56 protein-coding genes and 1 pseudogene (1 of these 57 only partly in view) are annotated in these 57,671 nt (G+C 49.1%); 43 read left to right on the top strand and 14 right to left on the bottom strand.

Annotation, left to right across the window (positions count from 1 at the left end):
• Nucleotides 1-230, top strand: partial view of a hypothetical protein gene (locus tag HMPREF2560_RS04795; protein ID WP_003746427.1) — the 3' portion only. Its footprint begins 190 nt before the window's first position; 230 of the gene's 420 nt are visible here — the last part of the coding sequence; the start codon falls outside the window, past its left edge; the stop codon is at nt 228-230.
• A 91-nt stretch (nt 231-321) separates the two neighbouring features.
• Nucleotides 322-846 (top strand): RDD family protein, encoded by a 525-nt coding sequence (locus tag HMPREF2560_RS04790; RefSeq protein ID WP_070608830.1) that lies wholly within the window; start codon nt 322-324, stop codon nt 844-846.
• 94 nt (nt 847-940) lie between these two features.
• Here the strand turns inward: HMPREF2560_RS04790 and HMPREF2560_RS04785 are convergent, their stop codons facing one another.
• The 3 genes from HMPREF2560_RS04785 to HMPREF2560_RS04775 all read right to left on the bottom strand — a co-directional run bounded on the left by HMPREF2560_RS04785 (nt 941) and on the right by HMPREF2560_RS04775 (nt 3,452).
• On the bottom strand, nt 941-2,176 hold the full coding sequence (locus tag HMPREF2560_RS04785) for a beta-ketoacyl-ACP synthase (protein ID WP_070585691.1): 1,236 nt from the start codon (nt 2,174-2,176) through the stop codon (nt 941-943).
• Entirely contained in the window at nt 2,170-2,898 is a 729-nt protein-coding gene (fabG, locus tag HMPREF2560_RS04780; RefSeq protein WP_070873746.1) for a 3-oxoacyl-ACP reductase FabG, read from the bottom strand. The genes HMPREF2560_RS04785 and fabG overlap by 7 nt, the downstream gene beginning before the upstream one ends.
• Nucleotides 2,899-2,963: 65 nt before the next feature.
• Nucleotides 2,964-3,452 carry a hotdog family protein gene (locus tag HMPREF2560_RS04775; protein ID WP_070873745.1) on the bottom strand — a complete coding sequence of 163 codons (489 nt, stop codon included), beginning with the start codon at nt 3,450-3,452 and terminating at the stop codon, nt 2,964-2,966.
• A gap of 110 nt (nt 3,453-3,562) precedes the next feature.
• Between HMPREF2560_RS04775 and HMPREF2560_RS04770 the strand changes: the two genes are divergently transcribed.
• The 8 genes from HMPREF2560_RS04770 to HMPREF2560_RS04735 all read left to right on the top strand — a co-directional run bounded on the left by HMPREF2560_RS04770 (nt 3,563) and on the right by HMPREF2560_RS04735 (nt 9,848).
• Nucleotides 3,563-4,324 carry a beta-ketoacyl synthase chain length factor gene (locus HMPREF2560_RS04770; protein WP_070873744.1) on the top strand — a complete coding sequence of 254 codons (762 nt, stop codon included), beginning with the start codon at nt 3,563-3,565 and terminating at the stop codon, nt 4,322-4,324.
• Nucleotides 4,321-5,079, top strand: a complete 759-nt coding sequence (locus HMPREF2560_RS04765; protein WP_049322183.1) for a lysophospholipid acyltransferase family protein — start codon at nt 4,321-4,323, stop codon at nt 5,077-5,079. Before HMPREF2560_RS04770 ends, HMPREF2560_RS04765 begins: the two co-directional genes overlap by 4 nt.
• Nucleotides 5,076-5,336, top strand: coding sequence for a phosphopantetheine-binding protein (locus HMPREF2560_RS04760; RefSeq protein WP_003680822.1), 261 nt, complete (start codon nt 5,076-5,078; stop codon nt 5,334-5,336). The genes HMPREF2560_RS04765 and HMPREF2560_RS04760 overlap by 4 nt, the downstream gene beginning before the upstream one ends.
• Before the next feature lie 12 nt (nt 5,337-5,348).
• Entirely contained in the window at nt 5,349-5,597 is a 249-nt protein-coding gene (locus HMPREF2560_RS04755; protein ID WP_003680823.1) for an acyl carrier protein, read from the top strand.
• Nucleotides 5,598-5,669: 72 nt separating this feature from the next.
• On the top strand, nt 5,670-6,209 hold the full coding sequence (locus HMPREF2560_RS04750) for a COG4648 family protein (protein ID WP_070608820.1): 540 nt from the start codon (nt 5,670-5,672) through the stop codon (nt 6,207-6,209).
• Nucleotides 6,210-6,248: 39 nt separating this feature from the next.
• A complete protein-coding gene (locus tag HMPREF2560_RS04745; RefSeq protein ID WP_070608818.1) occupies nt 6,249-7,004 on the top strand; it encodes a hypothetical protein in 756 nt (251 codons plus the stop codon).
• A 15-nt stretch (nt 7,005-7,019) separates the two neighbouring features.
• The gene (locus tag HMPREF2560_RS04740; protein ID WP_070608816.1) at nt 7,020-8,723 is read left to right on the top strand and encodes an ApeI family dehydratase; all 1,704 of its coding nucleotides are present in this window, start codon (nt 7,020-7,022) and stop codon (nt 8,721-8,723) included.
• Nucleotides 8,724-8,759: 36 nt separating this feature from the next.
• Complete coding sequence (locus HMPREF2560_RS04735; protein WP_070585683.1) at nt 8,760-9,848, top strand: FlxJ family methyltransferase; 1,089 nt, start codon at nt 8,760-8,762, stop codon at nt 9,846-9,848.
• Nucleotides 9,849-9,939: 91 nt separating this feature from the next.
• On the opposite strand, the gene HMPREF2560_RS04730 is transcribed toward HMPREF2560_RS04735, so the two are convergent.
• Nucleotides 9,940-10,596, bottom strand: a complete 657-nt coding sequence (locus HMPREF2560_RS04730; RefSeq protein WP_070608814.1) for a cytochrome b/b6 domain-containing protein — start codon at nt 10,594-10,596, stop codon at nt 9,940-9,942.
• A gap of 53 nt (nt 10,597-10,649) precedes the next feature.
• On the opposite strand from HMPREF2560_RS04730, the gene HMPREF2560_RS04725 reads away from it, so the two are divergent.
• Together HMPREF2560_RS04725 and HMPREF2560_RS04720 are read left to right on the top strand one after the other, a co-directional pair.
• Nucleotides 10,650-11,531: an NAD(P)H-hydrate dehydratase gene (locus tag HMPREF2560_RS04725; protein ID WP_070608813.1), complete on the top strand. Its 882-nt coding sequence runs from the start codon at nt 10,650-10,652 to the stop codon at nt 11,529-11,531.
• Between the two features lie 149 nt (nt 11,532-11,680).
• A complete protein-coding gene (locus HMPREF2560_RS04720) occupies nt 11,681-12,628 on the top strand; it encodes a bile acid:sodium symporter family protein (RefSeq protein ID WP_003746401.1) in 948 nt (315 codons plus the stop codon).
• Nucleotides 12,629-12,725: 97 nt separating this feature from the next.
• Here the strand turns inward: HMPREF2560_RS04720 and HMPREF2560_RS04715 are convergent, their stop codons facing one another.
• Nucleotides 12,726-13,289, bottom strand: coding sequence for a YceI family protein (locus tag HMPREF2560_RS04715; protein ID WP_049332526.1), 564 nt, complete (start codon nt 13,287-13,289; stop codon nt 12,726-12,728).
• A gap of 278 nt (nt 13,290-13,567) precedes the next feature.
• Between HMPREF2560_RS04715 and ilvD the strand changes: the two genes are divergently transcribed.
• From ilvD to ubiE, 7 genes are all read left to right on the top strand, one after another.
• Complete coding sequence (gene ilvD / locus HMPREF2560_RS04710) at nt 13,568-15,427, top strand: dihydroxy-acid dehydratase (RefSeq protein WP_070608811.1); 1,860 nt, start codon at nt 13,568-13,570, stop codon at nt 15,425-15,427.
• A 69-nt stretch (nt 15,428-15,496) separates the two neighbouring features.
• On the top strand, nt 15,497-15,628 hold the full coding sequence (locus tag HMPREF2560_RS11415) for a hypothetical protein (protein ID WP_283116702.1): 132 nt from the start codon (nt 15,497-15,499) through the stop codon (nt 15,626-15,628).
• A 69-nt stretch (nt 15,629-15,697) separates the two neighbouring features.
• Nucleotides 15,698-16,987, top strand: a complete 1,290-nt coding sequence (locus HMPREF2560_RS04705) for a CAP domain-containing protein (protein WP_070608809.1) — start codon at nt 15,698-15,700, stop codon at nt 16,985-16,987.
• A gap of 76 nt (nt 16,988-17,063) precedes the next feature.
• Entirely contained in the window at nt 17,064-17,297 is a 234-nt protein-coding gene (locus HMPREF2560_RS04700; RefSeq protein WP_003679719.1) for a hypothetical protein, read from the top strand.
• Nucleotide 17,298: 1 nt separating this feature from the next.
• Entirely contained in the window at nt 17,299-17,730 is a 432-nt protein-coding gene (locus HMPREF2560_RS04695) for a gamma-butyrobetaine hydroxylase family protein (RefSeq protein WP_004519944.1), read from the top strand.
• An 18-nt stretch (nt 17,731-17,748) separates the two neighbouring features.
• Nucleotides 17,749-18,114: an MBL fold metallo-hydrolase gene (locus HMPREF2560_RS04690; RefSeq protein ID WP_283116701.1), complete on the top strand. Its 366-nt coding sequence runs from the start codon at nt 17,749-17,751 to the stop codon at nt 18,112-18,114.
• Nucleotides 18,115-18,143: 29 nt separating this feature from the next.
• The gene (ubiE, locus tag HMPREF2560_RS04685; RefSeq protein ID WP_004519946.1) at nt 18,144-18,881 is read left to right on the top strand and encodes a bifunctional demethylmenaquinone methyltransferase/2-methoxy-6-polyprenyl-1,4-benzoquinol methylase UbiE; all 738 of its coding nucleotides are present in this window, start codon (nt 18,144-18,146) and stop codon (nt 18,879-18,881) included.
• A 167-nt stretch (nt 18,882-19,048) separates the two neighbouring features.
• Here ubiE and HMPREF2560_RS04680 read toward each other — a convergent pair whose 3' ends face one another.
• Nucleotides 19,049-20,179: a polyamine ABC transporter substrate-binding protein gene (locus HMPREF2560_RS04680; RefSeq protein WP_070608806.1), complete on the bottom strand. Its 1,131-nt coding sequence runs from the start codon at nt 20,177-20,179 to the stop codon at nt 19,049-19,051.
• A gap of 250 nt (nt 20,180-20,429) precedes the next feature.
• Between HMPREF2560_RS04680 and alaS the strand changes: the two genes are divergently transcribed.
• The 3 genes from alaS (at nt 20,430) to HMPREF2560_RS04665 (ending at nt 24,688) form a co-directional block, all read left to right on the top strand.
• Nucleotides 20,430-23,324 carry an alanine--tRNA ligase gene (gene alaS, locus HMPREF2560_RS04675; RefSeq protein WP_070873743.1) on the top strand — a complete coding sequence of 965 codons (2,895 nt, stop codon included), beginning with the start codon at nt 20,430-20,432 and terminating at the stop codon, nt 23,322-23,324.
• 173 nt (nt 23,325-23,497) lie between these two features.
• A complete protein-coding gene (locus HMPREF2560_RS04670) occupies nt 23,498-23,917 on the top strand; it encodes a hypothetical protein (RefSeq protein ID WP_070873742.1) in 420 nt (139 codons plus the stop codon).
• 9 nt (nt 23,918-23,926) lie between these two features.
• Entirely contained in the window at nt 23,927-24,688 is a 762-nt protein-coding gene (locus tag HMPREF2560_RS04665) for a coiled-coil domain-containing protein (RefSeq protein WP_141762588.1), read from the top strand.
• Nucleotides 24,689-24,966: 278 nt separating this feature from the next.
• Here HMPREF2560_RS04665 and HMPREF2560_RS04660 read toward each other — a convergent pair whose 3' ends face one another.
• From HMPREF2560_RS04660 to HMPREF2560_RS04650, 3 genes are all read right to left on the bottom strand, one after another.
• Complete coding sequence (locus HMPREF2560_RS04660; RefSeq protein ID WP_070873740.1) at nt 24,967-25,824, bottom strand: CAF17-like 4Fe-4S cluster assembly/insertion protein YgfZ; 858 nt, start codon at nt 25,822-25,824, stop codon at nt 24,967-24,969.
• A 122-nt stretch (nt 25,825-25,946) separates the two neighbouring features.
• Entirely contained in the window at nt 25,947-26,510 is a 564-nt protein-coding gene (locus HMPREF2560_RS04655; RefSeq protein WP_070873739.1) for a peptidylprolyl isomerase, read from the bottom strand.
• A 199-nt stretch (nt 26,511-26,709) separates the two neighbouring features.
• Nucleotides 26,710-29,010, bottom strand: a complete 2,301-nt coding sequence (locus HMPREF2560_RS04650) for a TonB-dependent receptor (RefSeq protein WP_070608798.1) — start codon at nt 29,008-29,010, stop codon at nt 26,710-26,712.
• 233 nt (nt 29,011-29,243) lie between these two features.
• Between HMPREF2560_RS04650 and HMPREF2560_RS04645 the strand changes: the two genes are divergently transcribed.
• From HMPREF2560_RS04645 to HMPREF2560_RS04590, 12 genes are all read left to right on the top strand, one after another.
• Nucleotides 29,244-31,010 (top strand): ABC transporter ATP-binding protein/permease, encoded by a 1,767-nt coding sequence (locus HMPREF2560_RS04645; RefSeq protein ID WP_070608796.1) that lies wholly within the window; start codon nt 29,244-29,246, stop codon nt 31,008-31,010.
• A 145-nt stretch (nt 31,011-31,155) separates the two neighbouring features.
• Entirely contained in the window at nt 31,156-31,881 is a 726-nt protein-coding gene (locus HMPREF2560_RS04640) for a glycosyltransferase family 2 protein (RefSeq protein ID WP_070608794.1), read from the top strand.
• Nucleotides 31,882-31,885: 4 nt separating this feature from the next.
• A complete protein-coding gene (locus tag HMPREF2560_RS04635; protein WP_070608792.1) occupies nt 31,886-32,815 on the top strand; it encodes an LpxL/LpxP family acyltransferase in 930 nt (309 codons plus the stop codon).
• Between the two features lie 26 nt (nt 32,816-32,841).
• The gene (locus tag HMPREF2560_RS04630) at nt 32,842-33,279 is read left to right on the top strand and encodes an acyl-CoA thioesterase (protein WP_070608789.1); all 438 of its coding nucleotides are present in this window, start codon (nt 32,842-32,844) and stop codon (nt 33,277-33,279) included.
• Between the two features lie 103 nt (nt 33,280-33,382).
• Nucleotides 33,383-34,762: an MATE family efflux transporter gene (locus HMPREF2560_RS04625; RefSeq protein WP_070735118.1), complete on the top strand. Its 1,380-nt coding sequence runs from the start codon at nt 33,383-33,385 to the stop codon at nt 34,760-34,762.
• Nucleotides 34,763-34,825: 63 nt separating this feature from the next.
• Entirely contained in the window at nt 34,826-35,599 is a 774-nt protein-coding gene (locus HMPREF2560_RS04620) for an LEM-3-like GIY-YIG domain-containing protein (protein WP_070608787.1), read from the top strand.
• Nucleotides 35,600-35,645: 46 nt separating this feature from the next.
• Nucleotides 35,646-36,686: a UDP-N-acetylmuramate dehydrogenase gene (gene murB, locus HMPREF2560_RS04615; protein ID WP_070608785.1), complete on the top strand. Its 1,041-nt coding sequence runs from the start codon at nt 35,646-35,648 to the stop codon at nt 36,684-36,686.
• 18 nt (nt 36,687-36,704) lie between these two features.
• Entirely contained in the window at nt 36,705-37,346 is a 642-nt protein-coding gene (locus HMPREF2560_RS04610) for a TetR/AcrR family transcriptional regulator (protein WP_004519965.1), read from the top strand.
• Between the two features lie 90 nt (nt 37,347-37,436).
• Nucleotides 37,437-38,210: a Rossmann-fold NAD(P)-binding domain-containing protein gene (locus HMPREF2560_RS04605; RefSeq protein ID WP_070608783.1), complete on the top strand. Its 774-nt coding sequence runs from the start codon at nt 37,437-37,439 to the stop codon at nt 38,208-38,210.
• Nucleotides 38,211-38,260: 50 nt separating this feature from the next.
• Nucleotides 38,261-38,833, top strand: a complete 573-nt coding sequence (locus tag HMPREF2560_RS04600) for a ubiquinone biosynthesis accessory factor UbiJ (protein WP_070608781.1) — start codon at nt 38,261-38,263, stop codon at nt 38,831-38,833.
• A 27-nt stretch (nt 38,834-38,860) separates the two neighbouring features.
• Complete coding sequence (locus HMPREF2560_RS04595) at nt 38,861-39,751, top strand: NAD(+) kinase (protein WP_039863638.1); 891 nt, start codon at nt 38,861-38,863, stop codon at nt 39,749-39,751.
• Nucleotides 39,752-39,777: 26 nt separating this feature from the next.
• On the top strand, nt 39,778-40,083 hold the full coding sequence (locus HMPREF2560_RS04590) for a hypothetical protein (RefSeq protein ID WP_049332487.1): 306 nt from the start codon (nt 39,778-39,780) through the stop codon (nt 40,081-40,083).
• A 97-nt stretch (nt 40,084-40,180) separates the two neighbouring features.
• Here HMPREF2560_RS04590 and HMPREF2560_RS04585 read toward each other — a convergent pair whose 3' ends face one another.
• The 5 genes from HMPREF2560_RS04585 to HMPREF2560_RS04565 all read right to left on the bottom strand — a co-directional run bounded on the left by HMPREF2560_RS04585 (nt 40,181) and on the right by HMPREF2560_RS04565 (nt 46,513).
• Nucleotides 40,181-41,314 (bottom strand): AAA family ATPase, encoded by a 1,134-nt coding sequence (locus HMPREF2560_RS04585; RefSeq protein ID WP_070608779.1) that lies wholly within the window; start codon nt 41,312-41,314, stop codon nt 40,181-40,183.
• A gap of 32 nt (nt 41,315-41,346) precedes the next feature.
• Nucleotides 41,347-42,150 (bottom strand): RNA ligase family protein, encoded by an 804-nt coding sequence (locus HMPREF2560_RS04580; protein WP_283116700.1) that lies wholly within the window; start codon nt 42,148-42,150, stop codon nt 41,347-41,349.
• Nucleotides 42,151-42,209: 59 nt separating this feature from the next.
• Nucleotides 42,210-43,511 carry a polyamine export protein PaeA gene (locus tag HMPREF2560_RS04575; protein WP_070735116.1) on the bottom strand — a complete coding sequence of 434 codons (1,302 nt, stop codon included), beginning with the start codon at nt 43,509-43,511 and terminating at the stop codon, nt 42,210-42,212.
• A gap of 101 nt (nt 43,512-43,612) precedes the next feature.
• The gene (locus HMPREF2560_RS04570; RefSeq protein WP_070608773.1) at nt 43,613-44,920 is read right to left on the bottom strand and encodes a replication-associated recombination protein A; all 1,308 of its coding nucleotides are present in this window, start codon (nt 44,918-44,920) and stop codon (nt 43,613-43,615) included.
• A 63-nt stretch (nt 44,921-44,983) separates the two neighbouring features.
• Nucleotides 44,984-46,513 carry a hypothetical protein gene (locus HMPREF2560_RS04565; RefSeq protein WP_070608771.1) on the bottom strand — a complete coding sequence of 510 codons (1,530 nt, stop codon included), beginning with the start codon at nt 46,511-46,513 and terminating at the stop codon, nt 44,984-44,986.
• An 82-nt stretch (nt 46,514-46,595) separates the two neighbouring features.
• Here HMPREF2560_RS04565 and HMPREF2560_RS04560 point away from each other — a divergent pair, with 82 nt between their 5' ends.
• The 9 genes and pseudogenes from HMPREF2560_RS04560 (at nt 46,596) to cls (ending at nt 57,626) form a co-directional block, all read left to right on the top strand.
• Complete coding sequence (locus tag HMPREF2560_RS04560; protein ID WP_070609020.1) at nt 46,596-46,967, top strand: hypothetical protein; 372 nt, start codon at nt 46,596-46,598, stop codon at nt 46,965-46,967.
• A gap of 143 nt (nt 46,968-47,110) precedes the next feature.
• The gene (gene thrC / locus HMPREF2560_RS04555) at nt 47,111-48,520 is read left to right on the top strand and encodes a threonine synthase (protein WP_070608769.1); all 1,410 of its coding nucleotides are present in this window, start codon (nt 47,111-47,113) and stop codon (nt 48,518-48,520) included.
• A gap of 228 nt (nt 48,521-48,748) precedes the next feature.
• Nucleotides 48,749-50,515, top strand: a complete 1,767-nt coding sequence (gene msbA / locus HMPREF2560_RS04550) for a lipid A export permease/ATP-binding protein MsbA (RefSeq protein ID WP_070608767.1) — start codon at nt 48,749-48,751, stop codon at nt 50,513-50,515.
• An 85-nt stretch (nt 50,516-50,600) separates the two neighbouring features.
• Nucleotides 50,601-51,377 (top strand): ferredoxin--NADP reductase, encoded by a 777-nt coding sequence (locus tag HMPREF2560_RS04545; protein WP_003746329.1) that lies wholly within the window; start codon nt 50,601-50,603, stop codon nt 51,375-51,377.
• A gap of 72 nt (nt 51,378-51,449) precedes the next feature.
• A pseudogene (locus tag HMPREF2560_RS11410) lies at nt 51,450-52,142 on the top strand (uroporphyrinogen-III synthase); the annotation flags it as partial.
• Nucleotides 52,143-52,301: 159 nt separating this feature from the next.
• Nucleotides 52,302-53,573 carry a uroporphyrinogen-III C-methyltransferase gene (locus HMPREF2560_RS11405; RefSeq protein WP_283116704.1) on the top strand — a complete coding sequence of 424 codons (1,272 nt, stop codon included), beginning with the start codon at nt 52,302-52,304 and terminating at the stop codon, nt 53,571-53,573.
• Entirely contained in the window at nt 53,570-54,793 is a 1,224-nt protein-coding gene (locus tag HMPREF2560_RS04535) for a heme biosynthesis protein HemY (protein WP_070608763.1), read from the top strand. The genes HMPREF2560_RS11405 and HMPREF2560_RS04535 overlap by 4 nt, the downstream gene beginning before the upstream one ends.
• A 134-nt stretch (nt 54,794-54,927) precedes the next feature.
• Complete coding sequence (gene hemE, locus HMPREF2560_RS04530; RefSeq protein ID WP_070609018.1) at nt 54,928-55,989, top strand: uroporphyrinogen decarboxylase; 1,062 nt, start codon at nt 54,928-54,930, stop codon at nt 55,987-55,989.
• 143 nt (nt 55,990-56,132) lie between these two features.
• Nucleotides 56,133-57,626, top strand: a complete 1,494-nt coding sequence (cls, locus tag HMPREF2560_RS04525) for a cardiolipin synthase (protein ID WP_070608761.1) — start codon at nt 56,133-56,135, stop codon at nt 57,624-57,626.
• The last annotated feature ends 45 nt before the right edge of the window (nt 57,627-57,671 follow it).

Genomic DNA, 57,671 nt, shown 5'->3' with positions numbered 1-57,671 from the left:
TGAAAAAATTCGACATCGATCCGGAAAAAGGCCGTATCAACGAAGCCAACCTGCGCCGCATGTACCACAGCGGTGGCCAACATCAAAAAGACGCAATTACCCTGGTTTGCCTGTCACAAAAATGTTCCGTTGACGAAGCGCACGCCATCTTCAAAAAACGTCCGACCCGTCAGGAAATGAACCAAATGGCTGCCCAACAGGCACGCGGTCAAAAACGTCCACATCGCTAATCCCGACAGTAACAGGCCGTCTGAACATCCTATCCCGTTTCAGACGGCCTGTTTTTATTTCCATCAAACCCATTTCCGTTTCCATCGCATTATGACCCGTCTTCCCACCGCCCCACTCAAACGCCGCCTCGCCGCACTGGTTTACGAACTTCTGCTGACCGGCGCCGTTACCAGCATTGCCGCCCTTGCAGCCGGTATTGTCGCCATTTTTCTCAATCCCGTTTCCACGCGCCTGTCCATGCTGACAACCTGTCTGATTCTGTTCTACGCATGGTGGCTCTACTTCCGCGCCAACTGGCACAAAAAAGGCCAAACCCTCGCCATGCAGACATGGAAAATCGGTTTGGCCGATAAAAACGATACCCAGCCGCCCCTGCCACAGCTGCGCCTGCGCTTTATTTGGGCTAGCATTTTTATTGTTTTCATTCCCCTATTTGCCTACGCCGGATTGCGCCATCTGCTCAATATCCCGCCTAAAGGCGCATTCGGTGCTGCGCTTATTTGGCTCATCCTGCCATGGGGCTTTGCCCTGTTCCATCCCGACCGCCAGTTCCTCTACGACTTCTTGGCCGGAACAAGGCTGGTGGATTTAAATCAGAAGAAAACAAACGAATAAAATCCAAAAGCGGCTCAATCCGTAAATAAAATAAAGGCCGTCTGAAACTCAAGATAAGTTTCAGACGGCCTCTAATCATGAAATCAAGCAATGATTATTCTTGCCAACGTTTGAACACCAGCGAAGTATTGACGCCGCCAAAAGCAAAGTTATTGCTGACCACATAATCGGTTTGAATCTCACGTCCGCCTGTTTGAATGTAATCCACCTTGCCGCAACGCGGATCGATGTTTTCCAAATTGACGGTCGGCGCAAACCAGCCATTGTTCATCATTTCGATGGTAAACCAGGCTTCCAATGCGCCGCACGCGCCGAGTGTATGACCGAGATAGCTTTTTTGCGAACTCATCGGTACAAAACCAAACACTGCCTCAGTCGCTAATGTTTCGGCAATATCGCCTTTTTCGGTCGCCGTACCGTGGCCGCTGACATAGCCGACTTTATCAGGCGTAATACCGGCGTCTTTCAGCGCAAGCTCCATACATTTTTGCATGGTTTCTTTTTGCGGTTGGGTAACGTGGCTGCCGTCGCTGTTGGCTCCATAACCGACAAGCTCGGCATAGATTTTCGCACCGCGCGCACGAGCGTGTTCCAACTCTTCCAATACAAAAATGCCTGCGCCTTCGCCGATGACCAAGCCGTCTCGAGCGTTATCGTAAGGGCGCGGAGTCAGCTCAGGTTCGCCGTTGCGGCGGCTGGCGGCATAAAGTGAATCGAAAACATACACTTCAGACGGACAAAACTCTTCGCCGCCACCAGCCAGCATCATATCAATCAAGCCGTATTTAATCGCTTCGTAGGCATAACCAATGCCTTGGCTGCCGGACGAACACGCGCTCGATGTCGGGATAATGCGGCCTTTCAAACCGAAGAAAATGCCGATATTGGCGGCAGTCGTATGCGGCATCATGCGCACATAAGTATTGGCGTTGAAATTGCGCGATGTGCCTGTTATCAAAAGTTCGCCCATATCGCCGATGTCTTTGGTGCTGCCGACAGACGAACCGCACGCCACGCCCATACGGCCGTCGGTAATGCTTTCATCACCCAGCAAACCCGCATCCGTCAAGGCTTGTTCCGCCGCATCGACACACAAATGCGACACGCGCCCCATGCTTCTGAGCTGCTTGCGTGTCCAGTGCTCTGGAGGGGAATAGCCTTCAATCGGCGCGCCCAGTTGCGCTTCCAATTCAGGAAAGCGTCCACTCCAGTCCATGTATTTGACCGCGTTTTTTTCGGCTTTAAAGGCCGTCTGAATACTTTGCCAATCACGGCCGAAGGCGGTAATACCGCCGATACCTGTTACTACGACTCTTCTGGTATTCAACACAAACCTCCGTTCACAGCAATCACTTGGCGCGTAATGTACGCCGCTTTTTCATCCATCAAAAAGCGCACCGCATGCGCCACTTCTTCCGGCAATCCCATGCGCGCGGCAGGGACGGCCTTTAAGATTTCTTCGACAGGCACGTTTTCATCAATAATATCGGTATCGATAAGGCCCGGCGCCACGCAGTTGACGGTAATTTTACGTTTTGCCAACTCAACCGCCAAGGCTTTTGCCGCGCCGATCAAGCCCGCTTTGGACGCGCTGTAATTGACCTGACCGCGGTTGCCCGTCAAACCGGACACCGATGCCATGCATACAATCCGTCCGGCTTTGCGGCGGCGGATCATCGGCATGGTCAAAGGGTGCAACACATTATAAAAACCGTCCAAATTGGTTCGCAGCACCAAGTCCCAATCATCATCTGCAAAAGCAGGAAACGCATTGTCGCGCGTCAGGCCGGCGTTCAACACCACGCCGTAATATGTGCCGTTTGCCTCAATGTCGGCAGTCAAAATTTCTCGGCAGGCTTCGCGGTCGGACACGTCAAACTGCAACACGCGCGCATTTCTACCCAATGCACGGATTTCTTCTGCAACAGCTTCCGCTTCATCGCGACGGCTGCGGCAGTGGACGACAATATCAAAGCCGTCCTGAGCCAAACCAAGCGCGACGGCTTTGCCGATACCGCGATTAGACCCTGTAATTAAAATAGTTTCACTCATACGTTTTCTCACTATATCGACAGGCCGTCTGAATCTTTGTCTTTTCAGACGGCCTTGTAAACGGTTTAAATGATTTGACCGTCTTTCGGACTGTACACATTTAAAGAAGCTTTTGCCAGCAAACCGTCCGGCGGCAACAGATACTTCACATCTTCCGGCGCATCCGTCCAGCGCAACTCGCAATCAAATACGCCCATGCCGCCCAAATCCTGAATGGACACATGCGTCCTGACTTCCAGCTCAGTACCGACAGGCACGGAATCGGCAAACAAATCCAGTTTGCGCGTTCCCAATAAAAAACCCAAGCGTACAGGCTCTCCGGCCTTTAAAGCCTCAATGCCTGCAAACGCGCCTATACCCTGCGCCATCAATTCCATATAAGCCATAGACGACAACACGCCGTCCTGCAGCAAAATATGCTTGTCGCCAACCGGCGCACGGCAAACCGTGTAGTCGTCGCCAAATTCTTTCACACAATCGATTAGCACCATATGTCCGCTGTGCGGAAGCAGCGAAGCCACATCATAAATCGGGGCACTCGGTATTAAAGGCATAAAATATCATCCGGGAATAAATTACGTTACAATATGCATTATAACAGAGCCTAGCTTTTACTAACCCATTTCATTACAATGTATGAAAATGTAAAACATTGAAAGACATCATGCCTCAAAACGTTTGCCGTTTCAGCTTCAATATTGCCGCATGGCAGGCCTCCTCCAGCAAGATCAGTACGCCGGAGCAATGGCAGGACTGGGCGCAGGGAAAACTCGATACCGCCTCCCTGCCGGAGTACAAACCCGCGCTCTCCTTTTTGCCGCCTATGCAACGCCGCCGCTTGGGGAAAGCGGCGCGCTTGGTTTGTGATGCCGCATGGAATCTGGCCGACCAATATCCTGAAAGCGTACCGGTGTACGTTTCTCACGACGGCGAAAGCAACCGCAGCTTTGAATTGTGGCAAGAGCTTTTGAACACGCATACCGTCTCGCCAACCTCATTCGGCCTGTCCGTTCACAACGCGACGATTGGGCAATGGTCGATGTTGCGCAAAGACATGAGCGAACATACCGCGTTGGCCGTTGCCGCCGATTCCTTTGAAACCGCGCTGACCGAGGCATTCGCGCTTTTGCAAGACGGCGCGCCATCTGTTTTAGTAATTGTCGCCGATGATCCGTTGTCTGAAGACTATCCCGTCCTGGCTACACGTGCGCCGTTTGCCTATGCATTGGCACTGGTCATCACAAAGGGCGAAGACTATACCTTAAGCTTGGAAACCACATCCGCAAGGCCGTCTGAAAACCCTAACGATACAACAGTCGAGCCTTATTGGAGCAGCTTGGAGTGGGTACGCTTCCTGCTTTCAGACGACCGACAACATACGCAACAATATATCGGTAGAAACTGGCACTGGCAGAAAAACGCATGAAGACTTTAGACTATTTCCGTCGCTTTTTTGCCACACTCTTCGGCTTCATCCTCTTCGGCGTTGCAGGCGTATTGTTCAAAATTGCACTTTTGCCCTATACGCTCAAATCGACCAAAGGCGACATCAAACGCCAACTTGAAGCAAGACGCATGATAGGCAGAGTTTGGCGTTTCTTCGTCGGCTACCTGCAATGGTCGGGTGTATTGAGCGTCCGCTTCAACGGCTTGGAAAAACTCGGCAGACCCGGCCAGCTCATTCTTGCCAACCATCCCTCGCTTTTGGATGTCGTCTTGCTGATCAGCCACTATTCCGAGCCAAACGTACTGGTTAAAAAAGACCTGTTGCACAACCCCAGCATGAAAAGCCAGATTATCGCTTCAGGCTACATCCCCAACGATGAAAGCATGGAAATGCTGGAAGAAATCGATGCCGTGTTCAAAAGCGGGCAAAGTTTGCTGATTTTCCCCGAGGGCACGCGCACAGGTTGGGACGGACAGGTTAAAATGCACCGAGGCGCCGTATCGCTCGGTTTGCGCAGCGCATCAGTCATCACGCCCGTGTGCATCAAGATGACGCCGCCCAATTTTAAAAAGGGGCAACCGTGGTACAAAATCCCGCCACAAAAAATTCATTATGAAATTACCGTCGGCGACGATATCCTGCCTGAAGAATGGCTGGCAGAAAAACCCCTGCCCATCGCCGCACGCCGTTTAAACGAATACCTGCAAGACTATTTTACAAGGAAAACCACATGAGCAATTTAGAAAACCAAATCAAACAATTAATCATCGACAGCTTGGGCTTGGAAGACATTACCGTTGCCGACATCGGCAGCGAAGATCCGCTTTTCGGCGACGACGGCCTGGGTCTGGATTCGGTTGATGCATTGGAACTTGGTTTGGCCGTACAAAAAACCTTCGGCTTCCAGCTCGACGGTGAAAACGACAACCTGCGCGAAAACTTCGCCAACGTCAAAACTCTGGCCGAGTTCGTCAAGAGCCGCCAAGCATAAGGGAGAGACAAGATGACCGAACAAGAAGTACGCACCCTACTGACCGATGCACTGGTTAACCTGTTTGAAATCGAACCGGAACGCATCAAACCCGAAACCAACCTCTACGAAGATTTGGAAATCGACAGCATCGACGCCATCGACCTTATCGACCACATCAAACGCGAAACCGGCCGCAAACTGCAAGCCGAAGACTTCCGTAATGTCCGCACCGTAGAAGACGTGGTTCAAGCGGTTTTGAAAGTACAACAAGATTCCTGATTCCGCTTTGAATCAGCATATTTTCAGACGGCCTTGTCAATCCGCAAGGCCGTCTGAAAATCAATCATAACCATGAAAATATTAGGAAAACTCCTACTGACCCTCGCCAGCCTCGCCTATCCGCTTCTATGGTATTACGGCAGGGAAAACGGCGCATTTTTCTGGCTTGCAGCGGTCATGTGTGTATTATGGCTGATACGCGCTGCCATGCCGCAAACCACAGCCCAACGTATTACAGCGATTATCCTCACCGCCTTTTTTGCCGCTGTACTGATTTTCAGACGACCCGATTCGATGTACTGGTATCCCGTCGCCGTCAATGCACTGATGCTTGCCGCTTTCGGCGGCAGCCTGTTTGCCAAACAAACGGTTATCGAACGCCTCGCCCGACTGCAACATCCCGACCTGCCGCCCGAAGGCGTGCTGCACACCCGTCGTGTTACGAAAATCTGGTGCGCGTTCTTTATCTTCAACGGCGCAACCGCCGCCATTTTGGCAGGCTTGCAATATTACGATTGGTGGGCGGCTTATACAGGCATTGTGTCGTATGTGTTAATGGGAATCTTATTTGCCGGAGAGTGGATTTATCGGAAATTGGTTTTGAAGGTGTAAACCATTAAAAATATTTCATCAATTAGACGAATAACCATAATGAAAAAAATCATCTTACTTACCCTGATTTTCTTCACATTTACCGCATGTTCTTCGACGTCTAAAACGCCTTTATCCCCTGAAGAAAAGGCAGAAGCCGAATACAAGAAAAATTATACGGAAGTTGCCAGCCACACCATCAAAACACGCTCGGGAAACCTGACCGTCATTGACCGAATACACAATAGTTATTCTGACGATACTACAACCAGCAGCATGAATTTGATGATTATCCGGAAATCCAGTACGGTAAAAGCAAGGGCTGCACAAACAGCCGTATTTACAGCAACTTTTGCATTACTGATTCTTGCCCGTAACAGCAATCATATTGAATATGAAGGCCCTGACCTGCTGGACAAACACAATTTAAGCGGGAAGCCCATTAAACCGAATTTTGCGAATCCTGCTTTTGAACAATTCTCCCCAAAAGTTCGCGATTGGGCGGCAAAACGATCATTTAAAGGCAATAGTGCCAATAAAAAACTATTTGTCCAACCGGGCCGTTTCTATTTGGTTTATGAAAAATTCAATAAACGAGACCGATTCTTTCTGAACAATGAAGTCAGCCTTTTTTTAGACGGACAAAACGGCAAAACCGATCGGTTACTCCATTGCTTCAAAAGAAGTGAAAGCCATTCATTGGAAGAGTGGCAGGCAAATGATTACGAATTGGTACGCCAAACGACAAACAAACAATACGATGAATGCTTGGCCCAATTCAAAGAAGATACCAAGGCAAATACATCAAAATTATAAAACCTTAGAACCATCATGCACCTAACCCGAATCCTATCCCCCAACCTACCCCAACACGACCTTATCGCCGCCCATCCGAATTGGACGCGTGCTGATTTCAACCGTGCGGTTTTCCACCTGTCAGGCCGTCTGAAACAGGCAGGCGTGCGAACGGCCGCGTTGTGGTTTGATGATGCCGCGCTGTTTGCCTGTGCTGTATTGGCAGTGTGGCATTCTGGCGGAAAGGTTTTATTGCTGCCCAATTTGGCGCAAGACAATGTGGCGTGGGGGAAAACGGCAGAAGCGTTTTTAACGGATTCAACAGATAAAAAGCTGTCTTCAGACGGCCTGAACATCTGGCACTTACCTGATGTATTAGCTAAAACAGATTTGGAAGAGCAGCACACCTATCCTGAAAACCATCTGATTCCCGACCATGCCGAAGCATGGCTGAAAACATCAGGTTCCAGCGGTGAAGCGCAAATTATTGTGAAAACCGCCGCGCAAATGCAGGCAGAAGCCCTGACTTTGGCAAATACGCTGCCATTTGGACAACACGGTGAAACCGTTATCGGCAGCGTGATTCCACAACACCTTTACGGCTTCACGTTCCGCTTCGCACTCGCGCTGACAATGGGTTGGACTATGGAACGGCAGCAGGCGGTTTATCCGGAAAACCTGCTTTCCAGTACGGTCGCACATGATAAAGTGGTTTGGATTGCCAGCCCTGCCGTACTCAACCGCTTGGGTGAAAACCGCAACTGGCAAAGTATCGGCCATAAAATTGCAGGCATTGTCTCGGCCGGAGGCGCATTGCCCGCAGCCACGGCGGATTTGCTGCAACAGACTGCCGTCCGCCCGTTTGAAGTTTATGGCAGTACCGAAACCGGCGTGATTGCCTCACGTTGCGAACGCCAAGAATGGCAGCCTTTCAAGGGCGTGGAAATCGGGCAAAACGAAGAAGGTGCGCTGTGGGCTTCTTCGCCTTGGTCGCCCGAGCGCCGCCAAACCGCCGACTTGATCGAGCCGCAAAATGACGGTTTCCTGTTACTCGGTCGTCAAGACCGCATTATTAAATTTGAGGACAAACGCGTGTCGCTGACCCAAATCGAACACGAACTTTTACAACACCCTTGGATTGCCGACGCCCACTGCGGCCGTCATCCGCAACACCAACGCATTGCCATATGGGCGGCATTGAACGCAGACGGTATCGCTGCCTTGCGCGAGAAAGGCCGCGCTGCGGTTGCCGATACACTCAAACGCTATCTGGCCGCCACGCAGGACACCATCGCCCTGCCGCGTTACTGGCGTTTTACCGACAACCTGCCGCGCAATGCCCAAGCCAAAATAGCCGCGTCGGATTTTCAGACGGCCTTTACCGTTGCCCAAACTTCTCCCGTTTGGTCGAAAACATCATCTGACGATGAAACCAATACCGAAACTTTTATCGGCCGCGTGCCTTTGGATTTGATTTATTTCGGCGGCCATTTTGCCACCTTCCCGCTGGTTCCCGGCGTGGTCGAGCTGCAGTGGGTACGCAACCTGATTGCGTCCAAGCCATGGGGCAAACAGCGTATCATCCGCATCGAAAATCTAAAATATCAGCAGTTTATCCGTCCTCACGATGAAGTGTCGGTAGAGCTGAAATACGATGAATGTAAAAACAAACTGAGCTTTAAAATCAACAACGGAGAGCATCCGTGTGCATCAGGACGGATTGTATTTGAGGCCGTCTGAATATACCTATTAACTTTTTAGTGGAAAACCAACAATATGCAACTCTTCCCTGCCCTAGAACAACGCTATTCCCACGAACACCAGTCCGCAGGCGAGGCTCAACGTCTGGCTCAAGAAATCGCTTTTGCACCGATTGTGTTCCAAGTTTCCCGCCTGATGGTGAAATTTGGCATTCTGGACCTGTTGAACGACCATCCAGACGGCCTCACTCAAGCCGAAATTGCTGAAAAAGCGAAAATCAGCAACTACGCGGCACAAGTCCTGCTGGAAGCCTCGCTGTCTATCGGCACTGTCTTAACTCGCGACAACCGCTATTTCATCAGCAAGGCCGGTTGGTTTGTCCTCAAAGACAAAATGGCCCGCGTCAACATGGATTTCACGCAGGAAATCTGCTACCAAGGCATGTTTGATTTGGAAAAAACCCTGCAAACCGGCAAGCCCGAAGGCCTGAAAGTATTCGGCGACTGGCCGACCATTTACGAAGGCTTGTCTTCATTGCCAAGCATCGCGCAGGAAAAATGGTTTGCATTCGACCATTATTATTCCGACAATTCCTTCGCCGAAGCACTCAACACCGTGTTCGCCAAACCGGTTAAAAAACTGCTCGATGTCGGCGGCAACACCGGCCGCTGGGCGGAGCAATGTGTCAACCACAATGCCGAAGTCGAAGTAACCATCATGGATCTGCCGCAACAAATCGGCTTGATGCGTGAGGCGACCAAAGGCAAAAACGGCGCGGACCGTATCCACGCCCATCCGGCCAACCTGCTTGATCCTGAAATTCCGTTCCCAACCGGTTTTGACGCAATTTGGATGAGCCAATTCCTAGACTGTTTCACCGAGGAACAAGCCACCAGCATTCTTCAACGCGCTGCTGCGTCTATGAGCGAAAACACCAGCCTCTACATCATGGAGCCTTTCTGGGACAGACAACGCTACGAAACCGCCGCCTACTGCCTGACCATGACCAGCCTGTATTTCACTGCCATGGCCAACGGCAACAGCAAAATCTTCCACTCTGAAGACCTAATCCGTTGCGTCGAAAAAGCCGGATTGAAAGTAGCGGAAGTTTCAGACGGCATCGGCCGCGGCCACAGCATCTTGCGCTGCGTTAAAGCCGTCTGAACATCATCTTTTAAACCCTAAAAATAAAACGACCCCAACAGCCATTTCGGCTATCGGGGTCGGTTTGTTTTTAGGTATCAGCCTTAATGCATCAACCGCGCAACGTCCATACTGCGCACACTAACGCAATCGCTACCAACAAAGCGGCAAACAGTTGCCCCATTCCGGCCAACTTAGGCTGCCGGGCATCAATGATTTTAAAGCCGTTAATCATCGGCGTAATCAAATCCTGTTTTTTCACAAAGCGATACAGCAAAACGGCCGCGATATGTACGCCTGCCAAAACAGCTAACACATTAAAGAAATTGACATGGATTTTTCGCGCCAGCGTACCGGCGTGTTCGCTGACCAAATGATTCAAAAAGCCGGAATTGGTAAACGTATTTTCATCGGCAGCAAATAAGCCTGTGGCCGTCTGAAAAACCAAGGCAGCCAATAAAGCGATGACCATCAGCGCGCCCAAAGGATTGTGGCCGACCAATTCGTCTTCAGACATTTGGCCTTGCGTGTAGCGGCAGATTTCGGGAAACGGACGCACAAATCGGCTGAATTTTGCCGTATCGCTACCCCAAATCCCCCAGCACAAGCGGAAAACCACCAATGCCAGCATCAACAAGCCGCCGCGCAAGTGCCATACCAGCATATCGCCGCCTTGGGTTGCGCTGTACCACATGAATCCTATTAATAACACCAAGAGCCAATGGAACAGGCGTGTAGGTGCGTCCCAAACTTTTATTTTTTGCTTCATTACCTTTTACTTTCTGATTTAAAATTAAATTTCTTATCTTGGAAGGTTACGCCATGCAGCCCATCTACACGCTTCCCGAATCGCTTCAAGCTTTTCAGACGGCCTTAGCATTTCCCGACGTATTCCACCCCCGCGCCCAAGAATCACACAAAGGCACATACGGCACGCTTGCCATTATCGGAGGCGCAACGGGAATGAGCGGTGCGGTGGTTTTAGCAGCCACAGCCGCCATGTATCAGGGGTGCGGCAAGGTTTGGGCGGGTTTCAACCAAGCTGCGCTGCCTTTTGCCATCATTCCCGAACGCCCTGAAATTATGCTCGCCACTGCGACCCAGCTGATGGAGCGCAACGATGTCAGCGCTCGGGTAATCGGCTGCGGCTTTGGTTTGGACGGATTATCAGAGCAGCTGCTGCCCAAAATTCTGTCGACACACCATGACCGGCCTTTATTGCTCGATGCCGATGCCCTGACACTGCTTGCCCGTTCTCCCGAATTGGCCGAACGTCTCAAATCGTACAAACATATCATTCTGACACCTCATCCGGCCGAAGCCGCCCGCTTACTCGGTACCGATACCCAATCAGTTCAAGCCGACAGACAGAAAGCCGTAACCGAAATCAGCCAAAAATATGGCGCGACCGTCGTATTGAAAGGTCATCATACATTAGTTGCCGCAACTGACGGCATGGTCTATACCAACACCAGCGGCAATGCCGGTTTGGCTACTGCTGGCAGCGGCGATGTCTTAAGCGGCATTATCGGCAGTCTGCTGGCACAAGGCATTCCGGCATTCCAAGCCGCCTGCGCCGGCGTATGGCTGCATGGTGCGGCGGCCGATGTCATCAAACACAGCGGCAAAATCGAAACCGGCATGCTCGCCGGAGAAATCGCACCTGCCGCCCGATGGCTGCGCAATATTTTATCAAAAGAATAATGCCGTCTATATAGCAAATACAAATCACAGGCCGTCTGAAAATCAATCCTTATCTTCAGACGGCCTTATTTATTTTAAGCCATTTTGCAAATTAAGGTTAAGGCGTGTATCCTTGGTTTCCCTTAAAAACAACTTCACAACATATTATCATGAGTATCCTCAATAAAATCAGCAACTTTATTGGAAAAACATTTTCCCTTTGGGCTGCGCTCTTTGCCGGTATCGCTTTTTTCGCACCCGATACCTTCAAATGGGTCGGCCCTTACATTCCTTGGCTTCTGGGCATCATCATGTTCGGTATGGGCTTGACGCTCAAACCTTCCGACTTCGATATTTTGTTCAAACGCCCCAAAGCCGTCATCATCGGCGTGATTGCCCAATTCGCCATCATGCCGGCAACCGCCTATCTACTGGCCAAGCTGTTGAACCTGCCTGCCGAAATCGCAGTCGGTGTGATTTTAGTCGGCTGCTGCCCGGGCGGTACAGCTTCCAATGTAATGACTTATCTGGCGCGTGGCAATGTGGCTTTGTCGGTTGCCGTTACATCGGTTTCTACTCTGATTTCCCCATTGCTGACCCCTGCCATCTTCCTGATGCTTGCCGGTGAAATGCTGGAAATACAAGCGGGCAGTATGTTGATGTCCATCGTCAAAATGGTTTTGTTCCCCATCGTTTTGGGCTTGATTGTCCATAAAGTCTTGGGCAACAAAACTGAAAAACTGACCGACGCGCTGCCGCTGGTTTCCGTTGCCGCCATCGTACTGATTATCGGCGCGGTAGTCGGTGCCAGCAAAGGCAAGATTATTGAAAGCGGCCTGCTGATTTTCGCGGTTGTCGTACTCCACAACGGCATCGGCTATCTGCTCGGCTTCTTTGCCGCCAAATGGACCGGCCTGCCTTATGATGCACAAAAAACGCTGGCCATCGAAGTCGGTATGCAAAACTCGGGCTTAGGCGCCGCGCTTGCCGCCGCACACTTTGCCGCCGCGCCGGTTGTTGCCGTTCCCAGCGCATTGTTCAGCGTGTGGCACAATATCTCCGGCTCACTCCTGGCAACTTATTGGGCAGCCAAAGCCGATAAAAATAAAGAATCCTAAACGTCTTTAATCATAAGGCCGTCTGAACAGGGATAAACGAAATCAACGATTTCTGCCTTACCTGTTTAGACGGCCTTTATTTTGAAATCAAGCAGGATTATTGTTTGGCTGCTTCGATTTGGATATTGATGTTTACTTTTTTGCTCATACCGGCACTTACCAAATAATCCAAGCCCCATTTGGTACGGTCGATGGTGGTGCTGAAGTCGCCGCCACACACTTCTGCTTTTAACATCGGGCTTTGGTAGCAGTTGAATTTGTCGGCTTTGAGTTTCACCGGCGCAGTTTTGCCGTTCATGGTCAGGTTGCCGTCAACAGACAGCAATTTTTTGCCGTTGAAATTGAATTTGGTGGATACAAAACGGATTTCAGGGTATTTGTCTGCATTGAAAATATCGGCAGATTTCAAATGTTGAGTAAAGCGATCTGAACCGGTTTGCAGTTTGGACAATGGCAATACGATATCGATTGAGCCTTGGCGTTTGGCACGGTCAAATTCCAAATTACCGGTCAAACCATAAATACCGCCGACGTTGGTGCTGGTGTTGAAATGGTCGATGGCAAAGCGGGCATTGGCATGAAATTCGTCCACTTTATAAACAGCGGCAGACGCAGCGGAAGCCAACATGGCCGAACACAATGCAAACATGATTTTTTTCATCGTCTTATCCTTAGAAATGTGAGAAGTTCCCTATCATATCACTTTTTGATGCCAACATCTTTTGCAAATGAGAAAGATAACGTTTCATCCTAAGAAAACTTCAGGCCGTCTGAAGAAGTGAGCAGCAAATTCAGGTGAAGCAAATACAGTTTAGTTTTATTACAAAATAGCGTGCTTCATCGCTCGTAATTGGTATAAAATACCGAGTTATTTCTACAACGGGCCGCCAAACTACCAGCCTATTTCAGACGGCCTCAGCATAAAACAAAGGAACAAAAATGCCTGAATACCGCTCCAAAACCTCTACCCACGGCCGCAATATGGCAGGCGCGCGCGCATTGTGGCGTGCGACCGGCGTAATGGAAACCGACTTCGGTAAACCGATTATCGCCATTGCCAACTCCTTCACCCAATTCGTCCCAGGCCATGTGCACCTGCACAATATGGGTCAACTGGTTGCCCGTGAAATCGAAAAAGCCGGCGGCATTGCCAAAGAATTCAACACCATTGCCATTGACGACGGTATCGCCATGGGCCATAGCGGTATGCTCTACTCCCTGCCCAGCCGCGACCTGATTGCCGACTCCATCGAATACATGGTCAACGCCCACTGCGCCGACGCGCTGGTGTGCATTTCCAACTGCGACAAAATTACCCCGGGCATGCTGATTGCCGCCATGCGCCTGAACATTCCGACCATCTTCGTTTCCGGCGGCCCGATGGAAGCAGGTAAAGTTATCGGCGTGGCCAATATTCAACCCGAACGCCGCTTGGACTTGATTGATGCCATGATCGAATCGGCTGACGACAATATCAGCGACAAACAAGTCGAAGAAGTCGAACAAAACGCCTGCCCGACTTGCGGCTCCTGCTCCGGCATGTTTACCGCCAACTCCATGAACTGCCTGACCGAAGCACTCGGCCTTTCCCTGCCGGGTAACGGTTCATACTTGGCGACCCACGCAGGCCGTAAAGAATTGTTCCTCGAAGCCGGCCGCATGATTGTCGAAATCACCAAACGCTACTACGAGCAAGACGACGAAACCGTATTGCCGCGCAGTATTGCCACTAAAAAAGCGTTTGAAAACGCCATGACCATGGACATCGCCATGGGCGGCTCTACCAATACCATTTTGCACCTGTTGGCCGTTGCCAACGAAGCCGGTGTCGATTTCAAAATGGCAGACATCGACCGCCTGAGCCGCGTTGTACCTTGCATCTGCAAAACCGCGCCAAACAACCACGACTACTACATGGAAGACGTGCATCGCGCAGGCGGTATCTTCGCCATCCTGAAAGAATTGGACAAAGCAGGCAAACTGCACACCGACGTGTACACCATCCACGCGCCGACCCTGAAAGACGCGATTGAAAAATGGGACGTGACCAACCCTGAAAACACCCATGCCATCGAGCGTTTCAAAGCGGCTCCAGGCGGCGTGCGCACTACTCAGGCGTTCTCGCAAAACCGTATGTGGAAAACCCTCGACCTCGACCGTGAAAAAGGCTGTATCCGCGATGTTGAACATGCCTACTCGCAAGACGGCGGCTTGGCAGTATTGTTCGGCAACATCGCAGAACGCGGTTGCGTAGTGAAAACCGCAGGCGTGGACGAAAGCATCCTCAAATTTACCGGCCGCGCCCGTGTATTTGAAAGCCAAGAAGACGCAGTAGAAGGCATTTTGGGCAACCAAATCGTTGCCGGCGATATCGTCATCATCCGCTACGAAGGCCCCAAAGGCGGCCCGGGCATGCAAGAAATGCTGTACCCGACTTCTTACCTGAAATCCAAAGGTTTGGGCAAAGCCTGCGCCCTGCTGACCGACGGCCGCTTCTCCGGCGGTACTTCCGGCCTGTCCATCGGCCACGCTTCGCCTGAAGCGGCAGAAGGCGGCGCAATCGGTTTGGTACACGAAGGCGACACCATCGAAATCGACATTCCAAACCGCAGCATCCGCCTTGTCATTTCCGATGAAGAGCTTGCCGCACGCCGTGCCGAAATGGAAGCACGCGGCAGCAAAGCGTGGAAACCGGAAAACCGCGACCGCTACGTCTCCGCAGCCCTGCGTGCCTACGGCGCGATGGCGACTTCCGCCGACAAAGGCGCAGTACGCGACGTATCGCAAATCGAACGTTAATTAACCTGACTTTAAGGCCGTCTGAACGCTTTCAAGTGTTTCAGACGGCCTTCATTCAAACGGACAAATATGGACAAATTCATTTTAGCGATGATCGGCATGGCCATTACCCTCTTGATTATTATTGGCGGCGGATTTATCGCTGTCGAATATTTCAAATCCCATCCTGAAGCATTCCAAGTCAAGCCGCTATCAAAATAATCATTTAACGGCATGAGTTTCAAGGGGAAACATCTACACGCTCAAGGCCGTCTGAACGCAGTACATATAATGAAACACATTCTTTACTGGCTGGGTGGTTTTGCCGTTGCCCTCGGCATATTCCAATACTACGAAACCCATCGCTATTCCGAAGACCAGCTCATCTACGCCCAACCGCCGCAAAATCGTACTGCTGTTGCCGATTTTGACGCCTTGGCGTATTTAAATTTCCTCCGCGCCTCAGCCAATCTGCCCGCACTGGCGCACTCAGCCACACTCGAACGCGCCGCGCGTAATCATGCCCGCTATCTGCTGCAAAACCCTGACGACGGACATGACGAACACAATACACGCAATCCCTTTTATACAGGTCCACGCCCATCAGACCGCACGCGCAAAGCCGGTTATGCCTATAAAGGCGTGCATGAAAACGTCGGCACCGGCCAGCATCCGCCAAACGAAAAAATCAACGACCATCTACCTGCCCAACATCAACTGGACAATCTAATGACGGCGATTTACCACCGCCTCTCCTTACTCGATCAAAATATAGACGAGGCCGGAGCGGCATTTGAATCGCAAGGTAAACAAATCGCGTTGAGCATCAATCAAGGCGACAGCAGATTCAACAGCATCTGCCAAAAAAACCGCCCACTCTCCGACCTCAGCCGTTCGTTTTATCAAGATGCCTGTCATGGTCATGCCATTGTTTATGCGGATGAAATCTCCAACCGCAAACTCCGGCCTTACATCACCTATCCGCAAGGCAATTTCGCCTCACCGGTTTTCCACGGCGAACGTCCCGACCCTATGCCGTATTATGAAATGACCGGCAATCCGGTCAGCATCGCATTCTCAGAACAATCGCCTCCGGTCAAAATGCGTTCGTTCAAACTGTATCGGGACACAAAAGAAATCAGAGATGTCAAAATCTTAGATAAAGATAATGACCCAAACCGCCTCCTGACCGAACGCCAATTTGCGCTGTTTCCTTTACAGCCATTGGAATACGACACCGACTACCGTGCCGTGTTCGAATACCGTCAAAATGGAAAAGACAAAACGGCTGAATGGACATTCAGCACGCAAAAACCCGATTATCCTTATTTCATCGTCAAAGGTGGCGAAACGCTGGCCATCGAATCCGGACAAAAATATTTTATCCATTGGCAGGGTTTTTGGTGCTTGAAGCAATGCGAACGCTACAACTACCGCATGAACCGCGACACCCAACTCGACATTATCGAGCGGCAGGCGGGCGGCATCATTATCCGTGTCAACGGAAGCAAAGGCAGCAGCATCCGCTTAATGCCCGAAGGCGAAGACAGGCGCGCCATTACACTTTATTTATGGAAATAAAGCCGTTTTCAGACGGCATGAAGCACCAAAAAGCTGATAAAATACCGCCTCACCACCCTATAGCAAGCTATCCCACATGACCAAACATCCGCAAACAGCAGCCAATACCCGCTATGCCTTTGCCAGCATTGCCGCCATGTTGGCCGCGTTTTTACTGTTCGTTGCCGTCATGTTGCTGCCTTTGGGGCTGACGGCGGACACCCAAGTGAGCCTGATACGGTTTTCACTCTACGCAATCGTGTTATTTGCCGTACTTGGCGGTATTTTTTCTGTACGCGTTGCCTATTTGCGTAAAAAGAACGGAGCATGACATGACCCAAGCCGATAAAATCCCACAAGAAATCCGCCTCCAGCAAGAGCGGCGCGTACTGACTTTGGTCTATGTTGACGGTGCCAAAAGCCTTCCTGCCGAATACCTGCGCGTGTACTCGCCCAGCGCGGAAGTGCGCGGACACGGTGCCGGTCAAGATGTATTGCAAACAGGCAAAGCCGAAGTCAGCATTACCGATTTAGACCCCGTCGGCCAATACGCATTGAAAATTACTTTTTCAGACGGCCACGACAGCGGCCTTTACGATTGGGACTATCTCTACCGACTGGCGCACAATCAAGACGCACTTTGGCAAGACTATCTCGACCGCCTCGAGAAAGCAGGCGCGTCTAGAACGCCAAGTGCCGAAGATTTGAAACCCAAACACACGCATTCCTGCGGTAGCGGCGGTTGCGGCGGAAAGGCCGTCTGAAAAAAGGCGAAGCCGACATTGGACGACGGCAGAATCATTGACGGCAAAGCGTTCCTCTCCCCACCCAAAAAAGGACGGGTAGTAGCCATCTTCGGCGATAGCAAAGCCTGTCCTCAGGCAGTGCGCGCCGCACAAAACGCAGATGTTTTGGTGTATGAAGCAACCTTTGCGGCAGGCGATGAAAAGACAGCGGAACAAGTGTTCCATTCAACCGTAGCCGATGCAGCCAAGCTGGCTTTGCAAGCCAATGTGAAACAACTTTACCTGACCCACATCAGCGCACGTTATACCGAAAAAGAGCAACGCCTGATGCTGGAGCAGCAGGCACAAACTATATTTCCCGCGTCGAAAGTGGTTGGCGATTTCGACGTATTCGATATCTGAATCCGTATTATTTTAAGAAGGCAGACACTATGAGCGACCACAAAACCCATTTCGGCTTCTCTACCGTTGACGAAGACGAAAAAGCAGGCAAAGTTGCCGAAGTCTTCCACTCCGTGGCAAAAAACTACGACATTATGAATGACGTAATGTCCGGCGGTCTGCACCGTGTTTGGAAACATTTCACCATCAATACCGCCCGCCTGAAAAAAGGCGACAAAGTATTGGATATCGCCGGCGGTACAGGCGATTTATCTCGAGGCTGGGCGAAACGTGTGGGTAAAGAAGGCGAAGTTTGGCTGACAGACATCAACTCCTCCATGCTGACCGTCGGCCGCGACCGCTTGCTCAACGAAGGCATGATTCTGCCCGTATCGTTGGCAGACGCTGAAAAATTGCCGTTCCCCGACAACTATTTCAATCTAGTTTCCGTCGCATTCGGCCTGCGCAACATGACGCACAAAGATGCCGCGCTGAAAGAAATGTACCGCGTATTGAAACCGGGCGGCACCCTGCTGGTGTTGGAATTCTCCAAAGTGTACAAACCTTTGGAAGGCGTGTACGACCTCTACTCTTTCAAACTGTTGCCGATTATGGGCAAACTGATTGCCAAAGATGCCGACAGCTACCAATACCTCGCCGAGTCCATCCGTATGCACCCCGACCAAGAAACCTTGAAGCAAATGATGCTGGATGCAGGCTTCGACAGCGTGGATTACCACAACATGAGCGCAGGCATCGTTGCCCTGCATAAAGGCGTGAAATTCTAAGGCCGTCTGAAACAAACACAAAGGGCGTGATTGATAGACACGCCTTTTGTTTTTTAAACCTTACCCAAGCCAATCTGACACAAAACAAAGGCCGTCTGAACAGCCGTAAAACGAAATCAAGGATTTCGGTTACACCATTCAGACGGCCTTAATATGTTCAAATCAGCTTACTTTCCTGCTTTCACGCTTTGCCATTGACGGACCATAAATTTCAACGCCGCCGGTTGGATAGGTACCATGATAAAGCTATTTTTCAAATCCTCGTCAGTCGGGAAAATCGTATTGTCGTTTCTAAACTCTTCATCCATCAGCTCTTGAGCCGGTTTGCTGGACGGCGCATAAGTAACAAAATTGCCGTTTTTCGCCGCAACTTCAGGATCTAAGAAATCATTGATATACGCATGGGCATTGGCCACATGTTTGGCATCTTTCGGAATCACAAACGAGTCCACCCAAATCCCCACGCCTTCTTTCGGCATCATCACACGGATTTTTTCCTTGCCGCCCGCTTCTTCGGCACGACGTTTGGCAATATTCAAATCGCCGCCAAAACCAATCGTTACGCAAGTATCGCCGCGCGCCAAATCATCGATAAAACCGGACGAGGTAAAGCGCTTGATGTACGGACGGTTTTTCTTCAAAACTTCCGTAGCCGCCTTAATATCCGCCGTTTCGCTACTGTTTGGATTTTTACCCATATAGTTCAACACCATAGGATAAATCTCCGCTGCGCTGTCCAAATAGCTGATGCCGCATTGCTTGAGTTTGGACGTGTATTCGGGGTTAAACACCAAATCCCATTGATTGTCCGGTAGTTTGTCCGTACCCAAAGCCTTTTTCACACGCTCGGTATTGATGGCGAAAGTATTAGTCCCCCAATAAAATGGAACAGCGTATTCGTGATTCGGATCAACGCCTTCCATCAGCTTCATCAACTGAGGATTCAAGTTTTTATAGTTCGGAATCAGGGATTTGTCGATTTTCTGATACGCACCTGCCTTAATCTGCCTACCGACAAACGCATTGGAAGGACCCACGATGTCGTAACCCGACTTGCCGGTCAACACCTTGCTCTCCAGCGTTTCATCGCTGTCATATACATCGTAAGTTACTGCGATACCGTGTTTTTTCTCAAACGCTGCAACCGTCTCGGGATCAACATATTCCGACCAGTTGTAAATGCTCAATACCTTTTGATTATCGGTTTGAGCCGCCTTGTCGGCAGAAGTTTTGTCCGAGCCGCCGCAGCCGGCCAGTGCCAGCGCAGTCAGTACGATGAGGGGCAGATGTTTGGTCATTATCATTCCTTGCGTATCCGGTTGAAAATAGAGAGGCATTATAAAGCAGGCAAGCCCGAGCGGATAGGCTTCATTGTTAAAAGATATCGTCCCGCTTGAGGCCGTCTGAAAGACGGATTGCAGCCAACTTAAAACCTTTCTGCCGATAGCTTGAAATATGGTTTTGCGGTAAGATAACGCCCATTCGTTTTTAATCGCAACGCGCCGTCCGGGCCGTCTGAAATCCTTGTAAAAAATTTATCGAGACATTATGAAAACCACCGAACTACGCCAAAAATTCCTGAAATTTTTCGAATCCAAAGGCCACACCATCGTCCGCTCCTCCTCGCTCGTGCCACACGACGACCCGACCCTGCTGTTTACCAACGCAGGCATGAACCAATTTAAAGACGTATTCCTCGGCTTTGACAAACGCCCATACAACCGCGCTACTACCGCGCAAAAATGCGTACGCGCAGGCGGCAAACACAACGACTTGGAAAACGTCGGCTACACCGCCCGCCACCATACCTTCTTTGAAATGATGGGCAACTTCTCCTTCGGCGACTACTTCAAGCGCGACGCGATCCACTTCGCTTGGGAATTCCTGACTTCCCCTGAATGGTTGAACATCCCTAAAGACAAACTCTTGGCGACCGTTTACGCAGAAGACGACGAAGCCTACAACATTTGGCTGAACGAAATCGGTATGCCTGCCGAACGCATCGTCCGCATCGGCGACAACAAAGGCGCGAAATACGCGTCTGACAACTTCTGGCAAATGGGCGACACCGGCCCTTGCGGCCCTTGCTCCGAAATTTTCTACGACCACGGCGAAGAAATCTGGGGTGGCATTCCGGGCAGCCCTGAAGAAGACGGCGACCGCTGGATCGAAATTTGGAACTGCGTATTTATGCAGTTCAACCGCGACGAACAAGGCAATATGAATCCGCTGCCTAAACCATCCGTTGATACCGGCATGGGCTTGGAACGTATGGCCGCCGTCATGCAGCATGTCCACAGCAACTACGAAATCGACCTGTTCCAAGACCTGCTCAAAGCCGTTGCCCGCGAAACCAGCGCGCCGTTCAGCATGGAAGAACCAAGCCTGAAAGTCATCGCCGACCACATCCGCTCCTGCTCGTTCCTGATTGCAGACGGCGTATTGCCATCCAACGAAGGCCGCGGCTATGTACTGCGTCGCATCGTCCGCCGCGCCGTACGCCACGGTTACAAACTCGGTCAGAAACAAGCGTTTTTCTACAAACTCGTGCCCGACTTGGTGAAAGTAATGGGTGATGCTTATCCTGAGTTGAAAGAGAAGCAGACGCAGATTATGGAAGCCCTGCGCGCGGAAGAGAGCCGTTTCGGCGAAACGCTGGAAAAAGGCATGGGCTTGTTCAATCAAGTGTTCAACGGCATGAAATTCTTGAAACTGGAAAGCCTGCTGCCGCAAGATGGTGCGGGCAAACCACTGGCATTGAAAACCGCAGAGGGTGTGGAATTCACCGCCGCCTCCCGTGCCGCTTCAGGCAAAAAGCAAATCGTTATCCGTCCCCAAGTTTCAGGTAGCCTGAACGAAGGCATGTATATCGATTTGCAGGCTGCTTTGGAAACCGCCCATATTCCCGACGCGGAAAAACCGTTTGCCGAAGCCTTAAATGCCTATTTGATGGACAACATCGCCAACAGCAAACTCGTTATCGGTGGTGAACACATCTTCAAACTCTACGACACCTACGGCTTCCCTTACGACCTGACTGCCGACATGGCGCGCGAATTGGGCATCGATTTGGATGAAGAAGGCTTCAACCGCGAAATGGATGCACAACGCGCACGCGCACGCGCCGCACAAAGCTTCAAAGCCAACGCCCAACTGCCTTACGAAGGTCAAGACACCGAGTTTAAAGGTTATAGCGAACGCCAAACCGAATCCAAAGTCCTCGCCCTCTACAAAGACGGCGAGCAAGTCAACGAATTGAACGAAGGCGACGAAGGTGCCATCGTTATCGACTTTACCCCGTTCTATGCAGAATCCGGCGGCCAAGTCGGCGACGTCGGCTATATCTTTGCAGGCGAAAACCGCTTTGAAGTACGCGATACCCAAAAAATCAAAGCGGCTGTATTCGGCCAATTCGGCGTACAAACTTCAGGCCGTCTGAAAGTCGGCGACAGCGTTACCGCCAAAGTGGATGACGAAATCCGCAATGCCAATATGCGCAACCACAGCGCGACCCACTTGATGCACAAAGCCCTGCGCGATGTATTGGGTGAACACGTTGAACAAAAAGGCTCTTTGGTTACCGCCGAATCCACCCGTTTCGACATTTCCCATCCTCAAGCGGTCACTGCCGAAGAAATCGCCGAAGTAGAACGCCGCGTCAACGAAGCCATTTTGGCTAACGTTGCCGTCAACGCAGCCATTATGAGCATGGAAGATGCCCAAAAAACCGGCGCCATGATGCTCTTCGGCGAAAAATACGGCGACGAAGTACGCGTACTGCAAATGGGCGGTTTCTCTACCGAATTGTGCGGCGGTACACACGTTTCACGCACCGGCGACATCGGCCTCTTCAAAATCATCAGCGAAGGCGGTATTGCCGCAGGCGTACGCCGTATCGAAGCCATCACCGGCCTGAACGCACTCAAATGGGCGCAAGAGCAAGAGCGTTTGGTTAAAGACATTATTGCCGAAACCAAAGCCCAAACCGAAAAAGACGTACTGGCGAAAATCCAAGCAGGCGCAGCACATGCCAAAGCATTGGAAAAAGAATTGGCACGCGCCAAAGCCGAACTTGCCGTCCATGCAGGCGCTAAACTCTTGGACAACGCAAAAGACCTAGGCTCAGCCAAACTCGTTGCCGCACAAATCGAAGCCGATGCCGCAGCCCTGCGCGAAATCGTGACCGACTTGACCGGCAAATCAGAACAAGCCATCGTATTGCTCGCCGCAGTCAACGACGGCAAAGTCTCCCTATGCGCCGGCGTATCCAAACCGTTGACTGCTAAAGTCAAAGCAGGCGATCTGGTTAAATTTGCAGCCGAACAAGTCGGCGGCAAAGGCGGCGGCCGTCCTGACTTGGCGCAAGCCGGCGGCACAGATGCCGACAAATTGCCTGAAATGCTGGTAAGCGTGGGGGGCTGGGTGAACGGCAAACTGGTTTGATAAGTGATGTATTAAGTTAAGTAGAGAAGGTCGCCTGAAAAATTTTTCGGACGACCTCCTTTTAAAAAGTTAATTTCATTTAAGCTTTTAAAAAACATTAGAAAACTGTATAGGGTACTATTCTATATTTAGTTTTAAGTTAAACAATAATCTTAATAAATAAGGAAGTGATTATGGCAAACAATGCTGAATCAACAAAGAAAGCAATTACATTATATTTAAATAAAAAATCATTAAAATATAAATATGATGAAGAGATTAATTGTTTTGTATTGGGTTTTTCTAATAGAAATAAACCGGATGTAAATTTTAAGTTAACAATATCTATTCAAGAGGATGGTGATTTTATACAATTTTTTTCTATTTTAAAGTTACATTCAAGCTGCAATAAAATTCAAGAAAGCTTATTTAATGAAAATTTAACAAAAAAGTTAATTAAATGGACTATTCTTCAAGAAGAAAAGACTGCCATTTGCTTTGTTGACATATTTATTGATGAAGAAGAAGAAATTTCATATAGGAAAATTGACCGTGCACTGAAAACAATACAGAGCAGTATTAACTCCTTAACAAATTTATTTTTATTTGATTAATGGTACTTAATGATGTCTAATGATGATAAAACTAAATCCACACCCCAGAATAATAAAAATTGGAATGCTTTTTGGTTGGGAATCATATTTTTATTATGCATAAGTCCAATAATTTTTATATACTTCAACAATACGCAAAGCAATAAAAATTATCTAGAGGAAATTTCATCTAAAAATATGATTTACTCTTGTAAGAGTAAAACTGAATGTCAAGGTGTACAACGAAAAATTCAGCAAATTAAGTATGAAATTCATAAGGAATATATAGAAAATATACAAATAAAAATAGATAACCAAGATAAAATAATTAACTCTCTAACATTTTCAGTTTCTTTATATGCTGTATTAATAACTGTAATTTCTATATTTTTCTCATTGCGAGAATCTCAAAGAATTGATAAAGCATTAGATGATATTAATAATTTTAAAGAAAAATTAGATGATACACTAAATCAAAAATATAATGATATAGATGAAAAACTGAGTGAAATAGATGAAAAACGGAGTGAAATAGATAAAAGACTGAAGAGGTTAAACAGTAAAGTTGATAATTTTAAAGGTGAGTATAATGAATTTGTAAAAGGATTGGACAGTTCATTTAGCGAAACTAAAGAAAAAACTGAAGATTTTATTCAGCAATCTGTCGGTAGGGATACGGATATAAGTGATGAAATTAAAAACGACGTATTGAAAAATAAAACCGATGAAAATAACAAAAATAAAAATGAATTATATTTTACTCATTCCCCGATAAAAATTAACAAATCGTAGCATTATCCTAATCAACCGCGTGCGAGGCTACGCCACACACCCTACCACTATGAGCTACGCAACCCTTAAGGTTAAGGTGTAGGGTGTGTGCGGTACGCACGCACGCGGTTTTTGTTGTTACCGAATGATTCCAAACCATGCCGTAATCCAGTCAGCAGCAAACGCAGCTTGGGTCATGTACTAACAAAACCCAATATCAAAGGCCGTCTGAATTTCAGACGGCCTTTCTATTTTCATTTCAAGCTAATATTTAAGCTTTTTATTCAATCATCTAACAATCAATCTTTCTCAACCGTAAAAAACAGTTCTTCCTGTTTCAAAGCATTACCGTCTGCATCGGTCAATGCTGCTTCTGCTGCGGAAAACTTGATAACGGCGAGGCTGAGGCTGCCTTGTTCTGTGGGTGCAGTGTTAAGGATGACGCCTGCTTCTTCTTCGCCGACTTTGACGGCAATACCGGCGGCTTCCAAAGAATCGCCGCTTAATACGGCCAGACCGCGTTTGACTTGGCCTCGGTATTGGGCGCGGGCGATAATTTCTTGGCCGGGGTAGCAGCCTTTACGGAAATGGACGGCGCCGATGATGTGTTGGTTGAGCATTTGGGCAACAGCTGCTTCTTTGGTTGCGGCGCAAATCCACGGATAGCCGCTGCGGATTTCGTGCAGGTTCCATGCGTTTTCGGCTCCTGCTTGATATTCGGCTGCATTTTCAGCTGCTGAAATTTTCAGACGGCCTGTGTGCGGCAAGGCAATTTCTACGGTGTTTTCTTGAATTTGGGCTGGGAAAGACAGTTGCGGTTCGGTAGCAGGATGAGGTTCTGCATCGTCTGCCAACTCGCCGCTGACTGCTAAATCAGGCATCAGCTCGAAGACGACTTTTGCACGCAAGACAAACATTCTCAAACGTTTGACGATGGCTTCGGTCAAATCTTGCGCCATGACCAACAGTAAATCTTCTCCGCGATTGACGACCAACATATTCGCCAACACACGGCCTTTAGGCGTATTGTATGTGGCATAACATGCCTGACCTAAAACTAAATTATTAATATCGTTGGATAATTGACCATGAAGAAATGAAGCTCTGTCTTCGCCGCTGACACGGACAACGCCGAAAAAAGGCAGGCGGGTTTGCATAATCGACTCCTTAAATTGTGGATGCTGAATTATCGCCCAAATTGCCGCTTATTATCAAATAAATAAATTCAGGCTGTCTGAATGTTTCAGACGGCCTGTTGTTTGGGTTCAAACAATCAAAATTATTTGATGCTGACTTTACGGATAATCACGGCTTCGGTTGGAACGTCTTGATGATAGCCGCGTGTCGCTGTTTTCACTTTGCTGATTTTACGGACGACGTCCATGCCGGAAGTGACTTTACCGAAAACGGCATAGCCGTAGCCTTGAGGGGTTTTGCTTTTGAAATTCAAAAAGTCGTTGTCGGCTGTATTGATAAAAAACTGGCTGGTTGCTGAATTTGGATCGCCGGTGCGCGCCATGGCGATGGTGCCGACGTTATTTTTCAAGCCGTTGTATGCTTCATTGGTGATGGCTTTATCGGTAGATTTTTGTACCATATTCTCGGTAAATCCGCCGCCTTGAATCATAAAATTGTCGATAACGCGGTGGAAAATCGTGTTGTCGTAAAAACCTTTTTTGGCGTAATTGACAAAGTTTGCCACGGTTTTCGGCGCTTTGACTTCATCCAGCTCCAGTTGGATGTTGCCCATATTGGTTTCAATCACGGCATGGGTAACCGCTTGCGCTTGCACAGAAAGTGAGAGTGCGAGTGCGCACAGGGTCAGTTTGATGGATTTTTTCATATGTCTTCTCGAATAATGTATTGTGAAAATGGAATATTAACCTTGTTTCGCGTGAAATCCATAAAAAACATGTAAGATTTTTCAAGCAAAAAACATAAGGCAATCAAATCAGGCCGTCTGAAAAGGGATAAAAACCAAATTCTTGCTTTTTATCATTCCCTTTCAGACGGCCTGCTATTACAGTCAAACCGAAATCAGATTAGAAATCCAATTCCGCTTTCAGCCAGTAAGTGCGCGGCATGCCGACAACGGCGAAGCTGCGGTCATATTGGCCGCGCTGTACCTGCCAGTAGTTTTTGTTGAACAGGTTTTCTACCGAGCTGCTGACGGTCAGGGTATTTTTGCCGAGCTTGGTTTTGTAGCGCGCGCCTACGTCAACCAAGGTATAGGATGGGAAGGCATATTGTTTTTGCGTGTCTTGGTAAGACTTGCCGAAATACGAAACGTTGCCGTTCAAGGTCAAGCCTTTGGCAAACGGTGTATCCCATTCCAAACCTGCTTTGGCAATCACGCGCGGGTTGGCGACTTGTACGCCGCTGACCAGCATATCGCGTGAATTTGGGTAGTCTTTCACGGTCGATTGCAGATACATCAGACCCAAAGTCGGGCGCAAAGTATTGTTGAGCAGGTTCGCGTAGGTGTTGAACTCGATACCGCGGCTGCGTTCCATACCTTGCTTGTCACCTGCAGCGCCGCCCAAGGCTTTATACGCGGCAAAGTCTGTTTTGCCGGCGGTAGAACCGCGCCAGTAGCCCGGACGTTTGATTTGGAACGCGTTTAACGTGGTCACGAAATTGCCCCAGTTTTTACGCACGCCCACTTCAAACTGACGGCTGACACGAGGTTTGGACATGGTGGTATGGCCGTCATCATCGGTTTTGATGTCGGCAGGCTCCAAGTCTTCCATGTAGTTGCCGTAAACGACCAAATCAGGTTGCGGCACCCATGCGGCCATCAGCATCGGGCTGAAGCGTTTGGCATCGCCGCTTTGAACCGGTTTACCCTTTTGAGCCGGTGTCTTGTTGGTGTATTCGACATATTGATAGCGGCCGCCCAAAGTCAGACGGTATTTGTTGTCGGCAAAGCCCAGTGTATCAGACAAGGCTAAGCTGTTGACTTTGATGTTGGCATCAAGATAGGCAGAGCTTTCCCAATCGGTTGCATAGTCAGGTTGGAAAGAATCAAGTTGCGCTGCAATATCGCCGCTTGCAGAAATTTTCGCGCTGCTGCTGCCTACTGACAAACCGCGCGTAGTAGCGCGTTGACGGATGACGCGGTCAAAAGCCGTACTCCAGTTGTGCGTTACAGGGCCGGTTTCAAATTCGCCTCGCGCAGACAGGTTCATGCTTAAAGTGCGGAAGTATTGGTCGGTCAGGCGGGCAGTACCGGTATTGTAGTCATAGTTGCGGGCCGTTACTTTGCCGCTGGCGTTTGTGTTTTGCGTATCGGTACAAGTGCTGGTGGCATTCAAACATACAGTCGGGGAAATCAGCGTACCGTAATAACGCGCTTTGTTGTAGCCGATACCACCTGTAATCTGTGCATTGTCAAACGCATCCCATTCAAAGGTCAGCATATTGGTTTGACCGACGGTATTTTGCCAGTTCCAAGAAGGCAGCAGATTGGTTTTACCGTCAGGTGCATCAAACAGACGGCCTTGCAGGTTTTGAATGTCCTGCATACGCGCGCGGCCGCCGTTGGTTTTGCGTTTTGCGTAGATAGAGTCGAACGCTACGCGCAGTTTTTCACCGCGGTAGTCAGCATTCAAGGCAAATTCTTTGTTGTCTTCACTGTAACCGTGGCGCGGGGTGTCGCCGTGGCGCAGTTTGCCGTTGGCGCGCACGCCGAATTCTTTGTTTTCGCCGAAGCGTTGACCTAAATCGAACGTACCTTGGGCGCGGTTGTTGCTGAACCAGCCCAAACCAATTTTATGGTTGCCTTCGTCGGCGGCTTTTTTGGTTTCGATATTGACGGAACCGGATACCGCGCCTTCAGGGTCCATGCCGTTTACGGCGGTGGAGGCGCCTTTAATCAGTTGCGCAGAACCGACTTGCACGCTGGCCGTGCCTTGCGTGCCGTACATACCTGCCAAACCGTTGACGCTGAATTGGCGCGCATCAAGCTGATAACCGCGGAAATACAGGCCGGTCAATGTGTTGCTTTCGCCGCCGAACTGCCAAACGGAAGCGTCTTTTTTCGCTACGGCATCCACCAAAGTACGAGCTTCGGTGTTGTTGAGGGCTTGTTCGTCGTAATTGACCACAGTAATCGGAGCGGTAAAGGCATTCGCTTTACCCAACACACCCAAATTCACACGGTCGCGCAAGTCGCCGTCGCTGGCGATGGAATAAGAACGGGCGGCTTTGACGCGTTTGGCGTCGGCTCGGACATTGACTTCCTGCAACTGCTGTTGCACAGGGGTTTCGGGTGTCGCTTCATCGGCGGCATAAGAAAATGCGCTCATAATCAAAAGCGGCATCAGGGCTAATTTGCTGTTCATAAAATACCTTCTGGTTTAAAATATTAATAATTCTTAATATCGAGTAAAAAATTACAAAGTAATTTGGTTTTGCGATTATATTTGATAAGATTTCCGCCTTCCACAAAAACAAATAAGAACCGTTTGTACATACAAAAAATACAACAGTTCAGAAAACTATTATTACAGTTACCATAGTCAAATAAATTTGCCGTCCTTTCAGACGGCCTTTACTTCCTTTCAGAGAACACCCCATGCAAAAATGGCAAATCGAGCTTTATTCCACGCCGTCTTGGCTATTGCAGACCTTATTGATGGTTGCCACAGCTTCGGCGGTAATTCTGTTTTTTGCACGCAACACACGCTTCGGGCGCGAGTTTAGCTATATCCTGCGGCTGTGTCTGACGCCGAAAAGTGCAGTTAAAGTATTGCTGCTGATTACGGCGATGATTACGCTGCTGTTAACCGAAGTACGGCTGAATGTGTTGAGTACCTTTATGTCCAAAGGGCTTTACGACTCGATGCAGGATTTGAATGCCTCCGCGTTTTGGATGTTTGCAGCGATGAATGCAGGCGTGGTGTTGATACGGGCGTTTAACAACGTCGTCAACGACTTTCTCGATCAAGGTTTGGCGATTAAATGGTCGGAGCGGCTCAATGAAGTTTTGACTTCGCGCTGGTTTGCCGACAAAAACTACTACCGCCTGCAAATGCGCCGCCACGCGCCGGACAACATCGACCAACGTATCCAACAGGACGCGCAGGATTTCATCGCTTCGACCATAGAATTTGTGCGCGGCATGGTCAATTCGGTCGTTACCTCGCTGGAATTTGCCGTTGTTTTGTGGGGCTTGGCAGGCATCCTGACCGTGTTCGGCTTCGACATTCCGCACGGCATCGTTTGGTTTGTCTATATGTTTGTGATTTTGGCGACCTTTGTCGCCATGTGGATAGGTAACCCGTTGATTCGTTACAACTATGAAAACGAAAAGCTCAACGGCGACTACCGTTATTCCCTCATCCGCGTACGCGACCACGCCGAAAGCGTGGCGTTTTACAACGGCGAAAAACACGAACACGACCAGCTTTCCGACCGTTTTAAAGCCATTATCCGCAACCGCTGGCGTATTGCGCGGCAAAGCGTCTGCCTGAGCGGCTTTAACGACATGTTCACCAACGGCATCAAACTCTTTCCGATTATTTTGCAAGCTCCGCGCCTGTTTGCCGGACAAATCAAAATCGGCGACATCCAGCAGACCGTCCAAGCCTTCGCACGACTGCAAAACGCGCTGTCTTTCTTCCGGATGTTCTACAACAAATTCACCGCCTACCGCGCCCGATTGGAGCGTCTGTACGGCTTTTTGCTAAGTACGGAAGAAAAACACACCGCACGACAACCCGACCTTACCGAAGTTTCAGACGGCCTGATCTTAGAAAACGTTGCCCTATACCGTCACAACGGCGAAGTTTTATTAGACGGTATCAATATCAACCTCAAAAACGGCAACTCCCTGCTGATACGCGGCCCAAGCGGTTGCGGCAAAACTTCGTTGCTGCGCGCGCTGGCAGGGCTTTGGCCTTTCGGCAGCAGCGGTAAAGTCAGCCATCCGCCGCTTCAAGACATCCTCTTCCTGCCGCAACGCCCGTACACGGCACAAGGCAGCCTGCGCGATGCGATTTGTTATCCCTACATCGACAAACAGCATCCCGAGTTAGCCGAAGCCATGAATACTTGTCGATTAGGTTATCTGGTCGATAAATTAGATAAAACTGATGACTGGCAGCACAAACTCTCCCCCGGAGAACTACAACGCGTCGCCTTCGTCCGCGCCCTGCTCTCGCAACCCAAAGTCATCCTGCTCGACGAAGCCACCGCCGCCTTGGACGAACCGACCGAAGCCATGCTCTACCGTGCCTTAAAGCAAAAACTACCCGACAGCATCATCATCAGTATCGGCCACCGCAGCACGCTCAACGAATTCCATGATTTATGCCTCGATATCGGTCATGTACAATGCTAAATTAATGGCATACCAAAGGCCGTCTGAAACAGTGAGAAACGAAATCAAACGATTTTGTCATCGCCGTTTCAGACGGCCTTTTCAAACTCCATGGCATGTTTATTTGCTATACTCTGCATTGTGTTAACGTCGTCAAAAAATATTTATGAAAACCCTGGCCCTTATTCCACATTACAACCATCCGACCACCATCAGCCACGTTGCCCAAACCATGCGCGGCTTTGGTTTAAACGTTTTAATTGTGGACGACGGTTCACGCGAAGAATGCAAACCGGTATTGCAGGCTTTGGTTTCAGACGGCATTGATGTCCTTTACCGTCCCATCAACGGCGGCAAAGGCGCAGCGGTCAAAACCGGCTTGGAATACGCTCAAGAACATGGCTATACCCACGTTTTGCAGGTTGATGCAGACGGCCAGCATTGCTTAAGCGACACTCCCAAACTCCTCGCAGCAGCAGAACAAAACCCCGAAGCCGTTGTTTGCGGTTGGCCGCAATACGGCGATGATGCGCCCAAAGCACGGCTTTACGGACGTAAAATTACCGATTTTTGGAATATGCTGCACACTTGGTCATGCGACATCAAAGACGGCATGTGCGGCTTCCGCCTCTATCCGCTTGCACCCGCGCTATCCGTCGTCCGTGAAGAAACCGTAGGCGAGCGCATGGACTTCGATACGGAAATCCTTATCCGCCTCTACTGGCGCGACGTCAAACCGGTTTGGATTAAAACGCCCGTCCAATACGCCGCCGACGGCGTGTCCCATTTCGATGCCTTTGCCGACAATGTCCGCATCAGCAAAATGCACACACGGCTGTTTTTCGGCATGCTGAAACACCGATTGGGTAAAGTTTTCGGAAAGGCCGTCTGAAACCATGACCGATAATAAACAAACCCATTGGGCGGCGCAGCCCGAACGCGGCAGCCGCCTGTTTCTCGCTCTGACCACATTGATGGTGCGCTATCTGCCGGCTTTTTTCATGAGGCCGTGCATTTGGTTTGTGGTGCTGTATTTTTATGCAACCGCGCCCAAACCGCGCCGTCATGTCTTACGCTATCAAACCCGTCTTCAGACGGCCTTTCCCCATACCGTCCTGCCGAAACACAGCGTATTCAAACAATTCATCGCATTTGGCGAAGCGGTTTGCGACCGTTTTGCCGTGTGGCAACGCAAAATCCGTTATGAAGATTTGGTGATTGAAGATCCGGACGACATCTATTCGCAAGTCAAGCGCAACGAACGCGGCCAGATTTTTGCCTGCTCACACTTGGGCAATACCGAAGTTTGCCGTGCGCTGGTGTCACACCATAAAAATTTCAGACTCAATGTATTGGTGCACAGCAAACACGCGCAGGCATTTAACGAGGCATTGCAAAAAGCCGGCGCAGATCATATCCGTCTGATTCAGGTGACAGATTTGGACACCACCCTGATGATGGAATTGAACCGCCGTATCGAAGACGGCGAATGGATTGCCATCGCGGCCGACCGCGTGCCTGTACGCGGCGAGAAAACCGCCGACATTAATTTCCTAGGCCACACTGCCCCTATGCCGCAAGGCGCATGGCTATTGGCTTCGCTTTTAAAAACACAGGTAAACACGCTGTTTTGCGTCAAACAAAACGGCCGCTATCATTTGAAACTGCGCCGCTTTACCGACACTTCCAGCTGGAAACGCGGCAACCGCGAGGCTGCCGTCAAAGATGCGATGCAGCGTTTTGCCGACATTTTGGCGCAAGAATGTGCGCAAAATCCGCTACAATGGTTCAATTTTTATGATTTTTGGGGCGAAGACGCCGTCTGAAACCATCACACTCACTCTTTTAAACCATGAAAAAACACATCTACTGCCAACACAGCTTTGAAACCGAAGTTCCTTTTTTTGACGTAGATGCCATGCACATCGTGTGGCACGGCAACTATGTCAAATACCTTGAAACCGCACGTTGCGCTTTTTTATCTTCCATCGGTTACGACTACAACGAAATGGGACGGCAGGGGTACAGCTGGCCGATTGTGCAGATGAACCTCAAATACATCCGCCCTGCCCGTTTCGGCCAAAAAATCCGCGTTAATATGGACATCGTTGAAATCGAAAGCTGCCTGCGTATCGATTACACCATTTACGATGCTGAAACCAACGAAAAACTAACCCGCGCTTTGACTACCCAAGCCGCAGTATCACTTTCAGACGGCCTGATGCAGTTTCAAACGCCGGACAGCTGGTTGGAAGCAGTAAAAAGACATCCGACATTTAAGGCCGTCTGAAAAATTTAGCGATTAAACAACATATTGCCTGCTTATCAGCATTACCCTTTATAATTTTAAATTTCCGTTTTCAGACGGCCTTTATCCTCAAACCGCACACATTATGCTACTGAACCTCAACCGCTTTGCCTTTCCTGTTTTCTTAAAAGAAACCCGCCTGCTTACCGCCCTCGCCCTGCCTATGCTGTTGGCGCAAGTGGCGCAAGTGGGTATTGGTTTTGTCGATACGGTGATGGCCGGTGGCGCAGGTAAGGAAGATTTGGCCGCGGTGGCTTTGGGCAGTAGCGCGTTTTCCACGATTTACATTACCTTTATGGGCGTGATGGCGGCATTGAACCCGATGATTGCCCAGCTGTACGGCGCAGGTAAAACCGAAGAAGTCGGCAAAACAGGAATGCAGGGCATTTGGTTTGGCTTGTGTTTGGGCGTATTCGGTATGCTGTTGATGTGGGCGATGATTACGCCATTCCGTCATTGGCTGACATTGAACGATTATGTCGAAGACACGATGGCGCAATATATGTTCTTCACCAGCTTGGCAATGCCTGCCGCCATGATACACCGCGCCCTGCACGCTTATGCCTCTAGCTTGAACCGTCCGCGCGTGATTATGTTGGTCAGCTTTGCGGCGTTTGTGTTGAATGTGCCGCTGAACTATGTGTTTGTTTACGGCAAATTCGGTATGCCTGCTTTGGGCGGCGCAGGTTGCGGCGTGGCAACGGCGGCGGTATTTTGGTTCAGCGCATTGGCTTTGTGGCTTTATATCGCCAAAGAAAAATTCTTCCGTCCGTTTGGTTTGACGGCAAAAATCGGCAAACCCGATTTGACGGCTTTCAAACAGATTTGGAAAATCGGCGCACCCATCGGCTTGTCTTATTTTCTAGAAGCCAGCGCGTTTTCGTTTATCGTCTTTTTGGTGGCGCCATTCGGCGAGGATTATGTCGCCGCGCAACAAGTCGTCATCAGCCTGTCGGGTATTTTGTATATGGTTCCGCAAAGCGTCGGCTCGGCAAGCACGGTACGCGTTGGCTTTTCGCTCGGGCGGCGCGATTTTTTGCGGGCGCGTTATATTTCAGGCGTGTCGCTGGTGTTGGGCTGGGTACTTGCCACCTGTACCGCGCTGCTCTTGGTCATCTTTCGCTTTCAGTTGGCCGGTATGTACACCAACGATGCGGCCGTATTAGGCATTGCCGCAACCGTTTTATTTTTCGCCTCCCTATTCCAACTGGCAGACGCCACCCAATGTATCGCTTCATATGCGCTGCGCGGCTATAAAGTGACCAAAATGCCGATGTTCATCCATGCCGTGGCTTTTTGGGGTTGCGGCCTGTTGCCCGGCTACCTGCTTGCCTATCATGCTGATATGGGCATTTACGGCTTCTGGACCGCGCTGACCGCTTCACTGACGATTGCCGCCATCGCCTTGGTGTGGTGCTTGGAATTGTGCAGCAGGGAGATGGTCAGATCGCATAAGGCCGTCTGAAATTTCTTTCAGACGACCTCCATTGATATTTCATTTACGGCTTATTCACTTTTAAGGAAAAAAATGTTTTCAACCTCTATTATAGAAAAACTTGCTTACTATGTTTATTGCTTGATTGACCCTAGAGACGGCAACATTTTCTATGTAGGTAAAGGTGTGGGCAATCGCGTTTTCCATCATGCCCTAGGTTCATTACAAGAAACAGAAACGCCAAGTGATAAAATTGCCTTGATTAGGGAAATACATCAAAGTGGAAACCAACCCGTGTATTACATTCTGCGGCACAACATCCAAACAGACAAACAGGCTTTTGAATATGAAGCGATGGCAATAGACCTACTCTCCTTAGTCAAACCGAGCCAGCAGCCGCTAACTAATATTCAAGGCGGCACGCATTCTTCTGAAGTAGGATTGATGAGCTTGTCCGAATTAAAACGAAAATATGATGCACAAGAATTGAAAACTGATAAACCCATTGTTTTAATTACGATTAATAACGAATACGAGAAACTGAAAAAAGGCATCAGATCCGGAAATATTCCTGAAGCCGATAGGGATAAGGAAATTTACGAACGTACACGGAAATATTGGAAAATCGGAAGCAGGCGTGAAAAAGCAAAATATGCAGTTGCAGTCTATCGCGGCTGGACATTAGCAGTGTATGAAATCGAAAGATGGATTTCTGCCGACGATATTATTCAAGGTCGTTGGATGTTTGAAGGCAAGCCGTTACCAGATGACTCCAAAATTTATGAAGAAATCGTGAATAAGCTGACCTATTCTTCCCAAGAAAACTATAAAGCGCCCCAAAACCCCATTACCTATCGTAATTGTTAAACAGTAAGTTTTCAGACGACCCGAATCCACAAAATCACAAATCATCATGCAACCCATCCAATACCAAACCGACCTCACCCCCTACAACACTTTCGGTCTTCGCGCCCAAGCCCAAGCCTTTATCGCGCTCGAACACGCCGATGAATTGCGCGACATCGTCCGACTGCCCGAGTTCGACCGCGATACCGTTTTATGGCTCGGCGGCGGCAGCAATATCCTTTTGATGGAGGACTATGCGGGTCTGGTTGTGCATATGGAAAACAAGGGAATACGCGAAATTGAGCGTTCAGACGGCCTGGTTTATATCGAAGCGCAAGCCGGGGAAATTTGGCATGATTTTGTTTTACATACGGTTGAACTGGGTTTAAGCGGGCTGGAAAACCTTAGCCTGATTCCGGGCACGGTCGGCGCGTCTCCGGTACAAAATATCGGTGCATATGGTGTTGAAGCGAAAGATATTATCCATAGCGTACGCTGCTTTGATTTGGATACAGAAACCTTTGTCGAGCTTTCCAATGCCGACTGTGACTTTGCCTATCGTGAAAGCCTGTTCAAACAGGAAGGCAAAGGCCGTTATGTGATTGTTTCGGTTGTATTTGCATTAAAAGAGCATTTTGTGCCGAACTTGGGCTATGGCGATTTGGCGGCAGCGGTTGCCGAACTGAGCCAAGGCCGAGAAGCAACAGCTAAAGATGTTTCCGACGCGGTGTGTGCAATCCGCAACAGTAAACTGCCTAATCCTAACATGCTTGGTAATGTCGGAAGTTTCTTTAAAAACCCTGTTGTCAGCGCTGCAAAAGCTGCCGATTTGTTGCAGCAATACCCCGATATGCCACGCTATCCGCAGCCTGACGGTTCGGTCAAACTCGCAGCCGGCTGGCTGATTGACCAATGCCGTCTGAAAGGCCATCAAATCGGCGGTGCGGCCGTGCATGACAGACAGGCTTTGGTTTTGGTGAATAAAAACAATGCATCCGCGCAAGATGTCCACCAGCTGGCACAATATGTTTGTAATACAGTATTTACTCAATTTCAGGTAGAATTACACGCAGAACCCAACTGGCTGCCGACTTCATACAGCCTATAAAACAAAGGAGTGTATCCCATGCCGCGCATTGCTAAAGTCAACACTTACACACGAATCATCAATGCCAGCCTCGCCTTGTTCAACGAAGAAGGCGAGCGCAATATCAGCACCAACCATATTGCCGCCCACTTGGGCATCAGCCCGGGCAATCTCTACTACCATTTCCGCAACAAAGACGAAATCATCGTCCAATTGTTCAAGCGTTACAGCGAAGCCCTGCTTGTCTACCTTAACGAAGCCGTATTGCCGTCTAATGTGGAAGACTCCATCAACTACATGGCCGGTATTTATGATGTGATGTGGGAATACCGTTTCCTTTTCAGCGATGTGAATACCCTGCTTGCCCGCAGTGCCGAATTATTGGGTGAACACAATACCTTTACCCAAGCCAAAGTTTCCCCGCTGCTGGTCAACCTACTGACCCAGCTCAACGGTCTGAACATCATCAGCGCAGACCAAACCGCCATGAACGACCTTGCCGTCAATATGTGGATGGTGACGAAATACTGGTTCGACTTCGACAGCTCCCTGCGCGGTCGAGCCAAGTTGACCGAAGACTCCAAAGTACGGGGCATCAGCCGCACACTCAGCCTGTTGCGCCCTTACCTCCTGCCGGAACATCGTGCCGAATTCGACCAAAAAATCGGCAGCAACCATTAATTTTTTCCATACAAAGGCCGTCTGAAAACGTGGCTTTAACCAAGTTAAAGCGATTTTCAGACGGCCTGTTAATTTTCGGATGCTTTATTTATGCACCTTCCCGATATTTCCATTCTCGGCTTAGGCTATCTCGGCCTGCCGCTGGCACAAAAATTTTATGAGCAAGGCAGTCAGGTAGCCGCCGTCAAACGCAACCTAACCTCCGACGACATCAATCTGCCGATTGAACTCGACATCATCGATTTGAATCAAGACGATATTTTTCACAGTTCGACCTTGTGGCAAAACCATATCAACAAGCCGACATGGTTCTGCCTGCTTCCGCCTTCGTCATTAAACCATTACGCCGATACCCTGAAAAAATGGATTCAACTTGCCGAGCAGTCCAAGGTACAACACATCATCTTTACCAGCAGCACCAGCGTGTATGGCGACCAAGCACGCATATGCGATGAAACCACGCCGCCCGATCCGCAAACCGAATCCGCCCGTCAAATCCTCGCAGTCGAGCAAACCTTGCTTGAAAGTGTCGTACCCCATATCGACATACTGCGACTGGGCGGACTTTATTCTGCCGACCGTCATCCCATTACCAAGCTGGTTCAAAAAACACGTATTCAAGGCGGCAATCAACCCGTCAATATTCTTCATAAAGACTTGGCTGTCCAAGTCCTTTTTCAGACGGCCTGCCAAGCTGACGGCAAGCGTATCCGCAATATTGTCGAACCCCGCCACCCAAGCCGGGCTGAATTTTATACTGCCGAAGCAGCCAAACTCGGCCTACCGGCTCCTGATTTCATCGTTGATGACAAAAGCAACGGCAAAATTGTAAATACCGTTTGCGCAGACGGGCTAAGCCTGTAAAATTGCGACTCAACCCATTCATCCGTTTCAGACGGCATTTAGAGTAAACCATGTCCGCCCTATTTCCCCTTATCAACCACCTGATACAGCAAAATCCAGAGCAACAGTGCGAGCTGTCTGAATTTGCAGGCAGCATCATCTGCATCAGCCTGACCGGTTTCAGACTGACCGGACGCATCAGCGAACAAGGTTTTCTTGAAACCGCAAACGAAACCGCCGACACCAACATCACATTCCACAATAGCGCCATCCAAAAAATCCTCCAAGGCGGTCAGCCCGGCGTGGGCGACATCAGCCTCGAAGGCGACTTGGTATTAGGCATGTCCGTCCTTCCTATTTTGGGTGGACTGCGCTATTATCCGAGCGAAGATTTGGCACGTGTATTCGATCATGTGGCCGCAGAAAGCATCAGCTCGCGCGCCGGCGACATCGGCCGCACCATGAAAAAAATCGGCAAAAGCATTGCCGAGCAAATCAGCGACTTTTCACGCGAACCCGAATCCCCTGTTATCGACCAAGCCACGCTTGCCGCATGGTTGGAAGAAGTGGACAAACTGCGTGACGACGTTGCCCGCCTAAACGAACGCCTCGATCGGCTCGAGCGCGATATCTGGATAGATTAGACACTTAATTTCAGACGGCCTACTATCATGAAAAGCCCATTTAAAAATATCGGTATCGTTACACGTCCCAATACGCCCGAAATTCAAGATACCGTCCACACATTGGTTTCTTTTCTGCGCGAAAACGGCTTCACCATCTATCTGGATGAATTGAGCGTAGAAGAACACTGCGTCTATATCCAAGATTCCGCCTACTGCGAAACCGTAAACAAAGCCCAGCTGGGCAAATACTGCGACCTCGTCGTTGTACTCGGCGGCGACGGTACCTTCCTCTCCGCCGCCCGTGAAGTCGCCCCGCGCGCCGTACCCATCATCGGTATCAATCAAGGCCACTTGGGCTTTCTCACTCAAATCTCACGCGACACCATGGTTGAGGGCATCCGCCCCGTACTGGAAGGCAAATATCTGCCCGAAGAGCGCATCCTCATCGAAGCCAGCATCATTCGTGACGGCGAAACCATCGAACGCGCCCTCGCCCTCAACGATACCGTACTGTCTCGTGGCGGCGCAGGCCAAATGATTGAATTTGAAGTATTTATCAATCAAGAATTTGTCTATACCCAACGTTCGGACGGCCTGATTATTTCCACGCCGACAGGTTCGACCGCTTATGCACTTGCCGCCGGCGGCCCCATCATGCAAGCCGGTTTGCACGCCTTCACGCTTGTGCCTATCTGTCCGCAATCCATGACCAACCGCCCGATTGCCATCTCCGACACCAGCGTAATCGAAATCCTCATTACCAAAAGTGGCGACGCACGCGCACATTTTGACGGACAATCCCATATCGACGTGCAAAACTTCGACCGCATCATCATCCGCCGCTATCACAACCCCTTGCGCGTCCTCCATCCCACCGATTACCAATACTTTAAAACCCTGCGCCAAAAGCTGCATTGGGGCGAACAATTGATTTAAACACCACTTCAATAAATAGGCTTACCATGAAAACCATTTCCCAAACCTTAATCATCGCGCTGTGCGCCCTTTCCTCCCTCTCCGTCTCCGCACACGGCATGCACAAAAGCAAACCCTTGTCCTTTGAAGAATTGCCGAAAATCTGCCAGCAATACTTTACCCGTGCGGATGCGTGTTACCAAAAAGCAGGCGATAAAGCATCGTTCCAACGCGACAACACAAAATACCTGCGCCAAATCCTGCCCGCCGCCGACGTAGGCCAACGTGAACGCATGTGCCAAATTGCCATGGATACATTCGCCGAAAAAACAAAAAACTTGAGTTGCGAATAAAGGCCTCCGCCTTAGCTCTAGTAATTTTTGATTTCATAAAAAGGCCGTCTGAAACATTGGATTGTTTCAGACGGCCTGATTACAAGGTTCTTACCTATTAAGAAGAGACCACAAAATCCACTGTATGCGCCTCACTGTAATCAGGGATTTCCAGCTTTTCTATCATGCGGTGCAACACATCATTCGGCACGGAATGTTCGCGGTTACGGTTTTGCGATAGTAATTGCGTGTAAGGCACTTCCAAATAAATGAGATGCACACGTGCGCCGTAATCGGCAAACATCGGCAGCCATTTGCTGCGCAGGTCGCGGTTGAGGTTGGTCGCATTGAAGACAAATGACGTATGGGCTCGCAGATATTCCTTTGCCTGCTCTTTACCCAAACGCACTGCTTCGGCGGTATGTTTGGAATCCGCGGGATTGAGTTTACGCTCACGGCGAATCTCATCCAGCGACAGCATAGGCAGATGAGCAAGATGTTGCCTGATGTAACTATCTTTACCGCTGCCTGCTATGGCACACATGGCGTACACATCAAAGGTCTGATCATCAAATGGCTGATAATCCGGCATTTCGCTACGGCCGTTAAGATAGAGATAGCGGCCGTAGTCGCTGGCGAACGTACGTGCCTCACCCCAACAGGCATTTTCTTCACAGAGTTCACGAAACAAATCAATGCGCAGCAAAATATCCTGTTGATCGCAACATATACGACCGAGAACATCAGCTTTAGCAAACATGGCAAGATGCGCAGTATTGACCTGCAAACTGGCCGCTATGACGGCTCGCTCAGGATTAGGCTTGTTAATCGCCCATAAGGGCAATCCGTGCAAACGCACGAGTTTGGCGATTGCTTCTCTTACAGCAAACGGAGCGGCAAGTTCGGTATACAGTAAAGTACGGGCGGTATGCTCGCCTTTTTTTGCGTGATGCGGCGAAACGATACGCTCTTTACCGTTTTCTATTTCACGCTTGGTCGTACTGCGTTTTTCCACATCATGCAGCATGGCGGCAGCAAACAGAATATGCTGCTCCTGTCCATCAAGCGCTTGGAACTCGGGCAGTTGTAAAAGGGCTTCGCATACCATTTTGGTATGCGTAAATACATCGCCTTCAGCATGCCACTCAGGGTCTTGCGGAACATCCTTCATATCGGCAAACCAGCTGAAACGACGTTCTAAGGCTTGCCAATCAGGAAGTTGACCGGGTATGTAATCTGGGAATGTCCACATAATTGTCTTTCTTATTATTGGATAATTGGACTTCAGGCCGTCTGAAACTGCCAGCTTTGCCAATGGTATTTGTCGTAATCGATAAGACGGGCAGGCTTCCAAGTTTTCGTCCAATGAACGTCGGTTTTAACGTGTTTGGCTCGCACCAATTTGAAAAGATTATCAAATTCATTGAATTGAACAGGCAGGTTGCCGTTGTTGGTGGCAAAATCAGCGGCGTTCCGGATAACGAAACCTTCACTGCATGCCGCTCCTGTTTTCGGATCGTAGCCGCCAAGCTTACCGGCAGTTTGTACGCTGTCTGTCCACAGCTCTCCCAAATTAGCGGCAAGCCATTGCGCTAAAGCAATATCTTCATTGGCGTATTTTTGAGTGAAATCTGCAAGAGGCTGGACAATGGGTATTTCTGGCACAGTCGGAAAATCAAACAGCTGCGCATAAAATTTAACCTCTTCCCATGAAAGCCAATGTCCGCTACGGCGGACTGCAAACAGGTAAAAATAGCTTTCCAGTTGCGAATAGGCAATCGAATGAATGCCATACATATTCTCGCCAAAAAGTTCAAGATCGCCTAAATCATCTTTGATTTGCTGCCATCGTTGCAGCAAAGGTTTATCCCACGGATGCTGGGTAGGCGCAGCATGACTACGGGCATAGAGACCGTGTGCGGCAAAGCAGTTGTTTTGCCCATCTAATTTTTCGGTTAAAACCAATTTCGGCAGTGAGGCAAAATATGAAAGAAAGCCGCGCGGCATAAAACGGTCGTCAGAGGTGGTACCAAGGCTGATGGGCGCGTGCAGGCTGCGGGCGTATTTTTGAGGTTCGGTTGTCGTCATAATATTTTTTCCTTTTTATTCATTTTTTAATTTTCTTTTCAAGTGTTCCCTGCAACCCGTTACATTTTCCCCACCATATTTCCTTGTTTGGAAACCAAAAGTTGGTCGATTTTCAAATTTTCGGTATCGATGATTTCAAATTTATAACCGGCATAAACCAGAAAATCCGTACGCTTCGGGATTTTGCGCAGGGAATACATCATAAAGCCGGCGATGGTTTCGTAGTTTTCCGAATTGGGAAACTCTTCGATATCCAGCGCGCGCATGACATCGGTAAGCGGCGTGGCACCGTCCACCAACCATGTGTCTTCTGTACGGCGGATGATTTGCGGCTCTTCTTCGGTATTGACCAGCTCGCCCATAACAATGCTCATCACATCTTTCAGCGTTACCACGCCGACCACCAGCGCGTATTCGTTCACCACTACGGCAAAGTCTTCGCCGGAAGTTTTGAAGGTTTCTAAGACATCGTAAAGCGACAGCGTGTCGGGGATGAACAAGGCTTTACGCAACACGCGCTTGTCGGTCAGGCGGACGTCTTTTTCTTTTAAAAACAAAGTCAGCAGCGTATGCGATTCGATATAACCGATGACGCGTTCCAAATCGCCGTCGCATACGAGGAATTTGTTGTGCGGTTTGTCCGACATCATTTCCAATACGGTATCGCTGTCGTCGTGTTTGTCAAAATAGACGATATATTCGCGCGTGCTCATGGTGGAAGTGACCGTGCGCTCTTGCATATCGAAAATGTTTTCAATCAGATAGTGCTCTTGTTCTTTCAACACACCAGCCTGAGCGCCTGCATCAACGACGGCATAAATATCTTCCGAGGTCAGCTGCTCCTGACGAACAGTTGAGATTTTGAAGAGTTTGAATATTGCGTTTGCCAACCCGTCAAAAACCCAGACAAGGGGTTTTAATATAAAAATCAGAAACATCATCGGACGGACAATGCGTACCGCCACCGCTTCGGGATGGGTCATTGCCATACGCTTGGGCATCAGGTCGGCAATTAAAATAAAGCTGCCTGTAACCAGCGAGAAAGTCAGCAAAGAGGCAATTGTGCTGCCCCAACTGCCTGCGTTCTCCAATAGTTTGCCAAAATACGGACGTATTGCTGCCTCGCCGACAATACCGGCAAGAATGGCGACGGCGTTCAAACCAATTTGGACAACGGTAATAAAACTGCCCGGCTGCTGCTGCATATTAATTACATCAAGCGCACGGGTATCGCCGCCGTCTTTCGCCATGACCTGCAATTTGATTTTACGTGCCGAAGCAAGCGCGAGTTCGGAACAGGACACAAACGCGCTAATGACAATCAGCAGGCACAATAATAGTAAGGCTTCAAAAATATTCATGAAAAAGTTTGTGTATGGTATAGGTTAAAAATATTCAAACAGCAAAGGCCGTCTGAAAAATTCAATTTGATCTTAGATTTGTATTATGTACATTTATTGTTTTAATCATCCAGCGCATCTTCATCCAAGGATTTCAACCATTTTAGCTTTTCGCCAATTTTGATTTCCAGCCCGCGCAGGACGGGTTGGTAGAAATCGGGTTCGTCCAAGCCATCGGGCATATAGCTTTCGCCGGCGGCGTAGGCGTTTGGTTCATCGTGGGCGTAGCGGTATTCGCGTCCGTAGCCCAATTCTTTCATCAACTTGGTCGGCGCATTGCGTAGGTGGACAGGCACTTCGTCGCTGGCATTTTCTTTGACGAAACGGCGCATTTGGTTGTATGCCTTATAGCCTGCATTGGATTTGGCGGCTGCGGCGAGATACAACACGGCTTGAGCTAAAGCAAGCTCCCCTTCCGGCGAGCCTAAGCGCTCATAAGTTGCGGCGGCATCATTGGCAATCGTTAAAGCACGCGGATCGGCCAAACCGATGTCTTCCCATGCCATGCGGACAATGCGGCGGGCGAGATAGCGCGGGTCGGTGCCACCGTCGAGCATACGGCAGAACCAATACAATGCTGCATTGGGATGCGAACCGCGCACGGATTTATGCAGCGCAGAAATTTGGTTGTAGAAACTCTCACCGCCTTTGTCGAAACGGCGGATTTGCGCGCCCAAGCTGTCGGCGAGAAATTCAGCAGTCAGGGTTTTCAGACGGCGTGTATTAGCAGCGCGTAAAAGCTGCTCGATCAAGTTCAACAATCTGCGCGCATCACCATCGGTGGTATTCACGAGCAATTCTTGCGCATCCGCTTCAATTGTAAACTCTTGGTATTCAGGCAAAGCCAATACTTTGGCAATCAGCTTCTTCAGGTCGTCTGAAGACAAGGATTGCAAGACATAAACTTGCGCCCTGCTGAGTAATGCCGGATTGACTTCAAAAGACGGGTTTTCCGCGGTAGCACCGATAAAGGTTAACAAGCCACTTTCGACATAAGGCAAAAATGCGTCCTGTTGCGCTTTGTTGAAGCGGTGTACCTCGTCAACAAACAAAATCGTCGCGTGCCCTTGCTGCAAGGCAATTTCAGCTTTCTCGATTGCCTCGCGTATGTCTTTCACACCGGAAAATACAGCGGAAACAGGCAGAAACTGGGCATTGAAACTCTGCGCCAAAATCCGTGCCAGCGTGGTTTTGCCTACACCTGGCGGCCCCCACAGCAACATAGAATGCGGCTTTCCTCCCTCGACCGCCACGCGCAAAGGTTTACCTTCGCCGATTAAGTGCTGCTGCCCAATAACATCGTCTAAAGAATGCGGGCGCAGGCGTTCGGCTAAAGGGGCTTCGGGTTGACGGGCAAAAAGGTCGGACATAGCGGATTCCGTGAAAAGGGTTTTCAGACGACGTGGATTATAGCAGGTCGTCTGAAAGGGGGATTAACGCTCTTTGGGCGTAATATCAATATAATTTTCATTCAAAATTTGTAGTGATCTCCCGCTGATGACGATACATTCCTCAGCTAATTTTGCAGCTTCCTCTTTTCCTTTGTTGTTTTCAGCAGTGGGCGGGCAGAAAACTTTGGTGTCACCTAAGTTCCAAGCCATATAGCCGTATAAGGCATTGTTGCGTTGTTCAGGTTTCGAAGAACAATCAATACCTTTTTTTAATTTTTCATTTTCTGAAAGTATGGGACATTTGAATTTTTGTTTTAATTTAACCAAGTCATTTTTGTTAATGCCATTGATTTCTTGGAAGCCGTTGTTTTGTTGAAAATTATTATGTAATAAATACCATGAAGAGTTTTTAGGAATTTCCACAAATCGAACAGGATAAAGCATATGTATTGCAGAGTTATTAGAATATGAAAGCAAAAGTAAAAATGACAAAAAAGAAAGAAAAACGGGAAATGTATAAATAGATTTATTTTTTGCTTTGATGCTATTGCTTTTATTTATCTCATCTACTACAAATTTGATATTTAGGAATATAAAGAAACTTAAGCAATATAAGTACATGTATTGTGTTAATCCGTTAGGTATCCAATCATATGCTAGGATTATAAAAATGAAAGGGTAAAAAAGCATTGTAAATGATATAAAGAGCAAGATGAATAGTATAAATAAGGTGGATTTGATAGTACTCAGAAATGAAATTACACTTTCTTTGGTATATTTAAAATCTGCTACTGAGCCTAGTATAAGAATGAGTGGAATTGTCGTTATAATTATGAAGATTAAACAAGTAAAATAAAATATAGTATATAAAATTTGGAAGAAATAAATTTTAATAGATTTAATAGACTTTAGAATTATATTTTGTTTTTTATTATCACAATAGTTATCTGATGGCAGTTCATATTTTAAAAGTTTTGAAAAAATGTAGATATTTCCCTGTAGTAGATAAAAAAAGCAGGGTAGTGTCAATATAATTAGAGAAAAAACATGAATTGGTAAGTTATCTTTATTCCCAAAGTATTCCATTAGTATAAGTAATGTAATCAGAATCGGGAAGCTTGAGGCTAAAGTATATAAAGGTAAATGTAGTTTTTTAAGCTTCTTCCCTTGTTTTCTATATTCACTAGATATGTGTAGTAGAAAATAAGGAGATACAAAAGGAAAAATGAAAACTATAAGAATTAGAGCAAAAACAAATAAAATAGTAGTTAAACTGGAAGAAGAAGTCATGGCATCAGGGAAGATGCTAGATTGTTCAATAAAATCTAAATAGCGATGAGTTAAAAAGCTTCCAAGTATTAATCCAAGCGCAGCCAAAGCTGCAAAAAATTTACCAACTATTTCTAAATAATTGATAAATATTGATTTTTCATTTAATTCTGAAGACTTTATAAGTAATAGTGATCTAATTTGTTTCTGTTTGTTTTTTTTAAAATGATTCATGTCTAAAAATGCCCCATTTTTAAATAAGTACTGAATTATACCCCGACTTTCCCCAATCCCCCATCTCACACTGCTTACGGTATAATACGCGTTTGTTTAAAGACTTTGCGGGGCGTTTCAGACGACCTTGCGGCAAGGGATAATTATGAATATGAAGAAGGTTGCTGCCGTTGCTTTGGCGGCTGTATTGTTGGGCGGTTGCGCTTATAATTCTGACTCGGCGTTCGGCGGGTTGGGCGGCGGTACGGGTATCGGCGGCAGCGTGGTGAAAATGGCAGTCGATCATCAATGCCGTTCGGAGTTGAACAAGCGCAATGAATGGCGTTTGGTCGCGCTAACGATGAGCGCGGACAAACAGCGCGAGTGGGAAGACAAAATCTGCGGCTGCGCGAGCGAGGAGGCGCCGAATCAGGTGTCCGCGCAAGAGTTGATGGATGTTTTGAATCCTTCTTCGCGGGATCGGGCGATTGCGTCGGTAACGGTGAAAACCGTCAATGCTTGTTTCAAGCGTTTGTATAGATAATGTTTTTCAGACGACCTCTGTGTAACGGGGTTGTCTGAAAGTTTATAGTAGATTAAGGTCGGGATAAGGCGACTTGCGGGATGGTTCTCAGGCGGGTTTCCTGTTTTGACCGGCAATATTTTTGTTTTTATAGAGAAGAAATCATGAAATATATCAGCACCCGCGGTGCAACCGCACGCAAGCAATTCAGCGAAGTTTTATTGATGGGTTTGGCTCCTGACGGCGGTTTGATGCTGCCTGAGCAATACCCTCAAATCGACCGTGCTACCTTAGACCAATGGCGCACACTCAGCTATCCTGAACTGGCGTTTGAAGTCATGAGCCTGTTTGCCACCGACATTCCTGCTGATGATTTACGCGACATCATCAACCGTACCTACACCGAAGAAGTATTCGGCACCAAAGCCATTACTCCGGTGCGTACACTTTCAGACGGTATCAAAATCCAAGCCCTCTCCAACGGCCCGACTTTGGCATTCAAAGACATGGCCATGCAATTCTTGGGCAATGCGTTTGAATATGTATTGAACAAAGAAGGCAAAGAACTCAATATCTTAGGCGCAACCAGCGGCGACACCGGCTCTGCCGCCGAATATGCCCTGCGCGGTAAAAAAGGCGTCAATGTCTTCATGCTGTCTCCGGAAGGCAAAATGAGCGCATTCCAACGCGCGCAAATGTTCAGCCTGCAAGATGCCAACATCCACAATATCGCCGTTGAAGGCATGTTTGACGACTGCCAAGACATCGTCAAAGCCGTACAAAACGATGCCGAATTCAAAGCCAAATACCATATCGGCACAGTCAACTCCATCAACTGGGGCCGTATTGTCGCCCAAGTCGTGTACTACTTTGCCGGTTATTTCAATGCCACTTCGAGCAATGACGAAAAAGTCAGCTTCTGCGTACCAAGCGGCAACTTTGGCAATGTCTGCGCCGGCCATATCGCCCGTCAAATGGGCCTGCCTATCCATCGCTTGATTGTTGCCACCAATGAAAACGACGTATTGGACGAATTTTTCAAAACCGGTGCATACCGCCCGCGCAACAGCGAACACACCCACGTCACTTCCAGCCCGTCTATGGATATTTCCAAAGCCTCCAACTTCGAGCGTTTTGTGTTTGACCTGATGGACCGTGATGCAGACGAAATCAAAACATTATGGGCTGAAGTAGGCTCCGGCAAAGGTTTCAATTTGGAATTTGCCTTAAACAAAGTACATCAACAATATGGCTTTGTTTCCGGCAAATCAACCCATGCCAACCGCCTTGCCACCATCAAACAGGTTTACGAACAAGACCGTGAATTGATTGATCCGCATACAGCCGATGGCGTCAAAGTTGCCCGTGAAGTCCGCGAAGCCGGCGAAACCATCGTCTGCCTCGAAACCGCATTAGCTGCCAAATTTGAAGCCACCATCCATGAGGCTGTCGGCGAAGTTTCCATCCCCCGCCCTGCCGCATTGGAAGGCTTGGAAAATCTGCCACAACGGGTCCGTGTTGTCCCTAATAATGCAACGGCAGTGAAAGACATCATTAAGGAAGCCCTGGCTTAACCGGCCGTCCTTGACGACTGCACAGGCCGTCTGAAAAAGTTTCAGACGGCCGCAACCGATATTTGAGAAGTGGGTAACATTATTGCCAAACCCACCACGCCGCAGTCGTTCCCAATATAAAATCAAGGCGTTAAAACAATACCGACTCCTTTTGACTTTCAATTGCAAACATTGTAATGACAGATATTTTCGTTTAGAATTGCATGTTTGCTCTAAATTTGGATTGATATGCAGACAACACAAGCCACATCCAACTGGGAGCTGTACAAGCGTTTGCTTGGATATTTGAAAAGCTATTGGAAGATGTTTATCGTCTCCGTAGTGGCCATGCTGATTGTCGCCGGTACGATGCCGGCTTTCGGTTACTTGCTCAAACCTTTGATCAATGAAGGTTTTGTCGATAAAAACATGAAAAGCATGTCATGGTTGCCGCTGGCAATTGTGGCGCTGTTTTTCGTTCGCGGCCTGTTTAACTTCATCAACGAATATTGCACGACGTATCTGTCCAGCCACTTGGTGCAGCGCTTGCGCGGTGAAATGTTCAACAAAATGATGCATCTGCCGACTTCGTATTTCAGCAGCAATACCGGCGGCCGTTTGATGTCTCGTATCTTGAACGACGTCAATCAAATTACCGATGCAGGGTTTAACGTCATTACCGTGATTGCTAAAGACGGCGTGAGCGTAGTCGGCCTATTGGGCTTGCTGACTTATCTGAACTGGCGTTTGACCCTGATTACTTTTATCATCTTGCCGGTTGTTGCTGTATGTATCCAAACAGTCAGCAAACGCCTGCGCAAACTGTCCGCCAACAACCAAATTTATCTTGGCCAGCTGATGCAGGTTTTGGGCGAAAGCATCAACGGTGAACGCGTTGTAAAAATCTACGGTGGCCAAGATTATGAAAACCGTCGCTTCAACCGTATTGCCGACGATGTGCGCCGCAACCTGCTCAAACAGGTTTCCGCCAGCTCTGCCGGTACCGGCATTACGCAATTGATGGCTTCGGTTGCATTGGCTGCGATTATTTATGCAGCAGCGCGCCAAGCCGGACTTTCCGGCTTCAGCGCAGGCGATTTTATGTCGTTTTTGTCCAGCATGATCATGATGTTTGACCCCATCAAACGCATGACCGGCGTGATGCAATCCCTACAACGTGGTTTGGCAGCGGCAGAAAGTGTCTTCACCTTTTTGGATCAACCCGAAGAAAGCAACGAAGGCAAACAGATTCTCAGCCCAAACCCTGGCAATATCGAATTTTGTGATGTTGTACACCGTTATCCCGAAGCCGAACGCAACAGCTTGAACCATATCAACCTGCTTGTCCCGCAAGGCAAAGTGACTGCATTGGTCGGCGCATCGGGTTGCGGTAAAACCACCCTGGCCAATATGTTGCCGCGCTTCCTTAATCCAGATGAAGGCAAGGTTTTGATTGGCGGCGTCAACATCAATGAATATACGCTCGAAAGCCTGCGCAGCCGCATGGCATTCGTCAGCCAAAACGTTGTCCTGTTTAATGGTACGATTGCTGAAAACATTGCCTATGCTCAAGCTGACAAATTCAGTGAAGAAGAAATTATCAATGCTGCAAAAGCCGCGAATGCTTGGGAATTTATCCAAAAAATGCCGCAAGGCTTGCACACTGAAGTTGGCGAAAATGGTTTAAAACTGTCCGGCGGCCAACGTCAACGCCTCGCCATTGCGCGTGCGCTTTTGAAAAATGCGCCGATTTTGATTTTGGACGAAGCCACCAGCGCATTGGATAATGAATCCGAACGTTTGGTGCAAACCGCATTGGAAAACCTGATGCAAAACCGTACCACATTGGTGATTGCCCACCGACTTTCGACCATCGAAAAAGCCGACAACATCGTTGTTATGCATGAAGGCAATGTCGTAGAACAAGGCACTCATCATGAATTGATTAGCGCAGGCGGACGCTATGCCGACCTGCACAGCCTCAGCGAAAAATCAGCCAAACCGGCAAGCAAGTAGCTGAACACCATATTCCATTCTTTTTATTAACCTTGGCCGCCCCGACCTACCCTTTTCAGACGGCCTTATCCGACAGGAAATATCAATGGCAGCATTCAATACCCAGAAAGTCTTGTCCGTACACCACTGGACCGACGCTTACTTCACTTTCACCTGCACCCGTGACGAATCTTTGCGCTTTGAAAACGGCCAGTTCGTCATGGTCGGCCTGATGGTTGACGGCAAACCGCTGATGCGCGCATACAGCGTGGCTTCTGCCAACTGGGAAGAGCATCTGGAATTTTTCAGCATTAAAGTACAAGACGGCCCATTGACCAGCCGCCTGCAACACCTTAAAGTCGGTGATGATGTCCTCATCAGTAAAAAACCGACCGGTACATTGGTTGCCGGCGACCTGAATCCGGGCAAACACCTCTACCTCTTGAGCACCGGTACCGGCATCGCACCTTTCTTGAGCATTACCAAAGACCCTGAAATTTACGAGCAATTCGAAAAAATCATCTTGGTTCACGGCGTACGCTACAAAAAAGACTTGGCATACTACGACCGCTTTACCAAAGAATTACCCGAACACGAATACCTGGGCGACTTGGTTAAAGAAAAATTGATTTACTATCCGATTGTTTCACGCGAAGACTATGTACACCATGGCCGTCTGACCGATTTAATGCGCAGCGGCAAACTCTTCGAAGACATCGGCCTGCCTAAAATCAATCCGCAAGACGACCGCGCCATGTTGTGCGGCAGCCCTGCTATGTTGAAAGACACCTGCAACGTCTTGGACGAATTCGGCCTGACCGTTTCTCCGAAAACCGGTGTCCGCGGCGACTACCTGATTGAGCGCGCATTCGTCGATCAATAACGTATCCCCGGCAGCAGGCCGTCTGAAACCCTTCTTTCAGACGGCCTAAACCTTAATAATTTATCCCACATTATGCCTACTCTACTCATCATCCGTCCGTCCAACCGTCCACAGCAAGATATCCAAACCTGCCATGCAGCTGGTTGGCAGGCTCAAGTATTGAGTCCGATCGAAATAGAGGCAGACCGTTCGGCACTAAACAAACTTCCCGAACAATTTAAGCAAGCCGATGTCGTGTTTTGGGTCAGCCCCACCGCTATTGAAACCGCAGCGCCGCATCTGAACTTTTCAGACGGCCCTAAAGCACACATTACCGTCGGCCAAACCAGCCAACATACTTTGGCGCAATTCTCCCCCTATCCCGTATTCTCTCCCGAAGACGGCAACGACAGCGAAGCCGTCTTGAGAATGCCTATTTGGAAAAACCTGCCACCCAACGCCCGAGTTCTAATCATTCGAGGCCATGGAGGCCGTGATTTTTTAGCAGATAAACTGACCGAACTGGGTTTCCAAATCGACATCGCCGAAATCTATTTCAGACGGCCACACGCCATCGATTGGCAGAACTTTAAAACCGAAGACATCGCCGCCGCCTACGTCACATCCGGCGAGCTCGCGCGCGAATTTTTCCATCAGATTCCGCCGCAATTTTCCCGATTCTTCGAATCCTTGCTATACTTCACCCACCATCCGCGTATTGCCGATGCGCTTCGCATCGTCGGCGCCAAACATGTAGAAACCGTCACTTCTTTATCCGCTGCACTTTTATCCATGCCACAAAGGAGCCAAGCAGTGAACCCAGTCGAAGACAATAAAGATACCCAACAAGTTGCCAATACGGCAGCTCCGGCGCCTGAACGTTCTGAAAACACCAGGCCTTCTGAACAAATCAAACCTACCCAACCTCAGCGAGTGGAGGCGAGCATGACCGAGTCCAACAATCTCCCACAAAACAACGCCCCTGTTATCATCAAACAATCTGGCGGCAAAGCCTTGGCTGCAGGTGCGATCGTCTTGGCACTGCTTGGCCTAGGCGCGAGCGGATTCCTGTTTGTACAGGGTCAAAATGTTTTAAAAAACCAAGAGCTCGAATTCAACCAAAAAATCGACAAAGCCGCGTTAGGTGAATCTGAAAACGCCAGCCTTTTAAAAGACAACCTCAACCGCCAAACCGCTATTCAGGCCGAGTTAGACCGCCTGAACAACGGTCAAAAAAGCAATAGCGATCAAATCCTGCAAATGCAGAAAGCTTATCAAGAGCTGCTCAAAGGCCGTATCAACTGGCTGGTCGATGAAGCCGAATCCATGTTGAACACTGCTTCACAACAATTGATGCTGTCAGGCAACCTTCAAGGCGCGGTCAGCGTATTGGAACACATTGACAGCCGCTTAAGCCGTTTTGAACAGCCTGAGCTTATCCCCATCAAGCAAGCCATCAGCAATGATTTGGCCGCGCTAAAAAACCGTCCTTATGTCGATATTTCCGCTACTGCCTTGCGTATCGACCGTTTGGAAACCGGTATTTCAGGCCTGCCTTTGGTTTTGGACGGCGTATTGAAACCGGGAGCCGCGCCTGTCGAAGCCGCTAATTCAGGAACTTGGTGGGAAAACACATGGGAAAAATCCCTCAATGCCCTCAAAGGCTTGGTTGAAGTCCGTCATCTGGACAGCAACGACGCCATGTTGATTTCGCCCGAACAAACCTACTTCATCCGTGAAAACCTGCGCCTGCGCCTTTTGGATGCACGCATTGCCCTGTTGCAACACAACGGCGAAGTGTACCAAAGCGATTTGAACAACGTTGAAGCAACCGTGAAACAATACTTCGACAGTAAATCCCCTGCTACCCAGTCATGGTTGAAAGAGTTGGCCGAACTCAAAGCTCTTGATGTCCGCATGATTTCAGACGACAGCCTGAAAGCCAGCTTGAGTGCTGTTCGCGCTTATCAAGAAGGTTCGCGTACACAAATGACGACCGAAGAAGCTGCACAAACCCAAGCCGCCGAGAAAACCGCTTCTGCTCCGCCGGCAACTACCGAGCAAGCCACGACTGCCGCACCGGCTGCCACTTCTGCCCCTCAATCTTTAGAAGCACCTGCATTGCCGTCTGAAAACAAAAAAGAACCGGCCGCCGAAGCTGCCAAACCACAAAACCAAACCAAGCCTGCTGTCAAAATTAAAGGAGAGCAAGCATGAAAACCGTCGTTTGGATTGTCATTCTGTTTGCCGCCGCAGTCGGTTTAGCGTTGGCTTCCGGCATTTATACAGGCAACGTGTACGTCGTGGTTGAGCAAACCATGCTGCGCATCAATCTGCATGCCTTTGTTTTAGGCCTGCTGTTGAGCGTATTCGTCTTGTATTTCCTGATTAAATTCGTGTTCGGCCTTTTGAACCTTCCGGCGCGTATGCAACGATTCGGCATTGCCCGCAAAGGCCGTCAGGCTTCTGCCTCTTTGAACAGCGCAGGTTTGGCATATTTTGAAGGCCGTTTTGAAAAAGCCGAACAAGAAGCCGCCAAAGTCTTGCAAAACAAAGAAGCAGGCGACAACCGCACCCTGGCTTTGATGTTGGGCGCACACGCGGCCGACCAAATGGAAAACTTCGAACTGCGCGACCGCTACCTGCACGAAATCGAACATCTTCCGCAAAAGCAACAGCTTTCCCGTCATCTTTTGTTGGCTGAATCCGCACTGGGCCGCCGCGATTATCCGACTGCCGCACAAAACCTTGAAGCCGCAGCCAAAATCAACGGCAACTTAAGCCGCTTGGTGCGCCTGCAATTGCGTTATGCCTTTGATCACGGCGATGCTTCAGATGTCTTGGCAAAAGCGGAAAAACTGGTCAAAGCCGGCGCTATCAACGATTACGAAGCAGAACAGTATCAAAACTGGGCATATCACCGCCTCTTGAGCGAAGTAACCGATGCAGGCCGTCTGAAAGCCTGTTTGAAACAGATTCCCGAAAGTGTGAAGTCTGGCGAATTATGCGTCGCGATTGCCGAGAAATACGAGCGTTTGGGCTTGTATGCCGAAGCGGTCAAATGGGTAAAAACCCATTATCCGCAAAACCGCCAGCCCGAGCTATTGGAAGCATTTGTCGAATCCGTTCGCTTCCTAAGCGAGCGCGACCAGCAAAAAGCCATCGATTTGGCAGATTCTTGGTTGCAGGAACAACCGGACAATGCGCTACTGTTGATGTATCTCGGCCAACTGGCTTACGGCCGCAAACTTTGGGGCAAAGCCCAAGGCTACCTCGAAGCCAGCATCGCCCTGCAACCCAGCGTATCAGCGCATTTGGTCTTGGCCCGCGTGTTTGATGAAACCGATCAACCGCAAAAAGCGCAAGAACAACGCAATCTGGTTTTGGAAAGCGTGGCCGAAGAAGAACATCCTGCAGCCCTTCCTCAACCAAATTGATGTGCCGGCTTCGCATTAACAACTCATGAAATCTTTCATACCAGCTTCTATTTAATTATTTCAGACGGCCTGAATAAACAACTAAGGCCGTCTGAACTTTGTTCCAACATACCAAATCAGAAAGCCTATTTATCATGACTGCTCTGAAAAACGATACTTTCCTCCGCGCCCTGCTCAAACAGCCTGTCGAATACACGCCCATCTGGATGATGCGCCAAGCCGGCCGCTATCTACCTGAATACAAAGCCACACGCGCACGCGCAGGCAGCTTTCTCGATTTGTGCAAAAACACCGAGCTGGCGACCGAAGTCACCATCCAGCCTTTAGACCGCTTCGATCTGGACGCGGCAATTCTGTTTTCCGATATTCTGACCGTCCCCGACGCCATGGGTTTAGGTCTGTATTTTGCTGAAGGCGAAGGCCCGAAATTTGAACGTGCCTTGCAACACGAAGCCGACATCGCCAAACTGCAAGTTCCCGATATGGAAAAATTGCAATACGTCTTTGACGCGGTAACTTCCATCCGCAAAGCACTGGACGGCCGCGTGCCGCTCATCGGCTTCTCCGGCAGCCCGTTCACACTCGCCTGCTACATGGTCGAAGGCGGCAGCAGCAAAGAATTTCGCACCATCAAAACTATGATGTATTCGCGCCCTGATTTGCTGCATAAAATCCTCGACACCAATGCCCAAGCTGTTACCGCCTACCTCAACGCCCAAATCGATGCCGGCGCACAAGCCGTACAAATTTTTGACACTTGGGGCGGCGTGTTGAGCGATGCCGCATTTAAAGAATTCAGCTTGAAATATATCCGTCAAATCGTAGCCGGACTCAAACGCGAAAACGAAGGCCACCGCGTGCCTGTTATCGTGTTTGCCAAAGGCGGCGGCTTATGGCTGGAAAGCATGGCAGAAATCGGTGCAGACGCATTAGGCTTAGACTGGACCTGCAACATCGGCGAAGCCCGCCGTCGCGTCGGCGAACAAGTTACCCTGCAAGGTAACTTCGACCCGTTTGCCCTCTTCGGCACACCGGAATCTATACGCACCGAAGTTGCGCGCATCCTTGCCGACTACGGCAACGGCAGCGGCCATGTATTCAATCTCGGCCACGGCATCAACCAACACGCCGACCCCGAACACGCCAAAATTTTGGTCGATACCGTACACGAATTGTCCCGTCAGTATCACCGTTAATGAAAGCAACGCAAAGGCCGTCTGAAAACAAAAACACAATTATCGTGTAAATTTGTTTTCAGACGGTTTTTCTATATACTTAATATTTGAAGCTTGTCGGCCCAAACCTTCAAATTGAAAAAACCAACCACTCCCCACCGAATATGAATTTCTTAAAAGACATTACCTGGACCGAGATTTTTATCTTCGCCCATACCTGCGCCGCACTCGCCTGCATGCTGCGCGTGTTGTACAAACAAAAAAACATCGGCTCAACCTTTGCCTGGCTGATTATCCTCTTCCTTTTCCCCGTATTCGGAACCATCGCCTACATCCTCATCGGTGAGCCGCGTCTCGGTACGGCCCGCGCCAAACGTACCGGCGAAATGAACCGTTTCTACCGCAACTTTGCCGCCGCCCACCTTACCGATATGTATCTCGATATTGCCGACCAAGTGAAATCACGTTACCACGGCATCAGTAAAGTTGCCGAAAAAGGAACGGGGCTGGGTGCAACCCGAGGCAACGCCATGAGCCTGCTCTCAACTACCGACACCATCATCGACAGCATGCTTGCCGACATACACGGCGCAGCCCATTCCTGCCTGTTGGCCTTTTACATTATCGAACCCAAAGGCCGCATTGAAGAAATTCTAAATGAAATCCTTGCCGCCAAAGCCAGAGGCGTAGACTGCGCCATACTGGCCGACGCCGTCGGCAGCAGGAGCTTTCTTGAAAGCGATTGGGTAGAGAAACTGCGCCAAGCCGGCGTTGAAGTACATACCTCATTACCTGTCGGCATCTGGCGTACATTATTCACACGCACCGACCTGCGCAACCACCGTAAACTCCTCGTCATCGACAGCAAAATCGGTTACACCGGCAGCTTCAACCTCGTCGATCCGCGCTACTTCAAACAAAATTCAGGCGTCGGCGAATGGATAGATGCCATGATGCGTTGCACAGGACCTATGGTACTGGAGCTGTCAGCCGTCTTCTTCGCCGACCTTGCCGTTGAAACCGATAAAAACCTCCAAAACGTACAAACATACCTCAACCAAGCAAAAAACCTGCTGCCCAAAATCCTTCCCGAAAAAATGCAGCAAGGCAATATTGTTGCCCAAATCATTCCCTCCGCCCCCGAGCAAAGCAGCTTCGTCATCTACGAAACCATCATTAGCGCCATCTATGCCGCTACCAAACAAATCACAATTACCACCCCCTACTTTGTCCCCGACGAGCCGCTTCTCATGGCGTTAACCGTTGCCGCCAAACGCGGCGTCAAAGTGACCCTGATACTGCCTGCCAAAGTCGATTCACTGATGGTGCGCTATGCCTCACGCGCCTACTACCCTATGTTGCTGGAAGCCGGTGTCAAAATCGCCATGTTTGAAGGCGGTCTTCTACATGCCAAAACCATGACCATTGACGAAGACTACTCCCTCTTCGGTACGGTCAACATGGACATGCGCAGCTTCTTCCTCAACCTCGAAATCAGCCTCGCCATCTACGATCGCGACACCACTAAACAAATCTGCCACCTACAGCGCAGCTACCTTAAAAACAGCAGCTATATTGCCATCAAATCATGGCAACAACGCTCCAAACTCCGCGGCCTCGTAGAAAATGCCGTCCGCCTGATGAGCCCTTTGCTGTAAAACATAAATATTTAGGCCGTCTGAAAAATATTTTTCAGACGGCCT

Origin of the sequence: Neisseria sp. HMSC078H04 (assembly GCF_001838135.1) — a bacterium.
Taxonomy (GTDB): Bacteria; Pseudomonadota; Gammaproteobacteria; order Burkholderiales; family Neisseriaceae; genus Neisseria.
This window is presented reverse-complemented; position numbering and strand designations above follow the sequence as displayed.

Bases quoted from the DNA above. Each gene is read 5' to 3' on its own strand.
- HMPREF2560_RS04670 (WP_070873742.1), top strand. From the start codon at position 23,498: ATGGCAAACAATGCTGAATCAACAAAGAAAGCAATTACATTATATTTA.
- HMPREF2560_RS04625 (WP_070735118.1), top strand. From the start codon at position 33,383: ATGCTACTGAACCTCAACCGCTTTGCCTTTCCTGTTTTCTTAAAAGAA.
- murB (WP_070608785.1), top strand. From the start codon at position 35,646: ATGCAACCCATCCAATACCAAACCGACCTCACCCCCTACAACACTTTC.
- HMPREF2560_RS04750 (WP_070608820.1), top strand. From the start codon at position 5,670: ATGAAAATATTAGGAAAACTCCTACTGACCCTCGCCAGCCTCGCCTAT.
- HMPREF2560_RS04630 (WP_070608789.1), top strand. From the start codon at position 32,842: ATGAAAAAACACATCTACTGCCAACACAGCTTTGAAACCGAAGTTCCT.
- HMPREF2560_RS04745 (WP_070608818.1), top strand. From the start codon at position 6,249: ATGAAAAAAATCATCTTACTTACCCTGATTTTCTTCACATTTACCGCA.
- HMPREF2560_RS04765 (WP_049322183.1), top strand. From the start codon at position 4,321: ATGAAGACTTTAGACTATTTCCGTCGCTTTTTTGCCACACTCTTCGGC.
- msbA (WP_070608767.1), top strand. From the start codon at position 48,749: ATGCAGACAACACAAGCCACATCCAACTGGGAGCTGTACAAGCGTTTG.
- HMPREF2560_RS04595 (WP_039863638.1), top strand. From the start codon at position 38,861: ATGAAAAGCCCATTTAAAAATATCGGTATCGTTACACGTCCCAATACG.
- HMPREF2560_RS04580 (WP_283116700.1), bottom strand. From the start codon at position 42,150: ATGACGACAACCGAACCTCAAAAATACGCCCGCAGCCTGCACGCGCCC.
- cls (WP_070608761.1), top strand. From the start codon at position 56,133: ATGAATTTCTTAAAAGACATTACCTGGACCGAGATTTTTATCTTCGCC.
- thrC (WP_070608769.1), top strand. From the start codon at position 47,111: ATGAAATATATCAGCACCCGCGGTGCAACCGCACGCAAGCAATTCAGC.
- HMPREF2560_RS04720 (WP_003746401.1), top strand. From the start codon at position 11,681: ATGAGTATCCTCAATAAAATCAGCAACTTTATTGGAAAAACATTTTCC.
- HMPREF2560_RS04635 (WP_070608792.1), top strand. From the start codon at position 31,886: ATGACCGATAATAAACAAACCCATTGGGCGGCGCAGCCCGAACGCGGC.
- HMPREF2560_RS04695 (WP_004519944.1), top strand. From the start codon at position 17,299: ATGACCCAAGCCGATAAAATCCCACAAGAAATCCGCCTCCAGCAAGAG.
- HMPREF2560_RS04680 (WP_070608806.1), bottom strand. From the start codon at position 20,179: ATGACCAAACATCTGCCCCTCATCGTACTGACTGCGCTGGCACTGGCC.
- HMPREF2560_RS04560 (WP_070609020.1), top strand. From the start codon at position 46,596: ATGAAGAAGGTTGCTGCCGTTGCTTTGGCGGCTGTATTGTTGGGCGGT.
- alaS (WP_070873743.1), top strand. From the start codon at position 20,430: ATGAAAACCACCGAACTACGCCAAAAATTCCTGAAATTTTTCGAATCC.
- HMPREF2560_RS04640 (WP_070608794.1), top strand. From the start codon at position 31,156: ATGAAAACCCTGGCCCTTATTCCACATTACAACCATCCGACCACCATC.
- HMPREF2560_RS04605 (WP_070608783.1), top strand. From the start codon at position 37,437: ATGCACCTTCCCGATATTTCCATTCTCGGCTTAGGCTATCTCGGCCTG.
- HMPREF2560_RS04705 (WP_070608809.1), top strand. From the start codon at position 15,698: ATGAAACACATTCTTTACTGGCTGGGTGGTTTTGCCGTTGCCCTCGGC.
- HMPREF2560_RS04700 (WP_003679719.1), top strand. From the start codon at position 17,064: ATGACCAAACATCCGCAAACAGCAGCCAATACCCGCTATGCCTTTGCC.
- HMPREF2560_RS04650 (WP_070608798.1), bottom strand. From the start codon at position 29,010: ATGAACAGCAAATTAGCCCTGATGCCGCTTTTGATTATGAGCGCATTT.
- HMPREF2560_RS04590 (WP_049332487.1), top strand. From the start codon at position 39,778: ATGAAAACCATTTCCCAAACCTTAATCATCGCGCTGTGCGCCCTTTCC.
- HMPREF2560_RS04760 (WP_003680822.1), top strand. From the start codon at position 5,076: ATGAGCAATTTAGAAAACCAAATCAAACAATTAATCATCGACAGCTTG.
- HMPREF2560_RS04600 (WP_070608781.1), top strand. From the start codon at position 38,261: ATGTCCGCCCTATTTCCCCTTATCAACCACCTGATACAGCAAAATCCA.
- HMPREF2560_RS04570 (WP_070608773.1), bottom strand. From the start codon at position 44,920: ATGTCCGACCTTTTTGCCCGTCAACCCGAAGCCCCTTTAGCCGAACGC.
- HMPREF2560_RS04770 (WP_070873744.1), top strand. From the start codon at position 3,563: ATGCCTCAAAACGTTTGCCGTTTCAGCTTCAATATTGCCGCATGGCAG.
- HMPREF2560_RS04585 (WP_070608779.1), bottom strand. From the start codon at position 41,314: ATGTGGACATTCCCAGATTACATACCCGGTCAACTTCCTGATTGGCAA.
- fabG (WP_070873746.1), bottom strand. From the start codon at position 2,898: ATGAGTGAAACTATTTTAATTACAGGGTCTAATCGCGGTATCGGCAAA.
- HMPREF2560_RS11415 (WP_283116702.1), top strand. From the start codon at position 15,497: ATGGACAAATTCATTTTAGCGATGATCGGCATGGCCATTACCCTCTTG.
- hemE (WP_070609018.1), top strand. From the start codon at position 54,928: ATGACTGCTCTGAAAAACGATACTTTCCTCCGCGCCCTGCTCAAACAG.
- HMPREF2560_RS04660 (WP_070873740.1), bottom strand. From the start codon at position 25,824: ATGCAAACCCGCCTGCCTTTTTTCGGCGTTGTCCGTGTCAGCGGCGAA.
- HMPREF2560_RS04610 (WP_004519965.1), top strand. From the start codon at position 36,705: ATGCCGCGCATTGCTAAAGTCAACACTTACACACGAATCATCAATGCC.
- HMPREF2560_RS11405 (WP_283116704.1), top strand. From the start codon at position 52,302: ATGACCGAGTCCAACAATCTCCCACAAAACAACGCCCCTGTTATCATC.
- HMPREF2560_RS04735 (WP_070585683.1), top strand. From the start codon at position 8,760: ATGCAACTCTTCCCTGCCCTAGAACAACGCTATTCCCACGAACACCAG.
- ubiE (WP_004519946.1), top strand. From the start codon at position 18,144: ATGAGCGACCACAAAACCCATTTCGGCTTCTCTACCGTTGACGAAGAC.
- HMPREF2560_RS04645 (WP_070608796.1), top strand. From the start codon at position 29,244: ATGCAAAAATGGCAAATCGAGCTTTATTCCACGCCGTCTTGGCTATTG.
- HMPREF2560_RS04620 (WP_070608787.1), top strand. From the start codon at position 34,826: ATGTTTTCAACCTCTATTATAGAAAAACTTGCTTACTATGTTTATTGC.
- ilvD (WP_070608811.1), top strand. From the start codon at position 13,568: ATGCCTGAATACCGCTCCAAAACCTCTACCCACGGCCGCAATATGGCA.
- HMPREF2560_RS04655 (WP_070873739.1), bottom strand. From the start codon at position 26,510: ATGAAAAAATCCATCAAACTGACCCTGTGCGCACTCGCACTCTCACTT.
- HMPREF2560_RS04715 (WP_049332526.1), bottom strand. From the start codon at position 13,289: ATGAAAAAAATCATGTTTGCATTGTGTTCGGCCATGTTGGCTTCCGCT.
- HMPREF2560_RS04730 (WP_070608814.1), bottom strand. From the start codon at position 10,596: ATGAAGCAAAAAATAAAAGTTTGGGACGCACCTACACGCCTGTTCCAT.
- HMPREF2560_RS04535 (WP_070608763.1), top strand. From the start codon at position 53,570: ATGAAAACCGTCGTTTGGATTGTCATTCTGTTTGCCGCCGCAGTCGGT.
- HMPREF2560_RS04790 (WP_070608830.1), top strand. From the start codon at position 322: ATGACCCGTCTTCCCACCGCCCCACTCAAACGCCGCCTCGCCGCACTG.
- HMPREF2560_RS04755 (WP_003680823.1), top strand. From the start codon at position 5,349: ATGACCGAACAAGAAGTACGCACCCTACTGACCGATGCACTGGTTAAC.
- HMPREF2560_RS04575 (WP_070735116.1), bottom strand. From the start codon at position 43,511: ATGAATATTTTTGAAGCCTTACTATTATTGTGCCTGCTGATTGTCATT.
- HMPREF2560_RS04775 (WP_070873745.1), bottom strand. From the start codon at position 3,452: ATGCCTTTAATACCGAGTGCCCCGATTTATGATGTGGCTTCGCTGCTT.
- HMPREF2560_RS04725 (WP_070608813.1), top strand. From the start codon at position 10,650: ATGCAGCCCATCTACACGCTTCCCGAATCGCTTCAAGCTTTTCAGACG.
- HMPREF2560_RS04740 (WP_070608816.1), top strand. From the start codon at position 7,020: ATGCACCTAACCCGAATCCTATCCCCCAACCTACCCCAACACGACCTT.
- HMPREF2560_RS04545 (WP_003746329.1), top strand. From the start codon at position 50,601: ATGGCAGCATTCAATACCCAGAAAGTCTTGTCCGTACACCACTGGACC.
- HMPREF2560_RS04665 (WP_141762588.1), top strand. From the start codon at position 23,927: ATGATGTCTAATGATGATAAAACTAAATCCACACCCCAGAATAATAAA.